Genomic DNA, 56,933 nt, shown 5'->3' with positions numbered 1-56,933 from the left:
TGATTTCTTTTAACAGATTGTCTTGTTTGTAAATTCCAAAGTTCCCTGCTTCCTGAGGGAAATCGTTGAATGTAAGTTTTACTTTATTATTCAATATCTGCTGCATTGGAATGAACTTTTCATCTGTATCACCAGAAAGGCTCTTGATTTCAACAATTTCATCTTTAGATAAAGAAGCGTCAATCAAGAACGGGCCATTTTCGCCAATTGTCAATGCGCTGATTCCTGTTTTCTGGCTGCTTAAAGCCATATTGTAAAAAGTAGGCACGATCAAAGGCGAATTCTGGAAATTAGAATTGTTTTTATTGATCGGAGCCGAAAACACATATACCGAACTGACCGGATTTTGCACAGCAGTTAAAAAAGCATTTTGGTCTTCGAAACTCAATATTGCAGGATAAACACTTGAAATTTTATACGAACTGCTGACGTTTGGATATTGGAAATTCTCAATTTTTTTCTCAAAAACGGTACTGTACAGCGGATGGTTAAATGCAATTTTGGTAACCAGTTTTTCGCTGTTTTCTAAAGATTGGAATTGTATCTTTCCAAAATTCCCCATCAGGCTATTCAGGTTTGAAATACTGCTTTCAGAAGAAGGAATAACAACCAGATTGCCACCTTTTTCTACAAAAGATTTTAAAGTAGTCTGTAAGGCTTGAGGAATTTCAGGAACTTCATTTAAGATGATAGCATCTTGTTTTTCCAGAATATTGTAATCCAATGATTTTAAATCGAAATTGGTAAAAATGAATTCGTTGTCGGAATAGATTTTTTTCAGGAAGCTGCTTTTTTCAGGCTGTCCAATACTAACGATATTCATCTTTTGAGGCTTTGAAATACTAAAAAACAACTGATTATCATATTGTAATGCGTTGTCCTCAATCAAGGCATAACCGTTAAAATCTTCTTTTGGAATAGTAAAATTGATAGATTTTTCTTTACCGTCAAAATTGACTATTGTTTTGGCAATCAGCTTTTTGTTGTTGTAAAGTGAAATTGGAATATCCTTTTCATTGTCACCATACGAAGAAAGCTTGATACCTATTTCATAAAAATTGTCTAAAGCCTGCTCTATAAAAACACTGTCAATAGCTACATTGTTCTTTTGTTCTGCTTTTGGAATGATAAAGTAAGTATTGGATGTACTGTCAATACTTTTGAGCTGTTTTGGCTGTAATCCTACAGCATCCGTGATAATCACAATATCCTTGTTGTAAGGCGATTTTCTGGATTTGATTTTAGCCATCAGGTTGTCTAAAACAAATGGCGATGCGCTGTATTTTAGGTTTTGTAATTCTCTTTGGATGGATTTTATATCTGTGTTCCAGAAAACTTCTGAATTGGTAATTAGGGAAAAAGTCTGGTTTTCCGGAGCACTTTCCAATAATTCCTGTACAGCTCTTTTCATAAGCTCACCTTGTTTTCCTTTAGCCTGCATAGAAAAGGAATTGTCAAGAACGATAAACATTTCATTGGTGATTCCTTTGCTGTCTTTAGCCTGGAAAAAAGGCTGTGCAAAAGCAATAATTAAGCAAGCCAGAAGAAATAATCGGGTAAGCAATAAAAGCCATTTTTTTAACCGCGAACTTTTTCGGGTTTGTATAGCTAATTCTTTTAGGAAATGTACGTTGGTAAAATATTCTTTCTTGAAACGACGCAGTTGAAATAAATGAACCAGAATTGGAATAACCAATAAGAAAAGGAAGTAAAGAATTTCAGGGTGTTTGAACTGCATTTATTGAAAGTTTGTCAAAAATACAAATTAGTTGGCAGTTGTCGTAGCTAGTTTGGAGATTTTTTTGGAATATTAAATCAGGTTAATTCAAAATGCCACAGATTAAAAGATTAAAATGATTGAATGTCTAAAAATCTGCGCAAATCTTTGTAATCTGTAGCTAAAAAAACGAATCTTTAGATATTTATGCATTGAATCAGAATTAACATTTCCTGAAGATGCTTTTGCTATTTGAAGCCTTATTTTTGCTTTAAATAAATTTTTTAAAATGAAAAAAATCAACTTCCTGCTTCTCGTTTTTTTATTTGTTGCGACTGCAAATGCCCAGGATAAAATTTACAATCTGATCGTAGGAACTTATACTAATTCCTGTGATAGCAAAGGAATTTATGTTTATGATTTTAGCCCGGATACCGGTGACTTTTCTTTAAAAAATACACAAAAAACGGATAATCCGAGTTACCTCACGGTTTCTGAGAATAATAAATATATCTATAGTGTCAACGAAAATGGAGCAGACAGTAAAATAAGCTCTTTTAAATTTGATTCCAAAAACGGCAAATTACAACTGCTAAACTCTCAGGATTCTAAAGGAGCTGATCCTTGTTATATTATTAATGACGACAAAAATGTAATTGTCGCGAATTATTCCGGCGGAAGCATCGCGGTTTTTGAAAAGAAAGCCGATGGTAGCCTAAAGGAAGCCAAACAGCTTGTAAAACATACCGGAAAAGGAATCAATACTAACCGACAGGAAAGCGCCCACGTACATATGGTTTATTTTTCACCGGATAAAAAATACGTCTTGGCAAATGATTTGGGAACAGATATGATTTACGTATACAAATACGATAAAAATGCTCCGGAAAAAGTATTGGAATTAAAGGATAAGATTGCTGTGAAACCGGGAAGCGGCCCCCGCCATCTTACGTTTAGCAATGACGGAAAATTTGTCTACTTGCTTCAGGAATTGGACGGAACACTTACCGTTTTTAAATATAAAAACGGTTCTTTAAAACAGCTTCAGGAAACTACTGTTGTAGCCAAAGATTTTAAAGGAGAAAACAGTGCGGCAGACATTCATATTACACCTGACGGACATTTTTTATATGCTACAAACAGAGGTGATGCCAATACAATCAATGTCTTTGCAATTGATAAAAAAGGCACATTGGATTTAGTCAATCAGGTGAGTACTAAAGGAAATGGGCCTAGAAATTTTGCAATAGATCCCAGCGGTAAGTTCCTATTGGTAGCGCATCAATACACAAATGAAATAGTAATCTTTAAGATTGATAAAACTATGGGTAAACTTTCAGATACAGGAAAACGAATCGAGCTTTGTGCGCCTGTCTGCTTGGTTTTTACCAAATTCTAGCTAGATATTATTTGCCTTTATCTTTCTTCTTTTTGTCGCGGGTTCTTTCAACAGCACGGTTTCTCGGTTTTGTCTTTCTCGGTTTTGTTTTACCAGGACCGCCCAGATTGACTTTTTTATTCTTATCTGATTTTTCATGAAAAGCAGTACCACCGTCTTTTTTTACTTTTTTCATTAAAAGCTTAACCGGCTGTTTTACTTTTTCTGATTCGATAAGAACGGTTGAAATCTCAACTCCTTCAGGAATTGGAAGAGTATCTACTTCCTTATCCATAAGCATTTCACATTCTATAAAAGCCTCTTCCTCTTTTTTGCTTACAAAACTGATAGCTGTTCCTTCTTTGTCAGCACGACCCGTTCTTCCGATTCTGTGTATATATTGTTCAGGAATTTCTGCAACATCAAAATTCAATACATGGGTAATATCAGAAATATCCAAACCTCTTGCCATGACATCTGTCGTAATGATTCCTCGCAGATCTCCTTTTTGGAAATCCTGCATGGTAGTAAGACGATAGTTCTGAGACTTGTTGGAATGAATCACACCAAACTGATCGCCGAAGTCTTCTTCAATACGATCGTAAATCATATCAACAAAACGTTTGTTGTTCACGAAAACCAAGATTCGGGACATTGACTCGTCAGTTGATAAAAGGTGTTTTAACAGGTTGATTTTTGTGTTGAAATTAGGAACAGAATATTTAACCTGTTTGATTTTTTCTAATGGTGTTCCAGATGGAGCCAATGAAACTTCTTCGGGAAAGTCAAAATAATCTTCCAGTACGGCATCGACTTCATCAGTCATCGTAGCAGAAAAAAGAATGTTTTGACGTTTTGGACGCATCATCGCTAATATGGAAGTAAGCTGTACGCGGAAACCAAGATTCAGCATTTCATCAAATTCATCAATGACTAACTTTTGGGTTTCATCAAAACGCAATACATTGTCTAAAGCTAAATCCATGACACGGCCGGGTGTACCTACCAAAATATCTATCCCTTGATAAACAGACGTTTTTTGGGTATTAATATTTACGCCTCCGTAAATACCAAGAGTTCTAACCGACATGTATTTGGTTAACTTTTCAACTTCTTCTACAACCTGTACAACCAATTCTCTGGTTGGAACCAGGATCACGATTTTTGGAGTATGCGTAGGAGTGAACTTATATAGTTTTAACAGAGGCATGAGGTAAGCAAATGTTTTACCTGTACCAGTTTGGGCAATTCCCATCATGTCACGTCCTGATGCAATTACAGAAAATGACCTTTCCTGAATTGGTGTAGGTGAAGTGAATCCTAAATCATCAATTGCTTTTTGTAAAGATTTAGGAAGGTTGAATTGCTCAAAAGTTGACATACTATATAAATTTTGGGCAAAGGTACGTTAAAATTTGGACTTCTCAGATTGCCGGGATTTCAGGCAACCTATTGTAAGCGGTTAATCAGAAGAAAATCCTTCAAACACGCCCAAACCAAATAAAGCGAAATCATATTTTACAGGATCATTCGGATCGAGTTTTCGCAATTGTAAATCCAGTTCAGCCAAAGCCTTGGCATCGTTCTGTTTTCGATTTAAAAGTCCCAGTTTTCGTGCCACATTTCCGGAATGCACATCAAGCGGGCAGGACAGGGCAGAAGGTGAAATTGTTTTCCAGATTCCAAAGTCGACGCCTTTTTTATCCTGGCGAACCATCCATCTTAAAAACATATTGATTCTTTTGGCAGCAGAATTATTCAGCGGATCAGAAATATGTTTTTGGGTTCTTTGCAAGTGTTCGACTTCAAAGAAGATTTTTTTGAATTCATGAATACTATGCTGCATGGAATTTTCTTTTTGGTTTTTCAAAAAGACAGCTTCCAATCCATTATGGTTGGAGTAAATATTCTGTATGGCCTTAATAAAACTAATAAAATCCTGTCCGTTGAAAGTTCTGTGTACGAAATTCTCCAGACGTTCCAATTGATACTCCTGATGCGTCATGATAAAATCGTAAGGAGAATTTCCCATCAATTCCATCATTTTTTTGGAATTATTGATAATCATTTTCCGATTTCCCCACGCAATAATCGCGCTTAAGAATCCGGCAATCTCAATATCTTCCTTTATTGAAAAAGCATGCGGAATCTGAATCGGGTCGGATTCAATAAAATCAGGATTATTGTATAATTCAACCTTTTCGTCAAGAAAGATTTTTAGCTCAGTATCAGTCATAATTAGATGCCGGATTTAGCATTACGGAATTAATCCGTCAGACATTACCAGTTTTCTGTCCGCCATATTGGCCAGTTCTTCATTGTGTGTGACAATTACAAATGTTTGCCCAAACTCATCCCTAAGTTTAAAGAACAATTGGTGCAGATTTTCCGCAGAAACAGTATCCAGGTTTCCGGATGGCTCATCGGCGAAAATAACAGCAGGCTTGTTGATAAGTGATCGTGCAACGGCCACACGTTGTTGTTCGCCGCCTGAAAGTTCTCCCGGCTTATGGTCAATCCTATGTGACAAACCTAAATAGTCTAAAAGTCTTTTTGCTTCTGCTTCGGTTTCCGATTTTGATTTTCCGGCAATAAAAGCGGGTATACAGACATTTTCCAATGCTGTAAATTCAGGTAAAAGCTGGTGGAATTGGAATATGAATCCGAGCTTCAGGTTTCTGAAACGGGAAAGTGCCTTGTCATTAAGCTGCAAGATGTTTTCTCCGTCAATCTGTAACTGAGTTCCGTTTTCTATATTGGGTTTATCCAATGTGCCTAAAATTTGAAGCAGTGTGGTTTTTCCTGCACCGGAAGCTCCCACAATAGATACGATTTCACCTTTTTCAATATGAAGATCAACGCCTTTTAGTACGTGGAGCTTATCGTAATATTTATGTAGATTTTTTGCCTGGATCATTTTTTCCAATTTCTACAAAGAAACAAAGTTTTTGAAAAACTTCCCATCTTTGATAGGTTATTCTTAGTGATAAAGTTTAGTTAATGCCATTCCTGAAACTTCAGATAATCGTTATTTTTGAGGAAAACTCAGGATACAATGAAAAAGATGATCGGACTGCTGACTTTGATTACGATTTCATGCCAGTCAAAAGAAAAGAAACAAGAACAATTAATTTCAGAAATTAACGAACCCGTAAAAATGGAAGTAGAAAAAGGATTAGAAATTGCAACCTTTGGTGGTGGATGTTTCTGGTGTACAGAAGCTATCTTTTTAGAATTGGATGGTGTTAAAAAAGTGGAATCTGGATATACTGGAGGTAAAACAGCAAATCCGACTTATGAAGAGGTTTCTACAGGGACAACAGGACATGCTGAAGCAACACAAATTACTTTTGATCCGAATAAGATCAGTTTTGGAGAGCTGCTAGAAATATTTTTTGCAACCCACGATCCAACAACATTAAACCGTCAGGGAGCTGATATCGGTACCCAATATAGAAGTGAAATTTTTTATCACAGCGAGGAACAGAAGAAACTGGCAGAAGAATATATAAAAATTCTTGATGCTGAAAATACGTTTGGAAAGCCGGTTGTGACTAAAGTTTCTCCTGCGGGTAAATTTTATGTAGCTGAAAATTACCACCAGAATTATTATGCAAGAAATAAAGAAAAGTCATACTGCAGTTATGTCATTACGCCAAAAGTTGAAAAAGTAAGAAAACAGTTTTCAGGAAAGCTGAAAAAATAATTGGCATTAGTTTTGCGTTATTATAGCGACTAAACAATTGAAAATGACAGAACAAGTTCAGATAAAAGTAGCTTCTGATAAAAAACAGAAGCAGTTAGTATTAAGTATACTGTTTGATGTTATAGGAATGTCGACCTATGCACTGCCTTTTATTGGAGAGTTTGCAGATATTGCATGGGCGCCTATATCCGGGCTTATTTTGGCAAGAATGTATAAAGGAACGGTTGGTACAGTAGGTGGTATTGTATCATTTTTGGAAGAACTGTTTCCCTTTACGGATATTATTCCGACCTTCACCTTAACCTGGATTTATACTTATTATGGCAATGACTTACATTTGTAACCCATTAAATTAATATTTTATAGACCGCCTTTTTGGGGCGGTTTTTTTATTTCCGTTATTTCTCTTTTGTAGGATTCGCAGAAGCGTCTCTACTTAATCCTACGGACTTTTTATAATTATATACTTCTTGCAGGATATATACTTTACCTGATACGCCTGTAAATTCTATTTCGGTTGATTTTTCAAACTTCCTTCTATACGTAAAATAGGTATCCGCATTAGGTTCTAACCGAATAAGCGCATCCGCAAACTCTTTAAGGTTTGTAGAGAACAGCACGACCATATTATCAATGTTAGCCGTGTACAGCTTACTTAGAGCTTTCATCATCTTTTTCCTTTGGCTTTACAATAGCAGAAAGCACGGAATTGAATTTAGGCTCGTCCTTTTCAATCAGTACATCTTCTTTCGGTTTCAGTATGTCGTCTTTCTTTTTGGGTTTCTTATCCATTGGTCAACGTTTTATATTTTAGTCTTTTTGTAGTTCCGATTGCCAAAGCTACGTCAAATTTGCTTCCCTCCGATAAGCCCCTGTTATTATACCTGAACGTAAACTCGTTTACATAACGTCCCAGGTGCTTGTCGCTGACATGGTGGTAAATCCCATCCAACCCTCTTTTAAGCAGGGACCAGAAATTTTCAATATTGTTTGTGTGTACAGATCCGCTAACGTATTCATTTGCACTATGTCTTACGAAATCATGATTGAATGACTTATGTAATGATGAATAGGCACGATACTCGTCCGTATATACAGTGGCACCAGAATCCACTTTGGCTACCATAATTGGCAAAATCGTATCCGCCTTGGTATCCTTGACCGGAACGGCATAGACCTTGCCGCTGCGTTCCAGTATCCCGAGTACGGGGGATTTGGTCTTTATACTGCGCCCTTGTGTCCCTTTTACCTGTTTGGACGCATGTTTGTTTTTCTCTTTTCCGCCTATGTAGGTCTCATCTATTTCTACCTCATTGGAGAAAGTCCCTGCTTGTGGGCTATATGTTTCCCTGATTCTCTGCAACACGAACCAGGCCGATTTCTGCGTTATCTTCAGGTCACGGGCCAATTGGTGCGAGGAAATGCCTTTTTTGTGAGAGGTTACCAAATAGATAGCCACGAACCATTTACGCAAGGATATTTTTGAATCGTGAAAGATAGTACCGACCTTGACACCGAACTGCTTACGGCATTCGTAGCACTTATAGCGTTTTGTCTTGCCCTTAAGGGCATTGACCCTTGTAGACTCGCAATAAGGACATACGGCCTCGCCATTCCAACGTATAACCGCCAAATGCTCCTCGCATATTTCTTCAGTAGTGAAGTGGTCAAGTAATTGGAATAGGCTGTCGAAATCTCTTAGGTCTTTAGCGGTTTTCATTATGCTGTTATTTGATATTGTAAATATACGATGATATATTTACAGAAACAATAAAAATGTAATTATTTCATGATATTTTTACATTGCTTGCTTTCGTATCATATTTTCGCTATATTTGTAAATGAAAAAGGGATGCGCTAACATCCCTTTTTGTCCAATCGTTAGGCAATTTGCCGAAGCTAATGAGACTTTCGATTGCTTATCCGTTCCTCTAATGTGGGAACTTCTGAATACCAAAGCACTCTTTTAGGGTGCTTTTCTGTTTATATCTCAGGCCTATATTCTTCTTTAAAATCAGTTCCGTCATGCCACTCAGGTAAACCCCAGTATGTATCCTTATTGGTTCCGTAGGTATGGTTTGCGATCCTGCCTTTCTTTTTAAGGGTTCTTACAGTCATCTGGATATCATCTTCTCTCCCTATCAGTTTTACATATAAATCCTGTATATCCGGCATTTTAGCAGCCTTTCCGATCCCATCCCTCAAAATCCAAAGTGCCTGAGCCCTTTTAGTATCATTAAGAGGAAATCCCGAACTAAGGTTTGGAGAGCCTAACGAATTTGAGATGCTCTCGATAGATCTATCTATATCATGGCCCAATATCTGCAATACCTCTTTTATGGAATTGGCGTGCTTTATATTAACTTCAGCCAAATCCATAAACTCCTTGTGTTTTAAGATAAGTGTTCTTATAGTGTCGTCCATATCTTTATAGGTTTTTAGATATGCCAAAGATATGTATAAACATCCTAACAACCAAATAAATAAGAAAAAAATTAAAAACAGGTCCTATAGGGGTATGCAAACGGGTCTTATTGAGAAGATATAAAAAATAGGCCGGTATGACACCGGCCGTAATTATTCGATGCACTTGAGCATCTCCTTTAATTTCTTGTCGTGCTTGGGCTTTACCTCGTCATCGGCATAACCCTGGCCCGTATATACCCTCAGTTTCGTTATGCCCTCTTTCAGTAACCGGGAATACGCCTCATCCGGCAGGGGGATCATCTGTGATGCCGTGAAGTATATGTTCTTCAGGCTGGAATTGTATCCGCTTCCGGATATTACCGTTTTGGGAAAGGCCAGCCTTATGGGTTCTTCCGCATCCGTCTTGAACAGGACTTCGGCACCCTCCCGTAAGGTAAAGGCCGACGGCCCGTAAGCATTTAGTACCAGATACCTTTTATCGTCTATATTTAACAGGTTATAGGTACACGAGAAAGACGAGGTCCATGAAATGGTCAGCGGGTTATCTTTGGTCTCCAATATACGGTGTTTGGTAAATTCGTCAACCTCGTCCCTTTTGTATTTGCATTTCTGCCCGTAGGCCAGGCTACCTGAAAGCAGCAGTAACAGTAGAATTTTTTTCATTGTGGTAATTTATCAGAGTTATTAATTAAAAAAGCGTGGACTGATACCATGCCTCTGAAAGGTTTACCACAACCCTGCAAGCAGATGATATAGCCACGCCATGAGGCGCACCATAGACATCTTTTGCTTGCTCTTTCAAAGTGGTAATTTATCAGAAGCTGAAAATGTATAGTACAATATATTTTATTAGGACAAATATAACTCTTTGAACACCATTTCCAAAATAAGAAATCCTTCTGTTTTTAGGAGAAGGATTTTTTAATATTTCTGGGTTACAGATGTAATTTATTGCCCTTATTATTTCAGCAAGGAAAATAAATAAAGGATTTCAACAATCAATAAAAAAGCCGGAACTTCAATTCCGGCTTTTCTTTTTATATCAGTTTGCAGCTTATTTGCTTTCGTCGCTTTTTTCTTTAGGTAATAAAAATCCCAATTTCATGCTTCGTATCATTCGTTTGGCAAAAGGAAAGAAAAAGCCAGATTGCCCAAATATATATCCAAAAACCATTAACATAAAAGGATAGAGTGGTAACACTAATACCAATAGAATAATGTAATAAAGTGACCAGTGTGTGTTTTCTTTTGTAATTCCGAGTAGTCCCATTAGGAAATAAGAAATTCGGGCAGAAAGAGAACCATTGATGGCAAAAACAATAAAGATTATGACAAGCTGGTAATTTGATGTAATGCCCCAGCGCTTTTTAAGCTTATTCATACTGAATTAATATAAGCGCAAAACTACAACTTTAAATTCGAGGGACAAAGCCTCCCAGTTTTATATTATTGGTAAGTTGAAAATAAGTGAGGTAATTATAAAGCATATAATTGACTTCATAACCATAATTTATTTTGTTCTGATAGTCAATACTCATGTCAAAACGTCGGTCGCCATGGTTAAAACGATTATTCCATTCCATAACCCATATACGATTTCGAGTTTCCATGTATTGTTGTGAGTAATAGTTTCGCGGTTTGGCATAGCTATAAAACCAACTGTTGAAACCGGGATCGATAATAATAACTTCATATTCCAATTCTTCATTGGCAATTTTTATCGTATCGTTCTGTACGGCCTTATCTGTTTGTTGAAACGTTTTGGTCTTTGTGTTTTTTGACGTAGTACATCCAAAAATCAGAAAAAACAATATTCCTATGTAAATCAGATTTTTCATGTTCTGGAGGATTTGTATAAAGTTACTCATTCTTTTTGAGATGCTTTTTAGGCTTCTTATATTTTTAACATAAAAAAGCCAGACAAATGCCTGGCCTTACTGAAATATTTTAAATAGTCTATTTTCCGAAAAGTTTGCCTAGAAAACCACCTATGCCTCCTTTTTTATTGACAGCAGCCATAGCATCGCTCATGTCTATTTTGCCATCATTATTTTGGTCTAAGCCAAATTGTTCGCCATATTTTTGGATGGCATCCATGATAGAAGAACCACCTTGGCCACCAGAAAGCGAGTTGACGATATCTGAAATTTCAAAACTTTTGTCGTTTGGATTCTTAGCTTTTCCAACCAAAGAGCCCAAAACTTTAGGGATTAGCCCGCCGGCAACACCTGAAGCGGCATCGCTGCTAAGACCAAATTTTTCTCCCAGGTTTCCGGAAAGTTGATCTGTCAGTTGTTTTACTACAGGATTTGATGCCGAACCGGCATTATCGCCTTGAAACAATTGGCCTATTTGGTCAGCACCTCCATCAGAAATAATTTTCTGCAATCCTGAAAAAATAGAATTGCTTGCTTCGTCCATGACGCCTTCGTTCAATTCATTTGGCACGGAACTATTGTTTACCACAGCTTCATTGCCGTACTGTTTTACTAAATCGGATAGTTGTTCTAGCATCTTCTGTAAGTTTAAAGTTTAAACAAATCTATACAAAAATCCCTTATATTTAACAAAAATGATAAATTATATCTCTGATTTTAATATACTTATGATTTGTTCGGCTAATTCAATTCCAATTCGGTCTTGAGCTTCCAATGTTGCCGCGCCAATATGCGGTGTCAATGATATTTTTGGATGCATTAGTACTTGTACAGCAGGAGTTGGTTCTTCTTCAAAAACATCCAATCCGGCAAATAAAACTTTTCCGTTATCTAAGGCTTCAATAAGCTCTACTTCATTAATTATACCACCACGCGAAGCATTAATGATTCCAACGCCGTCTTTCATCTGTTCAAATTCTTCTTTCCCGATTACATAACCATCTTGTGCAGGAACATGCAATGAAATAAAGTCGGAATGTCTTAGGATATCTTCTATAGGTTCCGTCACAATGTCAACATTAATGAACTGGCCATTATAAAAATCGACCTTAATTTCAGCATTGCCAACAAATTTATCAGAAGCGATAACACGCATACCCAATCCAAGTCCAATTTTAGCAACAGCTTTCCCGATTTTTCCAAAACCGATAATCCCAAGCGTTTTTCCTTTTAACTCAATTCCGTTGGCATATGCTTTCTTCAGTCCTTCAAAATTAGAATCGCCTTCAAGTGGCATATTACGGTTGGAATCATACAAAAAACGCACACCTGAAAATAAGTGTGCAAAAACCAATTCAGCTACAGATTCTGAAGAAGAAGCCGGCGTATTGATAACATGGATTCCTTTTTCACGGGCATAATCTACATCAATGTTGTCCATACCCACGCCACCACGACCAATTACTTTCAGCGTAGGGCAGTTGTCAATGATATCCTGACGAACTTTGGTTGCACTACGTACCAAAAGCACCGAAATAGCATTTTTATTAATATAATTAGCGACCTGTTCCTGGGCTACTTTAGTCGTTATGACTTCAAATCCGCCTTTTTCTAAAGCTATGATACCGCTTTTAGAAATACCGTCGTTGGCTAATACTTTCATGTTTCTTAATTGTGTTTATATGTTTTGATAAATCAGGCGTTTGTTCTTTCAAATTCCTTCATGACATCCACTAGTACCTGCACGCTTTCTAAAGGCAACGCATTATACATGGAGGCTCTATAACCGCCTACTGAACGATGTCCGGATAAACCTGAAATTCCGGCCTCTTTCCAAAGTTGGTCAAATGCCTGAGCCTGACTTTCATTTTTTAGCAAGAAGGTCGCATTCATGTTGGAACGATCTTCTTTAACAGCTGTCCCTGTGAATAATAGGTTTCGGTCTATTTCGGTATATAGCAGATCCGCTTTGGCCTCGTTGATTTTTTCAATAGCAGCAATTCCACCTTGTCTTTTCAGCCATTGCAATGTCAGTAGTGAAGTGTAGACGGCAAAAACTGCCGGCGTATTGTACATGCTTTCTTTTTCAATATGCTGCTGATAGTTTAATATATTCGGGATGTTTCGTCCGGTTTTGTCAAGAATAGCTTCTTTGACTACGACAAGCGTAACACCTGCCGGGCCCATATTTTTTTGAGCTCCTGCATAAATAAGGTCGAATTTTGAAAAATCGAGTTGGCGTGAAAAAATATCAGAACTCATATCGCAGACTACCGGGATTGATGTTTTTTTAAATTCTTTCATCTGTGTTCCATAAATAGTATTGTTGGAAGTACAGTGGAAATAATCAGCATCAGCCGGAATTTCATAGTGTTTAGGAATATGATTGTATTTTTCCGCTTTTGAAGAAGCTACAACAATGGTTTCGCCAAATGCCTTGGCTTCCTTGATGGCTCCAGAAGCCCAGGTTCCGGTATCTAAATAGGCAGCTTTTCCTCCATCTCTTAAAAGATTATAAGGAACTCTTAAAAATTCCATACTGGCACCGCCTTGCAAAAATAAAGCCTGATAGCCTTTTCCCTGCAAGCCTAAAAGTTCAAGAACCAAAGCTCTTGCTTCTTCCATTACGGCTAGAAAATCTTTGCTCCTGTGTGAAATTTCCAAAATCGATAAGCCCGAATTATTGAAGTTCAAAACAGCCTGGGCTGATTTTTCAAATACTTCTTGTGGTAGAATGCAAGGGCCTGCACTGTAATTATGCTTTTTCATGCTGTATTTTTAAGAGAGTGTTGTTGTGAGTTTGAAAAGCAAATTTCAGAAATTATGATTAAAGATTTCTTAGTGTTTTCGTGATAATTTCGTAAGGTTATTAACGAAAACGATATAGTGAAACTGTTTTTATTCGTTATTTCGACTAAATCGATGAGAGAAACGCAATGGTGTCTACATTATCTGCATAGTCCCAAAGTTCCGGTTTTTGCGTTTTGCCAAATGGGATACTGTTTTTGATACTTCCTTTAGAAACAATGCATTGGATCTGTTCATGATCTGCGTCCAGGCGTTTTTTGAGTTCCTCTATATTTTCATAGAATTCATAAAATACGCTTGAAATTGGAGAAGAATAGCTGACGTCTTCTTTAATAGTAAGGAATCCGTTATCTAATAATTTGAAATTGCTCATCAGGAAAACAGCCTTATTATAGTCATAATTATTGGCATATTTTTCATAGTGTATAACATCCTGATATTCAAAGATTCCTTCAAAGAAGGCTTCGAATTTATAATCTTTCGGGACAAAAATTTTGGAAACGTTTCTACAGCCTAATCCGAAATATCTGAAGATATCTTCGCCCAATTGTATAAAATCTTCTTTAGATTCTGTACCATCCAAAACAGCAATAGAATTTCTGTTTTTTCGAATTATTGAAGGCTTATCTTTAAAATAATATTCAAAATAACGAGCCGTATTATTACTTCCTGTTGCAATAACGGCATCAAAATTTTCTAATTTGCCTTCTGCAAAGGTGATATATTCTGCCAGTTTAGGCTCAACAGCAATACTATATTTTGCTAAAAAAGGCAAAAGATGTTGGTCGTTTGAAGATGTTTTTACCAATACTTTATGTCCGGAAATCAAAACACTCAAAAAATCGTGAAAGCCCACCAATGGGATATTTCCAGCCAGAATCAAACCGACTGTTTTTCCACCAACCTCTTCCAGATTGTACTTAGAAAGCCATTGATCTAGGTTTTCTTTTGTCAAGGCCTCGGCCCAGGATCGTATAGCAAAATATACCTGTTCAGGAGTATACCAACCATTATGAGATTGGGACAGCTCAATCAAATCCAAAAAATCATTGAAAAACAAATCGTTATGTAAAACGTTTTCTTTTTTAATACTTTCATTTTCAGAAAATTGACTCAAGAATTTTCCTAACTCTACAAAAATATTTTTTTTGTGCTCTAAAGTCATATTGATTTGCTTATGAATTGTTTTGGACGTAATTTTGCACAAAAATAAACCTTTTCTAGGCAGTAGGCAAGCCTTAAGTATATTGCCTACAGCTTACAGCAAAAAAAGAAAAAATGGCAATCATAATAACAGACGAATGCATCAATTGTGGTGCTTGCGAACCAGAATGCCCAAATACTGCCATATATGAAGGGGCAGATGATTGGAGATACAAAGACGGAACCAAACTTAACGGAAAAATAGTGCTTCCAAATGGAGAAGAAGTAGATGCGGATGAGCCGCATACGCCTCTTTCGGATGACATCTATTATATTGTGCCAGGTAAATGTACAGAATGCAAAGGCTTCCACGAAGAACCTCAGTGTGCTGCTGTTTGTCCGGTTGACTGTTGCATTCCGGATGATAATCACGTAGAAAGTGAAGAGACTTTGCTTAACAGGCAGGCATTTTTACATGGTGAATAATTACTGAAGTAAACAAATAAAAAAACCTGAATTATTTAATTCAGGTTTTTTTATGCTTTTTTTTTAGAATATTATTGTGCAGATTTGGAATAAGTTTCAATTGTAACCTTATCCGATTTGTCGTTATAAGTTTCTACAACAAGGTTTCCATGAGTATCAAAATATCCAATTGAAGTCTGGTTTTTACCTCTGTAGATGTAACTGTTTGTACTTGTAGCTCTCAGTATACCTAACCTTTTATTGTCTTGGGTAGTAATAATATATCCGGCAGGATCCAAGCTCAATTGATATGTTTTTCCGTTTGAGGTATAGTAGGAAGAACGGTCAATATCGACTGTTCTGGTACTTCCGTCAGGATTGATTACCTGAGTTTTTGAAATTACTTCAACAGGTGTTTCTTTTAGGTTCTTATTCAATGCTTTGGAATCAGCATTTTGGAACTCGAGATTCTGTACTTCCTTAACTTCCTGAGTTTTTAGGTATGTTTTCTCGCCATCAGAATCCTTTACCGTAGTTACGGTTGTTTTGGAAACATCTGAGACATTTTTATTCTGTGCCTGTAGGCTTAATGCTGCCAATAATGTAATGCTGCTTAACAAAATAGTTTTCATAATGATTTGATTTAGAGTGATTCCTAACAAATTTAAGGATTTTATGTTAAATTAATTTCTAAAAAATCATAAAGAATTGCTAAATGTTGTTTTTGAATGGGAATTTTTTAATTTTTTAAGAGCTAAAAATAGAAAGGCAAGGAGGTTTAATTTCAAATTCAAAAGCGTATATTTGCACCCTTAAAATTATCAATATCATACTTGTACCATAATGAAAGCAGGAATTGTAGGGTTGCCAAATGTTGGAAAATCAACATTATTCAATTGTTTATCAAATGCAAAAGCGCAAAGCGCAAATTTCCCGTTCTGTACTATCGAACCTAATATTGGAGTCGTAAACGTACCTGATCCGAGGATTAATAAGTTGGAAGAATTGGTGAAACCAGAACGCGTTCAGATGGCGACTGTAGATATTGTAGATATTGCAGGATTGGTAAAAGGAGCAAGCAAAGGCGAAGGTTTGGGGAATCAGTTCCTTGGAAATATCCGCGAGTGTAATGCTATCATCCACGTATTGCGTTGTTTTGATAATGATAATATCGTCCATGTTGATGGAAATGTGAACCCAATCCGCGATAAAGAAACTATCGATATCGAATTGCAGCTGAAAGATCTTGAGACTGTTGAAAAACGTCTTGAGAAAGTAAACCGTGCTGCAAAAACAGGAAATAAAGAAGCGCAGGTTGAGCAGGCTTTGCTTAACCGAATCCGTGAAGCTTTATTGCAGGCGAAATCAGCCAGAACAATAACGCCGCAAAATAATGATGAGGAAAATCTTTTGGAATCATTCCAATTGATTACTGCCAAACCGGTTTTGTATGTGTGTAATGTAGATGAATCTTCTGCGGTTAGCGGAAATAAATATGTAGACCAGGTTAGAGAATTGGTGAAAGATGAAGATGCTGAGGTTATTGTACTTTCTGTTGGAGCTGAAGCTGATATTACAGAATTAGAAAGCTATGAAGAACGTCAGGTTTTTCTTGAAGATATGGGCTTAACAGAGCCAGGTGCTTCTGTATTGATCCGTGCAGCTTATAAATTATTGAAACAACAGACTTATTTTACTGCTGGTGTAAAAGAAGTACGTGCCTGGACTATTAATGTTGGAGCAACAGCACCTCAGGCGGCTGGTGTAATCCATACTGATTTTGAAAAAGGATTTATCCGTGCGGAAGTAATTGCCTATGATGATTATGTAGCCTACGGTTCTGAAGCTAAAGTAAAAGAAGCCGGAAAACTACGTGTTGAAGGAAAAGAATATATAGTTAAAGATGGTGATGTAATGCACTTCAGATTTAACGTATAAATCTTAAAATAGAAACAATAAAAAGCGGCTTTTGGGCCGCTTTTTTTATGAAGATATGTCATGTTAAAAATCCCATAAACCGACTAATGGATTTCTTAAAATCAGCTATATTTGAGTAAACCGAAACCAAAATCATCATGAAAACGAAAGGATTATTCTCAAAAACCTGGTATTTGCTCAAAAATTCAATCTCGGAATTTAATGATGACAATGCAATCAAACTAAGTGCCTCGCTGTCGTATTATACCATTTTTGCAATACCTCCGCTGATGATTATCATCATTACGCTTTGCGGCTTTATCTTTGGGAAAGATGCGGTTACCGGAGAGCTTTACGGACAGATTAATGAACTCGTAGGTAATGATGCGGCAATACAGATACAAAACGCTATCAAAAATGTAGAGCTTTCAGATAGCAATGTATTTGCGGCCGTATTTGGAGGGATAATGCTGCTTATTGGAGCTTCCGGGGTTTTTGCGGAAATCCAAAGCTCCATCAACTTTATATGGGGATTAAAGGCGAAACCAAACAAAGGACTTAAAAAATTTATTCAGAATAGATTGATGTCGTTTTCTATGATTGTTTCCGTCGGATTCTTATTGTTGGTCAGTTTGCTCGTCAATTCGGTTATGGATCTTTTAAGTGCCAAGCTTCGGTCGTATTTTCAGGAAGGAACGATTTATATCTTTTATGTATTGAATATGCTTCTGGTGTTTGTTATTATTACGTTGTTGTTTACGATTATTTTCAGAACACTGCCGGATGGGAAAATCAGATGGAAAGATGCTTTTATAGGTTCGTCTTTTACTGCTGTGCTTTTTATGATCGGGAAATTTGCTATAGGACTTTATCTTGGAAATTCTACTGTTGCCAGTGTTTATGGGGCTGCAGGTTCAATTATAATAATTTTAGTATGGGTGTATTATTCCGCAATAATTCTTTATTTTGGCGCTGAATTCACTAAGGTATATGCGAAAGCTTTTGGAGGCAGCATTAGCCCTAATGAATATTCTGTAGAAATCCAGAAAGAGATTTTTGAAATAACAGATGCGGGAACCAATACAAAAACCAAACTATGAAAATAATTGCCTTTGGCGGTAGCAACAGCTCCAAATCGATTAACAAAATGCTGGCAACCTATGCTTCCAGTCTTTTTGAAAATGCAGAAGTAGAAATATTAGACCTTAATGATTTTGAAATGCCGCTTTTTTCGGTAGACAGGGAAAAAGAAATAGGGCAGCATGAAACGGCAAAGAAGTTTTTGGCAAAATTAGCTTCGGCAGATATTTTGGTTATTTCACTGGCTGAAAATAACGGTATCTATTCTACTGCTTTTAAAAATATTTATGACTGGTGTTCCAGAATCGATAATGAAGTATTCCAGCAAAAACCGATGCTGCTCATGGCAACTTCGCCAGGAGGAAGAGGAGGAAAAGGCGTATTGGAATTTGCCAGCAGTAATCTGCCAAGACATGGAGCAAACATTAAGGCCCTGTTTTCGCTTCCAAGTTTTTATACCAATTTTGATGTGGAAAATAAGAAGATTTCAAATGCAGAATTGGATAACGAATTAAAAGAAATTGTAACCAATTTTGAGGCTTGAAAAATGTTAGGAAGATTTTCAGGATTTTACTGAAGATAATTTTAGGGATACTCGGTTTTTTTATTGTTTATATCGTATTAGCGCTTGCCATTCCTTATATCGGTGTCAATACCGAAGATAAGGATAAGCAGGAAGACGTGGCGATTTATATTAAAACCAACGGAGTGCATACCGATATTGTAGTTCCAATCAAAACAGAATATAAAGATTGGAACGAAAAAGTAAAATACGAACACATTGCTTCAAAAGATTCTACCATGCAATTCATAGGCTTTGGCTGGGGAGATAAAGGTTTTTACCTAAACACGCCGGAATGGTCGGATCTGAAATTCAGCACGGCATTTAATGCGGCTTTTTATTTGGGAACTTCTGCCATGCATGCTACTTTTTACAAACAGCTGAAAGAAAATGAAAATTGTATCAGGATTGCTATCAGTAAAGAAGAATATGCCAAGCTAATCACTTACATTGAAGATAGTTTCCAATATGATTCTCAGGAAAATCCAATACTGATTCACGCCACGACTTATGGGCAAAATGATAGTTTTTATGAGGCCAATCGAAAATACAGCCTGTTTTACACTTGTAATACGTGGGCAAACAATGCTTTGAAAGCGGCCGACCAAAAAGCGGCGCTATGGACTCCATCTGATAAAGGGATTTTTTGCCATTATAAATAATTCACTTAAAATAAATTTGAACGATGAGGAAAATTATAACTCTTTTTCTGTGTTTTTGCATTACAAATTCTTTTTCTAAAGACTTTTTAGAAGTTGATGAAATTGTAAAAAAATATCCTTCAAAAGTCCAAAATTTAGAAGCTATAAGTAGTTTGATTAAGAAGGACTTTGCCAATGATTCCGAAAAGGCTAGGGCGGTTTACTCTTGGATAACTTTTAATATTGGGTTTGATGTTGCGGCTGCTAATTCAATGGGCAGTGCGTCGAGTATGGCATTTTCTTATCGGGATGAAAAGGAAAAGAAGGCAAAGGAAATCAAATTTAAGGAGTCAATAATTTCTAAAACATTGCTTTCCGGTAAGGCCATCTGTCATGGATATTCAATGGTATTTGAAAAATTAAGCCATTTAGTAGGGCTTGAAAGTGAGATAGTGACCGGAACTTTAAAGTCTGATCCATCACAAATTGGACAAGTAAATATGGCTGTAGACCATGCCTGGAATGCTGTAAAAATCGATAATGTTTGGAAATTTGTTGACACGACACTTGGAGCAGGATATATTTCCCAAAAAGACGATTCTTTTAAGCCTGACTTTAATGATTCTTATTTTTTTATGTCGGCTGAGAATTTGTTTTTAAATCATTATCCTGAGGATAAAAAATGGCTTACAGTTAATAAATCAAAACTGGATTTTTCAAAATTGCCGCTTTATTACAGGGACTATTTCAGTGGCAATTATGAGATATTTCCGAAAAACGGAATTATTTCTTCTGTAACACCAAATTTCCATTTGGAAATTAAGAATTTAGGAGAATATGATAATGCCGAGTTTATATTCAGCAGTGAAAATAAACGTACTTATCTTAGTAACGATAATAAAGAGACTGAATTTGATATTTCATTGGTTGGAAAATCAGGTGATTATCTGACCATTTATGTCAATCGGAAAATTATGGTAACCTATCTAATCAAATAACAGTTTTTTTCTTTTGAAAATTATAGGACAATAACATAAAAGCCCGAATTTCTCTACTATTCAGATACAAATCGGATTATAATTTTGTCAATTATTCTATTGATAACTTTGCCTCGCAAGACTTTCATTTTTCTTGCGGATACTGTATATTAGCACAAAATCCATAATTTTCAAATGTCAGAACAAAATCAGTATACCGAAGACAATATCCGTTCTCTCGACTGGAAGGAGCATATCCGAATGCGTCCGGGTATGTATATCGGGAAATTGGGCGACGGTTCTTCGCCAGACGATGGTATTTATATCCTCTTGAAAGAAGTTTTGGACAACTGTATCGATGAATTCGTTATGGGTGCCGGAAAAACGATAGAGGTGACAATCAAGGAAAAGATAGTTACCGTACGAGATTATGGGCGTGGAATTCCGCTTGGAAAAGTAGTGGATGTAGTGTCCAAGATGAACACGGGAGGAAAATATGATTCCCTTGCCTTTAAAAAATCAGTCGGTCTGAATGGTGTCGGAACCAAAGCGGTAAATGCTTTGTCGACTTATTTCAGGGTAGAATCGGTTCGTGAAGAAAAACAAAAAGCAGCAGAATTCTCAGCAGGTAATCTGGTGCTTGAAGAAGATATTATCGAAACGACCAAACGTAAAGGAACAAAAGTAACCTTTACTCCGGATGAGGCTATTTTCAAAAACTACAAGTTCAGGAACGAGTATGTATTGAAGATGCTGAAAAATTATTGTTACCTGAACACAGGACTGACAATAATTTACAATGGTGAAAAGTTTTTTTCTGATAACGGGCTTAAAGACCTGTTGGAAGAAAATATTGCTCAGGAAGATATGGTATATCCAATTATCCATCTTTCTGGCGATGATATAGAAATTGCCCTGACACATAGCAAATCGCAATACTCAGAAGAATATCATTCTTTTGTGAACGGGCAAAATACGACTCAGGGAGGAACCCATTTGGTAGCTTTCCGTGAGGCACTTGTAAAAACAATCCGGGAATTTTACAATAAAGGTTTTGAACCTTCTGATATCCGTAAATCCATTGTCAGCGCAATCAGTGTGAAGGTAATGGAGCCGGTGTTTGAATCGCAGACAAAAACAAAACTGGGTTCTACAGAAATGGGGCCAGATTTGCCTTCAGTCCGTACGTTTATCAATGATTTTATTAAAAATAAACTGGATAACTTTCTACATAAGAATCCAGAAACGGCCGATCTGCTTTTGCGCAAGATCTTGCAGGCGGAGAGAGAAAGAAAAGAACTTTCAGGAATTCGTAAACTGGCGAAAGACAGGGCAAAAAAAGCCAGTCTTCACAATAAAAAATTACGGGATTGCCGTGTACACTTAACCGATTCTAAAAATCCAAGAAGTTTAGAAAGTACGCTTTTTATTACGGAGGGAGATTCGGCTTCGGGTTCTATCACCAAGTCGCGCGATGTTAATACGCAGGCCGTATTCAGTTTGCGTGGAAAGCCTTTGAATTCCTACGGAATGAGCAAAAAGATTGTTTATGAAAATGAAGAATTCAACTTGCTCCAGGCCGCTTTGAATATTGAAGAAGACATGGGTGATTTGCGTTACAACAATATCGTAATCGCAACCGATGCCGATGTCGATGGAATGCACATCCGTTTGCTGCTGATTACATTTTTCCTGCAATTTTTCCCTGAGTTAATCAAGGAGGGACATTTATATATCTTACAGACACCGCTTTTTAGAGTAAGAAACAGAAAAGAAACCATTTACTGCTATTCTGAAGACGAGCGAGTAAATGCTATTGAAAAGCTAAAACCTAAGCCGGAAATCACACGATTTAAAGGTTTGGGAGAAATCTCTCCCGACGAGTTCAAGCATTTTATTGGCGATGATATCCGATTAGATCCGGTCATGTTAGACAAGCTGACTTCAATCGAACAGCTTTTGTCTTTCTATATGGGCAAAAACACGCCAGACAGACAAGAATTTATCATCAACAACCTGAAAGTAGAACTGGACGTTGTTGAGAAATAAGATTAGAATTAAATAATTATAGGATCGCTTAAATAAATGGACGAAGAAGAGAATTTAGAGCCGATTGAAGGTCAGCCTGAGGGATCAGGGGCGCATTTTTACGATAACCAGGAAGAAATTAATCCGGAAGATACCATTACCAAGGTAACCGGAATGTATAAGGATTGGTTTTTGGATTATGCTTCCTATGTAATCTTAGAGCGTGCCGTTCCTGCAATAGAAGATGGTTTCAAACCGGTACAGCGTAGGATTATGCACTCAATGAAAGAACTGGATGATGGTCGTTACAACAAAGTGGCGAACATTGTTGGGCATACAATGCAGTATCACCCGCACGGTGACGCCAGTATTGGTGATGCGATGGTGCAGATTGGGCAGAAGGATCTGATTATCGACATGCAGGGAAACTGGGGAAACATCTTAACAGGTGACGGTGCAGCTGCTTCCCGTTATATTGAAGCAAGAATCAGTAAGTTTGGGCATGATGTTTTGTACTCCCCAAAAATTACTTCCTGGCAGGCTTCCTATGATGGAAGAAGAAACGAACCGATAAATCTTCCTGTAAAATTTCCGCTGTTATTAGCTCAAGGTGCAGAAGGTATTGCCGTTGGACTTTCTACCAAGGTATTGCCGCATAACTTTAACGAACTGATCGATAGTTCTATAAAAATATTAAAAGGGAAACCTTTTACATTATATCCTGATTTCCCAACGGCTGGTATTGCTGACGTTTCCAATTATAATGATGGAATGCGTGGCGGTCGTGTTCGTGTTCGTGCAAAAATTGCACAGCTTGACAAACAGACATTAGTCATAACACAGATTCCTTTTACGACAAATACTTCCACCTTGATTGAAAGTATTTTGAAGGCCAATGACAAAGGAAAAATCAAGATTAAAAAAATTGAAGACAATACCGCTGCCGAAGTTGAAATCCTGATTCATCTTTATCCGGGTGTTTCTCCAGACAAGACAATTGATGCCTTATTTGCCTTTACAGCTTGTGAAACTTCTGTTGCTCCATTGGGATGCGTAATTCAGGACCATAAGCCGTTGTTTATTGGCGTATCCGATATGCTTAAGATTTCTACCGAAAGAACAGTAGATCTGCTGAAGCGCGAATTGGAAATCCAATTGGATGAATTGGAAGAACAATGGCATTTCCTTTCTTTGGAACGTATCTTTATCGAGAAGAGAATTTACCGTCTTATTGAAGAAGAAGAAACATGGGAAGGCGTTATCAAAGCGATTGATGAAGGATTAAAACCTTATGTTCAGCATTTGAAGCGTGCCGTTACAGAAGAAGACATTGTTCGTTTGACAGAAATACGAATCAAAAGAATTTCCAAGTTTGATATTGACAAGGCGCAAGAGAAAATCGAAGCTTTGGAAGGCGATATTGAACAGGTAAAATACGATCTGGATCATATTATTGATTTTGCGATTGCATTTTTTACCAAACTGAAAGAAAAATACGGAAAAGGCAAGGAACGCCAGACTGAACTCCGAATTTTTGATGATATTGAAGCTACAAAAGTAGTATTGAGAAATACCAAATTGTATGTAAATAGAGAAGAAGGTTTTATTGGAACCGGTTTGAAAAAAGACGAATACGTTACAGATTGTTCGGATATTGATGATGTGATTGTTTTTCTTCGAAACGGAACCATGATGGTGTCAAAAGTCGATGACAAGAAGTTTGTCGGTAAAGACATTATCCATGTTGCAATTTTTGATAAGAATGACAAGCGTACAATTTATAACATGATCTATCGTGATGGAAAATCAGGGTCGTCTTATATCAAACGCTTCAATGTTTCGGGAATTACCAGAGATAAGGCTTATGATCTGACACAGGAAAAGCCAGGTTCGCAGGTATTGTATTTTTCCCATAATCCGAATGGCGAAGCTGAGGTTATCACCATATTGCTCCGACAGGTAGGAAGTGTCAAAAAATTGAAATATGATATTGATTTTGCGACGATGGCTATCAAAGGAAGGGCGTCAAAAGGAAATCTGGTTGCCAAATATCCAATCAAAAAAATAGAATTAAAAGAGAAAGGAATTTCGACACTTAAGCCGAGAAGAATATGGTTTGACGATACGGTACAGAAACTAAATGTTGATGGAAGAGGAGAACTGTTAGGAGAATTCAGACCTAATGACAGACTTTTGATTATCAATCAATCCGGTAAGCTGAAAACGATTATTCCGGAACTGACAACGCATTTTGAAGAAGACATGGTAGTTCTTGAAAAATGGGTTCCTAAAAAACCTATTTCTGCAATCTATTATGATGGAGAAAAGGAACGTTATTTTATAAAACGATTCCTGGTAGAAAACGAAAACAAGGAAGAAATTTTTATTACGGAACATCCAAAATCACAATTGGAAATTGTAGTGACCGATTACCGTCCTATGGCGGAACTTGTATTCGCAAAAGTAAAAGGCGTTCAAAAAGAAAACCAGACAGTCGATTTGGAAAGTTTTATTACCGTAAAAGGAATTAAAGCACTTGGAAATCAATTGACAGCTGACAAGCTAAAACAGATTAATCGTTTGGAACCGTTGCCGTATGAAGCTCCAGAAGAAGAAATTCCGGAAGAAATAGAAGTTTCCGACTCTACAGAAGTTTCAGAAGACATACAGCTTGATGATGACGGACAAATTACATTAAGCCTAGACTAAAATACAAAAACGGAATGCAATGCATTCCGTTTTTTATTTGATGAAGTCCAATCTATTTAGAAGATTTTCTCATTTTCATATTAAGGAATTCTACTGCAAGTGAGAAGGCAATCGCAAAATACAGATAGCCTTTTGGAACGGCTCCTACATGCTGTCCTGCCAATTGTGCTCCGGAAAGATGCATACTTTCTGTAATCAGCATAAAACCGATAAGAATCAGGAAAGCCAGACCTAAAATCTGGATAGACGGGTTGGCATTGACGAAATTTCCAACTGGCACAGCAAAAAGCATCATAATACCTACAGAAATTACTACAGCAGTAATCATAATATATAAAGCACCTTCCAGTCCGTTAGTCATACCAACCGCTGTTAGGATTGAATCAATAGAGAAGATCAGGTCAATCAACAGGATTTGAAGAATTACGCTTGAGAATGATTTTTTAGCAACAGCACCAAGGCTTTTTTCCTCTTCACCTTTATGGTCTACTTTTTCATGGATTTCTTTGGTACTTTTATAAATAAGAAAAAGACCTCCAAGAAGTAAAATCAGAGCTTGTCCGGTGACATGGCCGCTAAACCAGCCAAAATCAAAAGAGAACAATGGAGCTTTCATCGCAATCAGAAGTGTAATTCCAAAAAGAAGCCCGATTCTCATGAACATGGCCAGGAAAAGTCCTATTCGGGTAGCTTTTTTACGATCTTCAACAGGTAACTTTCCGGTTACGATGGAAATAAAAATAATATTGTCAATACCTAAAATAATCTCCAGAAAAGTTAGGGTAAGTAAGGCTACCCATGCATCTGGATTTAAAAATACTTCCATCTTTATTTGATTTTGGTTACTGTCCCTTGTTGTTTGTTTGTGTTGCCTATTTTTGAGAATTCAAATGTATAAGAATTTCCAGATGTGCTCAGAATTTTCATTTGGATAGCTTGCTTTTCAGCCATATTCTTTGGATTTATTTTTTCCAAAATATACTCGCAATCATTAACCCATCGAACTTTAGATGTATCAGTCTTTCCTTCAAAAGTATCGATTTCCAATGTATCGTTTCTTACAAAGTGAGATGTTTTTTTTACACCATTAACCTCATATTCAAATTGAAATTCTCCGGTTTTAAAGTCTTTGCAATTTCGTTCTACATTATAGCAGGAAGTCAGTAAACCCAATGAAAGTAGGGCAAGGGAAAGTATTTTTTTCATCTGTTGTTTATTTAAGTTTTTTTAATTCGTCGTCAGTAAAATTTTTGATGGATTTTTCTTTTGCGAATTTTTCGACGTTGTAATCTCCGGATTTGTTCTTTGGAATCGAAAGACTGTCCCATTCGGTCTTTTTCAAAAGTTTGGCATAAAAGACTATCTGACCAATATGGTACGGATAGTGTGCCAATTGCCTGTTGATGGCTTCGAGAACAGTATGGCCTTCGTTTCGTATATAAATGATTTCTGTAAGCTGTTCCGGGCGTAACGGATTTATAGCGTTAAAAAGACAATCCCAGGCTTCGTTCCATTTTGTCATCAGTTCTTCTTTTGACATATTGGTATTTACAAATTCATCATCCCTTTTACGCCAATCTTTTTCCCCGTCAGAAGTAAGAAAGTCTGTCCAGCGTGAAAGCATATTGCCATGGAGATGTTTGACGATGACGGCAATGCTATTGGTATCTTCGTTTAAGGAAATAAAAAGCTGCTCATCGTTTAGTTGAGCCATGGCCTTTTCGCCAAGAGTTTTATAATATAAGAACTGTTTCTTGACACTTTCTAGGTAATATGAATTTGTATCCATGATTAAACGAGTTTTAAATTGTACTTTTCTAATAATCCACCGGCATCTTTGAGAGAGAATCTGGCTTTTTTGATTGAATTAAGCTCAGGATCAATTGAGAAATTATAAGCCTTTGACAAATCGGCTTCTATTAATATTGTCCTGTCAAATAGTGCCCTGTTGAGGTTGATATCTTCAAAAATAGCTTTAGTCAGATCGGTTTCCGAAAAATTGACTTCCTGCATAGAAGAATTTATAAATTTTGTCTTTTGCATTTTTTTTCTCGCAAAAGACGCGAAGTCTAAAGTACAGTCGCTGAATCGCACTTCGAATAGAAAATCATCGCAATAGTCAAAACCAATTCCCATCATTTTGCAGGCTTCAAATTCAACATTTTTTAATCCTGCTCCATTCAACTTGACCATTGAAAGATTACAGCCCTTAAAAGAGCAATCTATAAACTGGCTTTGTGAAAAATTGCTGCCATACAGGTCGCAATCAATAAACGTACAATTTTCGAATTCCCGCTTTTCAACCGATTCTTCTGTATAAATAACTTTGGAAAATGTTTTGCCTATGTGTACGGTTTCTTTCATCGTTTTTTGAATAGGCTGTTCATGATTTTTCGGATTCCAAGAAATAGCATTAGCATAGCTCCCAAACAGGCCAGAATGCCAAATCCTAGCACTATAAAGTAGTATGGATGGTTTTGGTTTTTAAAAGCACTATGAATAATAACAGGACCTAAAAAAAGCAAAGGCATTGCTATAGATAGGTATAAAAGTCCTTTTTGCAGTATTTTTTTGTCGGTATTCATACCCTATTTTTTATAATTTTCTATAGAATTCCTGACGTTTTTATATTTTTCAAGTAGCGATTCTGCCTCGGCTTCTGATATGGATAGTTCCTCCATAATCATCCTGACAGCCCTTCCTACGAGTTTATGATTGCTCAGTTGCATATCTACCATCTTATTCCCTTTGACTTTTCCCAATTGGATCATGGTAGAAGTTGAAATCATATTCAGAACCAGTTTTTGGGCAGTTCCGGCTTTCATTCTGGAGCTTCCGGTTACAAATTCAGGCCCTACTACAACATCAATCGGAAAATCAGAAGTTTTGGACAATGGACTTTCGGCATTACAGGAAATGCTTCCTGTTGTAATCTGGTTTTCAATGCATTTCTGCAAACCTCCAATCACATACGGAGTAGTTCCTGAGGCTGCAATCCCAATAACGACATCTTTATCGTTGATGTTCCATTCCTGCAAGTCCTTCCAAGCCTGTTCTTTGTCATCTTCAGCAAATTCTACAGCTTTGCGGATTGCAGTGTCACCACCGGCAATAATACCAATTACCAGATCAAAAGGAACACCAAATGTTGGCGGACATTCTGAAGCATCTACAATGCCTAATCGTCCTGATGTTCCGGCTCCGATATAAAACAAACGACCGCCTTCTTTCATTTTTTCGACGATTCTTTCAACCAGTTTTTCAATCTGCGGTAATGCTTTTTCAACGGCAAGAGGAACAGTCTTATCTTCGTTGTTGATGTTGCGAAGCAGGTCTGCAACAGGCATTTTTTCTAAATGCTCATATTTGGAAGACTGTTCGGTAGTTTTTATGAAGCCCATTTTTAAAAGGAATATTATTCTTCAAAAATACAAAGTTTCCTAAGTTATTTATTCATTTACTCGGATAAGAATTTTTTACAAAAAAATATGTTTTTTGTTATATATTTTGTATTATTGTTTTATAATCACGTTAAATAATTTATTAACCAATTAAATTTAAAATTTATGCCAAAAATGAAATTATTTTTAACATTTGGATTGTTTGTACTTTCCTTTAGTTTGTTCGCTTCAAATAGCGGAAAAGAAGAATTAAAACGAAATTTTAACGAGGTCACTATGTGCTGTGTTGGTCAAGCGAGTGAAGGCATTGTGGGAACGGCTGGTTATATAAAAATTTCAGTTAAAAAATGTGCCACTTCAGCTACAAATAATAGAGATCAGGCTTATGTTTACGCTTGTACTAATGCGAAAACGGCAGCAGAAAATGCTTTGAAGGCACTTAAAAATATGGATCTAACACTAAAACAACCTTAAGAGATGGGAAGAATAATTTTAACAGTGTTATTGGTCTGTGGTTTTTCTCAATTAGCTTCATCAAAAAATCAACCGAATATAAAAAAGATAAATTCGCCAGTTGCTTGTTGTGAAGGAAGAGCTGAAGGAGGTGTAAGAGGAACAAGTACTCATACGGTTGTTGTGGTAAAAGCCTGTGTCACATCAGATATTTCGTATCAAGATGCACAAGCCAGAGCATGTAGTAAAGCCGGAAGACTGGCTGATTTAGCCCTTAAAATGTCTATGGATATAAAAGTACCAGTTACTATTGAAGGAGGAAAATAAAGCTATGAAAAACAATTTTTTAATTTTATTATTATTTACTATTTCAATTTGTTGGGGTCAAACCCTTACTATTGATTATAAGTTTGAGTTAGCTGATGATAAAGATGAATATGGATTTTCCGGATTCGGAATCATCAGGCTGATAACAGATAGCTCAAATAGTATTTCCTATGTGAAAGTTACAGATACTGTTGTAAGTTTTAAAAATATTGGTGAAACTATACAGAAGGCTTCTGAATTTGATTTTTCAGATCCGGCTGAATATAAAGATTTGGCCTCTAATGAATATTATTCGAGAACAATTTTTCCCAAATATTTGCTTAAAGATAATACCTATATGACTGCATGGACTATAACTGAAAACTATAAGGAAATATTAGGATACAAATGCCAACAGGCTGTTGGAGATTACAGAGGTAGAGATTATACACTTTATTTTACAACAGCAATCCCTATTCAAAGCGGCCCAAAAAAATTTGATGGTTTACCGGGTCTAATCTTGGAAGTTATTTCAAACGATGGAGCTATACATTACAAGGCTATTAAAATACAGAAGAGTAATGTGGTTATAGAAAATCCTTTCAATAAACTAAATCTGCTATATATTAATTGGGATCAATTTATCAACGCTTATAAGGATTATTTTAAAAGGATAACCAATTATGTGCCTGAACAGGATACTGCCATTATTATTCCCAAAAGAGGCATTGAAGTCTATATAAATGACAATAATGAATAATTTTTATTGCTTCATAATTATTTTTTGTACCAGTTTTAATTTAAAAGCACAAACTATCAAAGGCACGGTTTTTCATGAAAATGAGCCCGTGCCTTTTGCTAGTGTCATAATTCGAAAATCGGATAATCTTAGTTCTATCTATCAATTTACTAAAACAAACAATGAAGGGTTTTATCAAATAGATTTAAAAGAACCTCTGGATTCAATTTGGATAGAGGTGAACTCTCTTGCTTTTGAATCTCAAATAAAACAGTTGAGTAGCATTCAGAAAAATAAGCAAGCGATTATTTTAGACTTTAATCTTGAAAACAAACCAACAGAATTAGAAGAAGTTGTTATTGAAAAAGAAGTACCAATTAGAATTAAAAATGATACAATCACATATAATCCTGAAAGTTTTAGAGATGGAACAGAAAGAGTTGTAGAGGATTTGCTTAAAAAATTACCCGGGATTAAAGTAGAAGAAAACGGCGAGATAAAATTTAAAGGCAAAAGCATTAAAAAATTCTTACTTGATGGAGATGACTTATTTAGTAGTCAATATACCACCGGAAGTAAAAATCTTAGTGTTGAAATGGTTGAAAAAGTTCAGGCCATTGAAAATTTTAATGAAAACCCAATGCTTAAAGGTCTTGTAAATGCGGAGGATGTAGCTATTAATATTCAACTAAAAAAGGGAAAAACAGACCTTTCAGGTGATGCCTCCCTAAGTTATGGAATTCAGGATAGATACAATGCTTCAGTAACAGGTTTGCTTATTAACAAAAAGACAAAAGGTTTTTTAACGACTACCTACAATAATATTGGTAATAACTACAGCCCATATGATTTTAGTTCGGAAATTATTTCATTGAGCCAGACCAATGAAAAAGAAGAGCAAGCTAAAACATTAATCAATCAGGGAGGGTTTTATTCTCAACTAGAAAATAAATACCATAGGATAAATAGTAATTTTAATTCGGAACTCAATTTATTGTATAAATTTTCATCGAAGATTACGGCAAAAACAAATTTAGGAATTTATGATGACAGGTTAATAAGAACCAATAAATCCTATACTGAATATAGTATTAATGATGAGCAATTTGTAATTAATGAGATTGAGGATATTATTAAAAAACCACGTTTATATAATGCTAATGTTCAATTATCGAATAAAGTAAATGATCGTTTTATATGGGAATATATTGGAAAAGCTAATTATCAGGAAATTGATTTTGACAGCAATAGTCTTAATAATGAAGTAGTGCAAAAGAATAAGGTAAAAACAACTAAATTTTTCACCAAACAGGATTTTAACTTTACCAATAGAATAGATGAAAATAGTGCTGTGACAGGAATTGTCTTTTATAGTAATAATCGTGCGCCGCAAGAATTTACACTCGCTCCTGGTTTAAATATTGAAGAAGGTAATACTGATATCGTGATTAGTAATAATCAATACAGCCGTTTTGATAAAGAAACTTTTAAGACCAAAGGGGAATATTATCGAAGTTTTAATAAAACGAAATTGAAATTGATTGCGGGTTACTTATCTGTTCATAACACTCTAAACTCAAATCTGCAAGCAAATTATACTGATGGTACGGTTTATACAGATAGGCTTTATCAAAATAGTATGAACTATAAGTATCAACTTCCTAATGTTGCTTTAAGCTTGAGTTATATAAAAAAACAAAAATATGCTTTCGGAATTTTACTTAATAATCAGTATTATGATATTACCTTGAATGATGAAATCAGAAACCTAAATAGACAAGAAGAAAAATTTGTTTTTTCACCAATAATGAAATTCCAGTATGTTTTGAATACCAAATCTAATCTGGTTGCTACCTATAGTTATAACGAAATAATTCCTTCTGAAGAGAATCTTTTTGAGGGTTTTGTGCTTACAGGTTTTAGAAGTTTCAGGAATAATAGTCCCAATATTTCATTTTTAAATACACATACTTATAATCTGAATTACATATACAATGATGTTTTTAAGATAACTCGTTTCTCTTTATCCTTTAATCATAATAATAGGAGTAATAATTATTTTTCGAGAAATACGATTAATCTTGATAATACTTTTACAAATTTATTTTTATTGAAAGCAGGTAATAGAGATTACAGTTTGAATTTGGATTTTGAGCGGTATATACATTTTATTAGGACTACCTTACAGATTAATGGCAGTTATGCTTTATCGTTTGACAAAAATATTGTAAATAATTCCAATCTAAGAGATGTCGAAACCAGACTTTTATTCATAAACTGTGTTTTAAGAACCAGTTTTAAATCAAAATTTTATATTGAAAACGATTTTAGTTATTCTAGTAATGACTTTTTACTGGATAATGTGAGCCAAAACCGATTTAGCAGTTTTAATGATACTTTTAAAATAATTTATAAAATTGGGTCTGATTTTAAAACGAATGTTGCCACTAATTTTGTCTCACCGGATTTGTCTAAAAACAATAATTATTTGTTTTTAGATTCTGAACTCAGATATACGCCTCAAAATAAAAGATTTCAATATGCTTTAATTATGAGAAATCTGACTAATAATAAGAAATTTGAAACTGTTTCAATTTCAGACTATTCAAAAACCATAGCTTCACATAATTTATTGGAAAGATATATTCTAGGGAACGTTTCTTTTCGGTTTTAGTTAATATGAGTCTCAAAGCTACAAAGTATTAAATACATTCGTTCCTTACTTTAATCTTTTTATTTCTTAAAACAGCCCTCATTTCAAGCCAATGTTTGTCACGTAGCGTTCCTGCTAAAAAGCGACTGTTATCAAAATCTTTTGTGATAATTCGTAAGGCATTCGGTTGTCTTATTTGCTGGTCGTATACTATTTCTCGAATGTCTTCAAGCAAGTAGACTTTTTTAATCCAAAAGAAGTAATGGTTTTTTACAATAAAATACTTATTAGAAATCTGAAAATAATGAGTCATCCAGGAGTTTAATAACAGCCAGAACAAACAAAAGGCACATACAACCAGTATAGGAACAAGCTCCTGGCTTTTAGGGTTTTTTGATGGTACAAAAATGACGAAGAGGATGAGTCCCCACATCATAATTCCCGTAAAAGAAAAAACGGGGTGGCCTTTAAAAGTCTTTAAGTTCTCAAATGATAGATTCTTTTTTTCTAAACGTATTTTTTTAAATTGGAATGTTTCACTTTTATTGATTACAACCTGATTGATAAAACTTTTGATTTCAGGAGAGTTAGCGTAATAAACATCATAAATACAAACGACATCCTGATTTTTAAATAAAATCTTTGTTGCTTCGTAATAAAAATGGAGGAATCCTATTCCTTTTCCTGTAATTTCAATCTCTAAACTATCACTCCAATCGTATTGTTTTTTTCCAATTTGGATTCCCTTTTCATTTACAATAATCTTTGGTGAATTTTTAAAAAAAATATAATTGCAGACTAGAGCCATTCCAATAAAAATAAATCCAAAAGCATGCGCATTTACTTCTTCGCTTATAAAAAAGAAGATGCTAAAGAATAAGAAGCCCAGGTTTAGGAGTAGTAGCGTAAAATAAAACTTATAAGGATGCCTTTTGGATACAATTTCCATAAAAACTTATATAAAATAAGCAGCAACAATTCCAATGGCAATCATAGACAGCTTGGCAAGATTGAATTTATGTCCTTCGCTGCTTTCAAAAATAATAGTAGATGAAATATGGAATAAAATCCCGATTACTATTGCTGTGATTTCTGTATAATAGGTTGTCAGGAATGGCAAGTATTCTGAAAGTACCGTTCCCAAAGGTGTCATTATGGCAAAGGCAACCATGAACAGGAAAATAGCAGTTTTGTTCAAATGGGCATTTACAAAAAAAGAAGTCAGGATTATGGCAATTGGAAGATGATGTATGGCGATTCCTAAAGCCAGATCATTATGATGACTAACAGGAAAACCTTCCAAAAGGGCATGGATGCACAGGCTTATGAATAGTAACCAGGGCATTTTTTGCATTTCGTCATGTCCGTGGACGTGACCGTGTTCTGCTCCTTTTGAGAAAAATTCTAATATAATCTGGAACAATATTCCCAGCATTATAAAAATTCCAATAGCATTTGAATGTTCATGTCCGTGATCGTGGTCATGATGTGCATGGAGGCTGGCTTCATATACTTCTGGAAGCAAATGCATGACGGTTATGGAAAGCAGAAATGATCCGCTAAAAGCCATCAGCAGTTTTAGGTTGGTTTTCTTTTTAGGTTTTAAAAGCAGTGCAATGGCATAACCAATCAAAACCGAAAATAGAGGCAGAATATAGGGTAAAATGTTGTCCATACTTTAAATATAGAAAATTATCAGGCAGTTTTTTGCCTAAATTATTTGAAAACCATGATTAGCCTTTCGCTGTCGTTCTTATAGAACTTCTTTAATTTATAATCCCCAAAAGTATCCAACAGGAATATGCCTGCTTCTTCCATCATTTCCTCAAAATCCTGTAACGTTAATGCCTGTACTTTTTCAACAAAATGAAATTTTTCACCTTTGACTTCAAAGTCTATTTCTTTGAAAATATGATTGTCTTTTACGTATCTTTTGATTTTAAACTCGATACCTTCAACAGTTTTTGTTTCTTCAGGAACCAGATTGTTAATGACATGATGAACATTCATAAAATCGATTACTGCAAAACCATATTCTGATAAACTTTCTTTAATAGCTTGTAAGGTAGTACGATTGTCTTCATCATTTTCAAAATAACCAAAGCTCGTAAACAGATTAAAGATAGCGTCAAATTTTTCATCAAACGGAATTCTCATGTCGTGGACAGTAAAATGCAGTTTGTTGTTTGAAAATTTAGAAGCTTCAGCAATACTGTTTTCTGACAGGTCGGCTCCGGTTACATCATATCCCAACTGATTAAGATATATCGAATGTCGGCCTTTTCCACAAGCAAGATCCAGTATTTTTGCGTCTTCAGGAAGATTTAGATAGTTGGTGATATTGTCCATAAATACTTGGGCTTCCTCATAATCCCGGTCTTTATAAAGTATGTGATAATAGGGAGTGTCGAACCAGGAGGCAAACCAAGTATTTTTTTCTTTTTGCATCGTATTGAATTAAGCTGCAAATTTAGTGTATTTTTGCATAAAATAACTATAAGTATTCCCATATTTAGGGGAGTAAAATCAGTATGGAGAATTTTAAAATGATAGCCAAAACTTTTTTCGGATTTGAAGAAATTTTGGCAAAAGAATTGCAAATTTTAGGCGCACAAAAAGTAGAACAGGGCGTAAGAATGGTCAGCTTTGTAGGAGATAAAGGATTTATGTATAAGGCCAATCTCGCATTGCGTACGGCTTTGAAAATTTTAAAGCCAATTTATTACTTCAAAGCAACCAACGAACAGTCCTTATATAAAGGAATTTCAGGTATCGACTGGTCGGAGCACTTAAACTCGAACCGTACTTTTGTGATTGATACTACCGTGCATTCGGATTATTTTAAACACTCGCAATTTGTCTCCCAAAAATGTAAGGATGCTATTGTAGATCAGTTCAGAAGCAAGACTGGAGCACGACCAAGCATTGATAAAGACTACCCGGATTTGAGAATCAATATCCATATCGATAGAGATCAGGTTTCGGTAGCTTTAGATACTTCTGGAAATTCTCTGCATCAGAGAGGTTATAGGATCGCTACCAATATAGCACCAATTAATGAAGTACTGGCGGCTGGAATGTTATTGTTATCCGGTTGGGACGGACAAGGACATTTTTTAGATCCAATGTGCGGTTCAGGAACTATTTTGGCGGAAGCAGCAATGATAGCCTGCAATATTCCGGCGAACCTGAACAGAAGAGAATTTGCTTTTGAAAAATGGAATGACTGGGATAACGACCTTTTTGACCAGATTGTAGATTCCTTATTGAAAAAGGTAAGAGAATTTCATTATACGATTCAGGGCTATGACAAGGCTCCGTCAGCGGTTTTAAAAGCAAAAGACAATATCAGGAACGCCAATCTGGACGAATATGTTTCTATAACCGAGAAAAATTTCTTCGATACTGAAAAAGCAACACAAGGCCCGTTGCACATGGTTTTCAATCCACCGTATGGCGAACGTCTGGATATTGAAATGGAACGTTTTTACAAAAACATTGGTGATACCTTAAAGCAGGGCTACCCTAATACCAATGCCTGGTTTATCACGGCAAATATTGAAGCGTTGAAATATGTAGGGCTTAGACCTTCCAGAAAAATCAAACTATTCAACGGAAGCCTAGAAGCAAGGCTGGTGAAGTATGAAATGTATGAAGGCAGCAAAAAAGCCAAATTTGCCCAAGCGGACTGATGATGGAAAAATTTGTTTCTGTACAGCCTAAAAGCGAAATAATCAGAAAGTATATCGCTTATTATTATTTCCATAGCTGTACCGATACTAAATTTGAAAAATCATTCGTTTTTTACCCGAATTATAAAAATGCGTTAACGGTTTACAAAAATGCTGAAATTCTATTGTCTGAAGAAGGGACAACCGTTTCAGATTCTAAAACAAAACAGTTGCGTGTTTTATATACCACAAACCTTGACAAAAGTATTCGAGTCAGATTTAAAGGTGCTTTTGATAAGATAGGAATCGTTTTTGCTCCGTTGGGATTCAATCATTTTGTCGATAAGCCTCTTTTTGAAGTTCTTTCGGAAAGAGTAGGCTATTTTGATTACTTCGGTCTTTCTTTTAAAGAATGTATAACAGCTGTTTTTGAAGAGAGTGAAGAATCTGAAAAAGCAAGGCTTCTGGATTCCTTTTTTGAAAATAGGCTGGCAGATTTTGACGTCCCTATTCTTGAAAAAGCGGTAGATGAAATTATAACATCTGGCGGACTAGCCAAAGTTTCAGAACTCTCAGAGAAATTAACTACAAACCGGAAAACATTATTACGATTGTTTCAAAAACACCTGTTATGTTCTGTTGAAGAATATAAAAAGATGGTGCGATTCCGACAGGCGATTAATTTTTCACAAGAGCAAAACGGAGCGAATACACTTACTGAAATTGCACTTTTTAGCCAATATTATGACCAGGCCGATTTTATCCGCCAATTCAAATCCATTACAAAAGAATCTCCTAAAAAAGTCATTCCTTCCATTTCAAAACTGGGTGATGAAACCTATTGGAAATTGGAATAATGTCCCAATCGTACAATTAAGTATGAAAAGTTAGGCTTTAATTTGTCCAACTCAAACAAATGTTATGGTATTCAGAATTGCATTTATCTTGTGTTTTTTTCATCTACAGTTTGCATTTTCGCAGGAAAACAAGCAGGACTATCTTTCAAAAAACAAATTTGACCTGAATAGGCTATCTGAATTTCCGCAGTCGGGAATGAAAATCATCGGTTTTGGAGCCTATCATGGAAGCGCAAAAACGGAAGAAGCCGAACTTTTGCTAATGCAGGCTATTTTGAAAAATAACAATATCCGATTTTATTTTCCGGAAACGGATTATAGCATTGCTTATTATTTTAATGAATACTTGCAAAACGGCGATGAAAAACTGCTGAAAGACCTTGTGATTACTTACGGTACAAGAGTGCCGCAAGAGCGTTCTGTAGAAACGTTTAAGAAATGGAAAAACCTCAAAACCATAAACGATAGACTACCTGCAGACAAGAAAATAAAAGTTCTTGGCACTGATCCTATTGTAACCTATAAATATACATGCAGACACCTGCTTTTACTGGCTAATACCGAAGCAAATCAATGGAAAAAGCTGTCAGAACTAAAAGAAATGGTTGAAAAGGATACTGCAAATTATTCGCCCTATAAAGAAAGCTATTCTAAAAAGATGCTCAGGGAATTTGTTGCCGATTATGAAGCCGACACAAAAAGCTATGAGCGATTTATCAATAATCAAAAGCAATTTGACTATCTCATCGCTACCATAAAAGCAAGTTTTGAAGAATTTTCAAGAGAAGAAAGCATTTATACTAATTACATCGCGCTTTCAAAGATGTATAACTTTGATGAAGGAGTGAAGTTTTTCAGATATGGATTTGCCCATTTGATGAAAATAAGAGAAGAAGATCATTTTGCCTCATTCTTTACCCGGCTGATTGAAAATGAGGTTTATAAAAAAGAAGAAATAGTTTCGGTTTTGGGCTATCTTACCAAGTCGAGAGTGATTTGGGATGATGTTTTTGATAAACAGGGTAATTATAAAAAATCAACTACAAAAGGTGGTTTTGGCATTGGAGATTACAGCAAAGAATATTTCAAAGGGATTGATAAACTGAAAAAACAAAAGGTTTCAGATCTTATTCTTTTTAGATTAAATCAGCCTGAAAGCCCATATCAGCAAAAAGGCTGTTCTGATTTAATGGAAGTAATTGTGAAGTCCAAATCGGAGCATGTCGTTAATTACAGTAAAAAATGCACGGCAGATTTTATTGATTATGCTATTTTGTTAAGTCATTCAAAAGCCAATACTTCTGTCTATAAACTTTCGGAAGAATAATTTTATGGTTAGCTTTGCAACTAATACGAGCTGGAAACTAATCTAACAAATTTTTACAATGACTCTAAAAACAAAAGCATTCCTTTTTCAATTATTATCTTTTGCGATTTTGTTTATCATTTTCCGTTTCCTGGTAGCGGCTTATACCAATTTACATGGATTCTGGATTCCTGTAACGGCTTTTATGGTTGCAACCCTTCTTTCCCCTCAATTTCAGGCGGTAAAAACAAATGATGGAGAAAAACTTTTTATGAAGTGGATTTTCATGAAGGGAATCAGACAAATCAAATAGCCTATTCTTTCTTTTTACCTTTATCTTTATCCTTGTCTTCAGTCTTAGGAAGATTCTGCTTTTTATAAATAGGAATAAAGTAACTCACAGTATAGTTAAAACCTACGCCAAAGTCACCGTCATAAGTACGATTAAAGCCCGGAATATAAAGATTGTCAAAATCACTTGGTTTTTTGTTGGAAACAAGGCGATTCATACGCAGTGTAAAACCCATGAAAAAATTGTCAAAAACTTCTGCTTTTATACCAGCTACAAACTCTACCCAATGGGCCGAAAGTCCGGAGTATTTTCTTGAAACGGTAATCACATCCGATTCGTCGAAATAAGGGTGCGGGTTGTAAATAGAATAACTGTTCAGTTCCTGAGTAAAAGAACTAAAACCATAACGCATTCCTAGTGTAATCATGTTTTCCATGTCCAGCCAGTTTTTGTAGATATTGTAGTCAAATCCGGCTTTGAAATAGGTTCCTTTTGTTGTAAAGTTTAGTTGGGGCTCATCGGTTGTTTTATTTTCGTTTCCAATTTCCCCTGCAATGTAGATTTTCTGCGTCAGACGGTAATCACCAGTAATCTCAAACCCTTTATAATCACTGTCATAAATTGATCTGGCAATTTTATATAAGTCGGTACCAACACGTAGTCCGTAGCGTTCAGTCCTTGGAACGACGGTGTCCTTTTTTTTGTCTTGTGCAAAAGCGGATAATGAAATCAGCACTAAAGCCAGATTAAAAATAGATTTTAATGTGTATTTCATTTTCAGTTTCTATATTAGGTGTTTCGACAACAATATTGCTTATCCATCGATTATTGTCAACAGAAGTAGGTTCTTGTAATGGACTATCGGTCAGAGTAAAATTAGTCTTATAACCGCAAGCTCTGGAAACATAAATTTCTCTTGTTGTATAATTGAAGGTAATCTTGTCTGCATTGCGAATAGCGGGATTCGTATTGGTCGAATTTTGAATAAGTGTATATTCTATTGTTTCTCCAGTGATTTTTAAAGGCAACCCAATTTTATTCGCGCTGGTCAGATAACGGTTAGGGTCTGTAGATGTCAACCCTTCATTAAAAACAACTCCAGTTGTCATTCCTGTTGCTATAGCAGTAAGATTAGTGACAGGTTTTAAGATAGCAGGATTGTCTTTTTCACGGAATTCAACCATCAGCCTAGGAGTAGTAGGAGTGGACCCTGAACAGATATCATCCTTTTCACATCCGAAAAAGCAGATAGCTATAAAAAGTACCATAATTATATTTTGAATCTTCTTCATCAATTTATCTTTTTTCCAAAAGTACAACATTTTCAACGTGATGCGTTTGCGGGAACATATCTACCGGACGTACTTTTGTCACTTTGTAAAATTCATCCATTAAAGCAAGATCACGAGCTTGTGTTGCCGAATTACAGCTTACATATACGATTCTTTTTGGAGCGATTTTTAAAATCTGCTCAATAACGTCTTTATGCATGCCGTCTCTTGGCGGATCGGTAATAATTACATCCGGTTTTCCATGCTGGGCAATAAAAGCCTCATTGAAAACCACTTTCATGTCGCCCACAAAAAATTCACAATTGGTAATATTGTTGCGTTTGGCATTTTCTTTAGCATCAGCAATAGCTTCAGGAACGGCTTCAACACCAATTACCTTTCCAGCTTTTTTAGACACAAATTGCGCAATAGTCCCTGTTCCTGTATATAAATCATATACCAGTTCATTACCTGTCAGTCCTGCGAAATCACGGGTGATTTTGTATAACTCATAAGCCTGGTCAGAATTGGTCTGGTAAAAGGATTTGGCATTAATACTGAATTTTAAGCCTTCCATTTCTTCCAGTATATAATCTCTTCCGTGGAATAAAATTACATTCTGGTCATAAATCGTATCGTTAGGTTTGCTATTGATTACATACTGCAACGATTTGATATTTGGGAATTTTTCCAAAAGGAAGTTAAGCAATGCTTCTCTTTGTTCTTTGTTTTCTTCAAAAAACTGGATCAAAACCATGATTTCGCCTGTTGAAGCAGTACGGATCATCAAGGTACGCAAAAGACCTTCGTGGTTTCTTGGGTTAAAAAATGGCAGACCATGCTCGTTAGCATAATCTCGTATTGAATTACGGATAGCATTAGAAGGATCTTCCTGAAGATGACATTCAGTAATGTCTAAAATCTTATCCCACATTTTTGGAATATGGAAACCAAGAGCATTTCTGTTGCCTAAATCTTCGTCGCTTTCAATCTCTTTTTCGGTTAACCATCGAGCATTTGAAAAAGAAAATTCCATCTTGTTTCTGTAGAAAAACTGTTTTTCAGAACCCAGAATAGGTTCAAAATCCGGCAATTCAATTTTACCGATTCGTTTCAGATGGTTAAAAACTTCGTTGTTTTTGTAAAATAGCTGTTTTTCATAAGCCATATTCTGCCATTTGCAGCCTCCGCAAGCTCCAAAATGCTGGCAAACCGGCTCAACTCTGTCTGTAGAATATTCATGAAAAGCAATGGCTTTTCCTTCGTAATAGGCTTTTCTCTTTTTAAAAGTCTGTATGTCGACTACATCGCCAGGCACGACATTCGGAATAAAAATTACTTTTCCGTCTGGCGCCTTGGCTACTGAAACTCCTTTGGCACCTGCATCCAGCACCTTAATATTTTCAAAAACGATCTTGTCTGTCTTCTTTCTTCCCATACGGCAAAAATAAGTGATTGTTCTGTTTTTTGAATTGAAATTAAGAAAATTTTTCGGGTCTGATTTTCGGAGCTTTATTGGTTAATTTTTAATCGGTATAAAGTTGTTTGGGATACTGTTTTTTATAAATTTGGAAAGAAATTTTAAAAAAGAAAATCATGAAATCGTATGTAGCTTTGCTTAGAGGGATCAATGTAAGTGGTCAAAAGCTGATTAAAATGGAAACTTTAAGAAAGGTTGTGGAAGATTTTGGTTTTCAAAATGTTAAAACCTATATACAAAGTGGGAATATTCTCTTTGATGTCTCTGGAAACCCAACTCCGGAGCTATTGGAAAGCCAAATCCATGAGCTGATTAAAACACATTTTGGCTTTGATGTTTCGGTTGTGGTAACCGATAAGGAAATGCTGCAATGGGTTTCGAAAAATAATCCTTATTTGAAAGAAAAAGAGATAGATTTGAAAAAACTCTATATTACTTTTTTGGGTACAGAACCAGTAAAGGAGAATATTGAAGCATTACAAAACGCGAGCTTTGAGCCAGATGAAATTGTCATAAATAAGAGAATTATCTTTATGAAATACAATAACCCGGCTGGCAATTCAAAACTCAACAACAAATTAATCGAGAACAAGCTAAAAGTAACGGCGACTGCACGAAACTGGAATACCACACTGAAGCTGTTGGCTATGTTCCAGGAAAGAGCCGCTTCTTAGGTCCTTGATGTTAAAGTTTATAAAATTTGATTTCTTTCCGTTTTTGATTTTCGTAATTTTAAGAAAAACAAATCTACAATAGTTATGAAAAGAAATGCAACAGCAGTTTGGGAAGGTTCGCTCAAAGAAGGAAACGGGAAGATTTCTACCCAGAGCACAGTTTTGAGTAACGCTCAATATTCGTTTAAGACTCGTTTTGAACACGGAAACGGAACAAATCCTGAAGAGTTGATTGCCGCGGCACATGCCGGCTGTTTTACAATGCAGTTGACAGCCTATTTAAATGAAGCAGGTTTTAGAGTTGCCTCTATAGAGACCAAATGCGATATTGATTTTCAGGATGGCAGCGTAGTAGGCTCGCATTTGTCAGTTTTAGGAAGAGTCGATGCAATTTCAACAGATAAATTTCAGGAATTGGTTAAAAAAGCAGAAACGACTTGTCCTATTTCCAGATTGCTGAATACTAAAATTACTTCTAATGCAACATTAGTGCTGCCTTAAGGTTTACTATTTGCGTAGCTTTTAAAGATATATGAATCCCATTTTTGCATCTGAAAAGTCAGTTGGAGAAATGGGATTTGCTTTTGCTTTCATCAGCTACAACGATTGAAAATTCATTTGAATTCATTAATTTTGCAATGCTATATGGATGATTTCTCTCCACAAGAAGGAATTGATTTTTGAAGAATTAAAATACTCTCACAATGTCAGTTTTAGAAAAAAACAATGCCTCAGAAGCTATCTCTTTAGAAGATAAATTCGGTGCGCACAATTATCATCCGCTTCCTGTAGTTTTAAACAGAGGAGAAGGCGTATACGTTTGGGATACGGAAGGGAGAAAATACTATGATTTTCTTTCAGCTTATTCTGCCGTAAATCAAGGACACTGCCATCCTAAGATTATCAATGCTTTGATTAACCAGGCGCAGACCTTAACGCTTACTTCCAGAGCTTTTTATAATGATAAATTAGGAAAATACGAAGAGTTTGTAACCCGATATTTTGGTTTTGATAAAGTACTGCCAATGAATACAGGAGCCGAAGCAGTTGAAACGGCTATCAAAATCTGTAGAAAATGGGCATACGAGAAAAACGGGATACCGGAGAATGAGGCTCAGATTATCGTATGTGATGGAAATTTTCACGGAAGAACAACAACGATTATTTCTTTCTCTAATGATGAGAATGCCCGTAAAAACTTCGGTCCCTACACTGCCGGATTCATCAATATCAATTATGATGACCTGGAGGCTTTGGAAAAAGTTTTGACAACTCAAAAAAACATAGCCGGCTTTTTGGTAGAGCCAATACAAGGAGAAGCGGGAGTGTATGTGCCGTCTGAAGGTTATTTGGCAAAAGCCAAAGCGCTTTGCGAAAAACACAACGTTTTGTTTATTGCAGACGAAGTACAGACCGGAATTGCCAGAACCGGCAAATTATTAGCCGTACATCATGAAAACGTACAGCCGGACATACTGATACTTGGAAAGGCCTTATCTGGAGGTGCTTATCCTGTTTCGGCAGTATTGGCAAATGATGAGATTATGAATGTCATCAAGCCGGGACAACACGGTTCTACTTTTGGAGGAAATCCTATTGCAGCTGCAGTTGCTATTGCGGCTTTGGAAGTCATAACAGAAGAAAAGCTTGCAGAAAATGCCGATTATCTTGGAAATATTTTCCGTGAAAAATTAGGAGAATATATCAAGACCAGCAATATCGCAACTTTGGTTAGAGGAAAAGGATTGTTGAATGCAGTTGTGATTAATGATACGGAAGAAAGCGATACGGCATGGAATATTTGCTTGGCGTTACGTGATAACGGACTTCTTGCAAAACCTACACATGGCAATATTATTCGTTTCGCACCGCCTTTAGTCATGAATGAAGAGCAATTGCTGGACTGTGTTTCCATTATTATCAAGACCTTAAAAGAGTTTGAAAGATAAAATTAAAAAAGCCGCTTATAGCGGCTTTTTTTTATATGTCATGTGGGAGTTAAGCCCCAAACGTATCTTTTATAAAGGCTTCTACTTGTTGTGGATCTTGCATACCTTCCAATCCAAGTCGAGAAATTAACCAAATATAAAAAAGTATAACCAGCATATTAAGAACAATTCCAATTATAGCCAGAATCTTACCTGTATTTAAATTAGAGTAGTTGGAATATAACTCAGGGCTTTCAAGATAAAGTTTCTTATCTTTTGCAGCTAATACAAGTGCTACAATGGCAAGGATTAATCCAATTACTCCATAACAGCAACAAGTTAGGATAGATAAGATGCCCAGGATAAGAACAGCTAAAGCATTAGGTAATTTTTGTTTTTCCATAGATAAAAAGATTTAATTGTTTAATTGGTGATTTTGTAAATGTAAGAAATTACCATTATTACTGCGTTGATTATTGCTAAAGAAATTATTGCTTTATGGTAATTGCGTGTCTTGTCGATGAAATTCAGTCCTATAACTATGAAAAATAGGATGGTGGTATAAATAGCCGGAAACATATGGAATGCATCCACAAACTCTCCCCTGAAAATTAAAGCTATAGCTCTCTGCGTACCACAACCGGGACAGTCAATTCCAAAAAGTTTTTTATTCATGCAGGGAATCATATATTCTTCCATAGCTCATAATTTTACTATTACAATTTTACGAAAAAAGCATAAAGTTTTGGATGTGTCCGGAAATTATTTTTAAAGTTTCTTACTTTTGGCAGATAGCAATTAGAATCAGGATGAAAAAAATATACATACCCATTATAGCACTTGCAGGTATTTGTGCATTATATGAACAGAGTAAGGAGAAGCCAAATGTCTATATTATGATTTTTGGTATAGCCATTTTTATGTATGGAATGATGAGGCTGACGGCAAAAGTGCCAAGTAAAAATCAAGATAATTCTGAAGAGGATGTTAGTTAAAGGAGATAGGGTCACGGTTATTGATGAAGCAGTCAATGGTATTGTTTTGTCGGTCAAAAATGATGAAATTACAATAGAAACTGACGATGGATTTCAGTTGACATATTTTGTCAATGAGTTGATTAAAATTCAGAAAACCAGTGATTTAAATTTTGGAATCGGAAGTCATAATTTAAGTCAGGTTTTAAAAGAAAAAGAAATTCCAAAACCAAGGAGTTTTATAAAAGAAAAGAAGACAAGAGACGAAAGAGGCGTTCCGGAATTCGATTTACATATTGAAAAATTGGTTCCAAACAAAAGAGGGATGTCTAATTATGATATACTCACGCTTCAAACTGAAACAGCAAAAAGACATATCGAATTTGCTATCAGAAACAGGATTCCAAAAATTGTTTTTATTCATGGAGTTGGTGAAGGTGTGTTGAAAGCTGAGCTTGATTTTTTACTCGGACGCTATGACGAAATAATTTTTCAAGATGCCGATTATCAAAAATACGGTTTGGGAGCTACAGAAGTTTATATCAAGCAAAACCCTAGCAGATAAAAAAAGCCCGATTAAAACAATCGGGCTTTTTTATACTATAATTTTGACTGATTAATTTGTGGTTATATAATCGCCAAAAGTTTGAACGTCTTGTACAAATGTATTGTTTGTAGGTCCTATTTTTTTGTATTTTACTGCTGTTAATGTGATTGTATGGACAAGATTGTTTCCATCTACGGCAGTATCAATTTTGATTACTCCTGTAGAATTTACTCCATTTAAAACTCCATCTTCAGCTTGCCATTCTTCGTACAGTTGAGGCAGCCCTGTTTCGGTACAAAGAGCATTAGCAGTCACATCACCACCATACAGTCTATAAGTAATCTGATTGGTATCGTCTACCAGATAACTTTGAGAACCGGCTCCTTGTTGAAAAACCGAAGGAGGCATGTCCAGAATTATAACTTCATTAAGATTCTGTTTGTTTGCATCATTTCCAACATTAGAGTCGAATATCTTGAATAGTTTGTTGTTTGAGCATTTTTGGATTGCTGCAGTACTAAAAGCAAAGCGAATGTTCGTTTCGGTCTGGTACTTACCAAAAATATATTCTGTATAAGTTACGGTTCCACCACTTGCATTTGACAAGGTAATACCCTTGAAAATAATGGTGTGGTCATATTTTGCCTCTTCTCTTTTTGTTGTATTATCTACCGGAGTAGTTTTGATTTCAATAGTACCACTGGATTGATCAGCAGTACTCCATTCGTCAACTACTGTAGGAGTTATGGGAGGAATGATAGAACAAAAATAGGAGTTGGTAACCGGGCCGTTAAAAACGCGGTAAATAATTTTATTGGCGGCAGAAATAGACAATGAGCTCTGTCCTTCTAAGTTTTTGAAGGGAAAAACGTTTGTTGGAAATTTGATTAGTAAGGCTTCGTTATTGCTCAGTTTAAAAACAGAGTTTAAAACGTCTGCATTGTTCGAACAATTTGCAGCAATAGCATTGCTGAAATCGAACGAGTCAAAAGTCATGTCGCCATCGTCACAGGCAGTCAACAAAAACAGACAAGACATTATTCCTAGGTATTTTTTCATTTCAATAGAATTTAAAGCAAAAATAGTTTTTTTTATTATTTGGAACAGCAGCATTAATTTTTATTTAAGTATCGTAGGGAATCAAAACAGAATATGTTCTTATATTTGAAATAAATCCCTAAAAATCGTGAAGTTAAAATCCTTACAGTTTTTATTCGTTTGTCTTTTTTCATTGTGCATACAGGCGCAGGAATTGCTGCCTTTTGTAGAGAATTTTACGAAATCAGATTACAATGGAGATAATCAGGTATGGAATGTAACGCAAGGCGGTGACAATGCTATGTATTTCGCAAATAATCATTATTTTTTGAGATACAATGGTGTGAAATGGGAGAAATATGACCTTCCTAACAAAACGGTTATCCGCTCGATATTTATTGATGGAGATAAAATTTATTCCGGCTCCTATAAAGAATTTGGCTATTGGAAAAGAATTAACGGTAAGATGGAATATTTTTCGCTTACAAGAGGCAAGAATATTTTTCAAGGCGGATCCGATAATGAGGAAATCTGGAAAATCTTTAAATATAAAGACAAGTTATATTTTCAGACTTTTAATGAAGTCTTTATTTATGATGGAAAAACGATACAAAAAGTAGAATTCCCATCCCAGATTTCATATTGCTACCTGATAGATAATGAAATTTATGTTGCCACAGTCCGAGAAGGCATCTATATGATGGAAGGCACAAAGTTCGTTAAGAGAAATAATTGGGAGATTTTAAAAGAAAATGTCATCCACCACATTGAAAAACACCAAGGTAAGGTCTATATTTTTTCAAAAAACAATGGTGTTTTTGTAGTTATTGATGGCAATCTTGTGCCTTGGAGTCATCCGCTAAATGAAGTCATCAAAAAAGAAGTTCTCGTTACGGCGAAGTTTGTTGATGAGAATACCTTGGTTATTGGTAGTGGATTGCAGGGACTGTATATCATTAATCTTAAGAATGGAAGTTACAAGAACCTAAACAGGCAGAATGCACTTAAAAATAATGCAATCTTGTCCATCGGTATCGATAAGGAAAAAGACTTATGGTTAGGATTGGATAACGGAATATGCCATGTTGAAATTAATTCTCCTGTTCAGATTTTTTCTGACAATTCGGGTATTTTAGGTTCAGTCTACTCACTTTCTACAATTGACAAAGGCTATCTTTTTGTAACCAATCATGGAATCTTTACCTGTAAAAATAATATACTGGAAGTCCTTCCCAATTCACAAGGACAGGTTTGGGATATATTTAAACGAGGCAACGAATTTATTATAGGGCATAACGACGGAACATTTTTATATGATGGAAGAACAGCACGATTGCAAAAAGTCAGTCCTATAAATGGTGGATGGAAATTCTTAAAAGGAGAATTTGAAAATGTATATTTTCAGGGAAATTATGCCGGTATTGTAGTATATGAAGATATTAATGATCTGTCCAAATACAAGCTTTTGGATGGACTGAAAAAACCAATCAAAAATTTAGCCCAAAACAAGCGAGGAGAATTATGGGCTGCGGATAATTATCGAAGCCTTTATAGAATCTTGTATGATAAGAATTTCAATGTCAAAAAAATTGAAAATGTTTCGCTTCAGAACGGCATAAAAAATGATTATGGCGTAAAGCTCTTCAGTTATAAAAATGAAATCCTGTTTTTGATAGATAATAATTGGTATGTCTATAATTCTATTTCTGGAAAATTAGAAAAAGACAAGATTTTTAATGCCTCTTTTAAGAACACGGCTGACATCATACCTATCAATGATGAGAATTTTATTGTATTAAAAAACGGATTGCTCTATGTAGTCTCCCAAGTAAAAGACCAATTTGTTTGGGAACTTATTCCGGAAAAATACTATGAAGGAAGAATCATCATGGAAAACATAAAGATATACCAGGACGGCGACCATTACTTGATGAATTTGGATGACGGTTTTATTTCTTTTAAAATCAATAACAATAGACGTCGTATTCAGGGAGTCTATGCCGAAGCTTTTTATCATGAAAAATTGATTGATAAAAATACGCAGATAAAATACAACCAGTCAGTTGAAGTAAATGTAATTTCAGAATACTTTGGCTACAATCGTCCTGACCTGTTTTATAGACTGAATGATTCCAATGACTTTGTACCTATAAAAAGAGGTAATCTAATTCTTAACAACCTTAGCAGCGGTTTTCAGGAACTTGAATTTTATTATAATGACGGAACTAAATACAGTAAAGTGGCTACTTATACATTTACTGTCAGGAAACCATGGTATTTTTCATTCTGGATGGTACTGTTTTATATTTTGATTATTTCAGGTAGTTTCTTCCTCTATTATCGTTGGAATAAAATCAGATATCTTGAAAAGATTAAACTGAAAGAAGAAGAGCTAAAACACCAAAAAGAAATTATTGAGTTAGAGCTTAATGCGGAAAACAAGCTAAAATTACAGGAGTATGAAAAACATATTCTTGAAATTGAAGTCCAGAATAAGGCGTATGAAGTGGCCGGAAAATCACTTTCAATTGCCAAACAAAGTGAGATGATTGACAGCATTCAGGAAATCTTGGAAACGGAAAAAGACGTCAACCAGATCAAGAGCAAAATTAAAAAGTCAATTAAGATCAACGCCCTCAACAAAAACGAATGGGAAAGTTTTGAGCATAATCTGATGCAGAGTCATGAAGAATTTGTCCACAAACTCTCTAATAAATTCCCAATGCTTACTTCAAAAGATATTAAGCTGTGCATTTACCTTAAAATGAATTTATCTTCAAAAGAGATTGCCCCGTTAATGAATATTTCATTTCGCGGTGTCGAGCTACATCGTTATCGATTGAGAAAAAAATTAGGACTAACCTCTGACGATAATCTTTCCAAGTTTATGATTAATGTATAAAATTGAATTCTTTTTTAATAATAATTAAATAATTTCATAACATTTTTATTAAATAACAATACATCAATACTACATCATCATCCAATTTTAAAGCGATTATAAATGTAGTTATTGTTTTTATAATGTATTGATAATCAATTTTTTATTTTGTTTTTATTTTAAAATGATGTGTTTGTGTAGTGAGTTCTTCAAGTTTACTACAACGTTGTAATTTGTACTTTGGTAACACTAACTTTTAACAAAATATAAACAAATGAAAAACTTTATTTTCGGGGTATTCGTACTTCTTTTCTTCCAGGGCCATCTCCATGCTCAGGATATAAAAGGTAAGGTACTGGATGAAAATGGACTCCCACTCCCTGGAGTCAACATTTTGGGTTCCACATCAAGCTCAGTATCCGATTTTGATGGAAATTTTTCAATTAATGCAAAAGTAAACGAGCCGCTTACGTTTACGTTTCTTGGTTATGTTACACTCACAATAAATGCGGCAGAAAACATGAGCGTGTCTATGAAAATGGCAAGCACAGATCTTACTGAAGTAGTAGTAGTTGGATATGGTACTCAAAAAAGAACAGACCTTACCAGTGCTATTTCAACAATCAAATCAGATCAGATTACCAAACAGCCGGCATTTAATGCTTTGCAGTCCATACAAGGTAAGGCGGCAGGTGTAAATATCATCGCTAATGATGCACCAGGTGCAACACCTACAATCATTATCAGAGGTTTAGGAACTGCTGAATCAGGAAGATCTCCTATGTATGTCGTAGACGGTATTATCACGGGTAGCATTGCTAACCTGAATCCAAACGACATCGAGTCTTTTGACATTATGAAAGATGCGGCTTCAGCTGCTATCTACGGTTCAAATGCTGCTAACGGAGTTGTATTTATTACAACAAAAAAAGGAAAACTGGGAAAAACGACCATTAAGATCAATTCTTTTTATGGCGCAAAATCAATACTGAATCCTGTTAAAATGGCTAATTCCAGCCAGTTTGTTACTTATTTTAACGAAAGTAGGGCGGCTATTGGAAACCCAGACAGACTATCACTTAACCAACCTTATAATACGGATTGGTATGATGCATTGACGGGAACAAGTTTCTCTCAAGGAAATGATATTTCTTTTTCTGGCGGTTCAGAAAATGTGACCTACTATTTTAGCTATAACAACTATGAAGAAGACGGACTTTTGGAAGGGCATAAAGTGGCAAGAAATGTTTTAAGATCTAATAATACATTTAAGGCTTTTGACGGGAAATTAAAAATTACACAAAATGTTAGCGCTGCATTTACCAAATCCACTCCAAAACCATACAGTTCATTTACTGAAGCCTATAAGCAGGCTCCTATAATTCCGGTTTATTATCCTGATGGAAGATATGGAATGTCATTTTGGAACAAGACTACAGGATTGCCAGACTACATCATTGGAGCCGGACAACAAGGAGGTCGATTAAATTCTATTGGAAACCCGGTTGCGAACGTGAATTTCCAGAATGAGAAGAATAAAATGATGGAGATTCAGGGATTACTTCAGGCTGACTATACGATAACAGATTGGCTGACAGCTACGACTCGATTTGGAGCTACAAAATCGTATTCTAAAACTAGGATTTATAATAATATTCGAGGCCGTTATTTGGCAGCAGATCCCCTTAGAACTCTTACGGATTTTCAAAATGCTCAAAACGGAGCACCTACTTCTACTGAATTTGCTAATAACTCTCTCTCTTATAAAGATGTTGAAAGTTTCAGATACAACTGGGATACTTATTTAACAGCAAGCAAATCATTTGGCAAGCACAATTTTAATGCTACAGCAGGTGTAACAAAAGAAAGAAGAAATGATGTGTATGAATCTTTCATGGAAGGTTACGGTGTTCCGGAACAAGAAAATTACTGGAATCTGGATATGGCATCATTAAATTATACTAAAGTTGTCAAGCAATTTTATCAAACTCCTACAAATGTTCTTTCTTATTTTGGAAGGCTTCAGTATAATTTTGATGAGAAATACTATGTTTCAGGAACTATCAGAAGAGATGGGAACAGTAATTTTAAAAAAGATGCTGATTATTGGGGAACATTCCCATCCATTAGCGTGGGTTGGGTGCTGACCAACGAAAATTTCCTAAGTGGTATCAACAATTTGGATTTTCTTAAGCTAAGAGCAGGTTATGGTGAAGTAGGGAATGCAAATGTACCTTTTAATGTAACTTCAATTATTACAAACCCAGGTAGTGCGAATACGAATTATGTTTTTGGGCCAAATCAGGATTTAGTATTTGGTGGAGCTGTAGGATCGCCAGCGACAAATTTGTCTTGGGAAGTTACTAAAGAAATTAATGCGGGTGTTGATTTTGAATTGCTTAACAGAAGATTGTCTGGTAGTTTTGATTACTATAATAGAATAAATACAAACGCAATATTAAATGTAAAGCCAATTCTAAATTCACCTGCATCTCAAAATTACTTTGATCATGGAGGTGAGGTAAGAAACAAAGGATATGAAGTTGCTTTGAATTGGAGAGATAATATTACTGACGATTTTTCATATAGCATAGGCGTTAATTATGCCCATAATACAAACACCTTAGAGAATGTGAAACCTGCTTACGACGGAATGACAGGCGGTAGCCTTGGTGATGGTCAAATCACGAAAAGATTACAGCAAGGACAGCCAATATATTCATGGTGGCTGTTAGAAGCAGACGGTGTTTGGCAAAGTCAGGCAGAAATTGACGCCAATCCGCACATCGGAACGCCTCAGCCTGGTCAGTTACGTTATAAAGATCAGAACGGAGACGGTGTAATTGATGATAGAGATAAGAAATTCTTTGGCTCTTATATCCCAAAATTCTCTTATGGAATCAATGTAAGTCTTGCCTACAAAAATTTCGATCTATCTGTTGATGGATTTGGAGCCGGTGGAAACAAAGTTTATAACGGACTTAAAGGAACCCGTGTAGATGCAGGTGAAAATATCGCTGCTGAAACATTCAACAATCGTTGGACTGGGCCAGGAACTTCAAATACAAATCCAGGAGCAAATAGAGATGCCTTGTCTTCAAGCTATTATTTAGAAGATGGTGACTATTTCAGAATCAACAACATTACTTTAGGATATACTTTTAAAGACATGTTCAATATTTCTAGGCTTAGAATTTATGGAACGGCACAAAACCCTTTCCTGTTCACTAAATATTCAGGATTTACTCCGGAGTTGAATAATAGTGGGGCACCAAATGAGACAGCCGGTATTGAATTAGCGGCTTATCCAAATATCAAAACTTTCATTTTTGGTGTAAACATTGAATTTTAAAAAAAAATAGTATGAAAATAAATTATAAAAAAATTGTTTGTCTTTCATTCGCTCTTGGCGTATTAGTTGGATGCGACGATTTCCTTGATGTAGATTCAAGAGAAAAGATCACTGAAGAAGATAGCGGAGAGAACCTGGAGCCAGTTGCTTTTGTCAATGGAATCTATGGAATGATGACAGAGTGGGATTATGCCTTCTCATATCTTGGAATTACTGAAATCATTTCTGATAACGCAGATAAGGGCAGCTCGCCTGGTGACCCGGGTGGTGATAAAGGATTACTTGACGGATTGACTTTTACAGCTACTGCGGGTTCTGTTGAAGCCATGTGGACGAACTGGTATAAAGCAATTGGACGTGCTACATATTCCATAAGTTATACAGAAAATTACGGACTTACAGATACGGCTTATAAAAACAGGCTAATTGGAGAAGCCAAATTCCTTAGAGCCTATCACTACTTTTTCTTAGTAAGAGCTTTTGGCGACGTGCCTTTACAACACGTTGATTTAACTGTGAGAGTTCCAAAAGCGCAGGTTTATGATTTTATCAAGCAGGATTTGCTAGATGCTATTCAAGTATTGCCTAAAAAGAGTGAATATGCATCTGCTGATTTAGGAAGGGCTACAAAAGGTGCTGCACAAGCTTTATTGGCTAAAGTTTACCTGTATGAAAAAGATTGGCAGAATGCTTTTAATTATGCTGATCTGGTGCTTACTTCAGGGGAATACGGTCTTGAGTTGGATTATGCCCAAATATGGAGAGTCAATACTGAAAATGGTAGAGAATCTATTTTTGAAGTTCAGGCCCGTGGAGAATCAATTGCTCACGGAGTACAGCAATATTCAGAAACACAAGGCGCCAGAGGACCAAGCGGTTGGGGTTGGGGATTCAATACACCATCTCAAAATCTTTTGGATGCCTATAATGCAGAAGGTGATGTTATCAGAAGAGATGCAACGATTATCTTCAGAGGCGAAACTATGTATGATGGACGTATCGTAAGCACCGCCGTAGAAAACCCAATGTATAATGAAAAAGCCTATTCCAGCGCTAATGCAGGTGCCGCAGACGGTGATAAAAACATTAGAGTATTACGACTTGGAGAAATTTATCTGATTCATGCTGAAGCAGCTAACGAGTTGGGCAACTCTGACGCAGCACTGGCTTCATTGAAAAAAGTTCGCGACAGGGTAAACCTTGGAGAAATAACTACAACAGACCAGACTTTATTAAGAAATCTGATTTGGAAAGAAAGAAGGTTAGAATTGGCTTTTGAACATGACAGATGGTTTGACTTGGTAAGAACCGGACAAGCAGCACAAGCCATGCAAGCCAATGGAAAACCTTTTGAAGTGGGTAAACACGAACTATTCCCAATCCCGAATGCTCAATTAATACAAACACCAGGTTTGGGACAAAACCCGAACTGGTAATAAACTCTATTGATGAAATACTTATTTTTCATATTCTTAATATTTGCAAGTTGTGGTTCAAACGAATCGTCTTCAAAAGGAGACGATTCGTCCACACCTGCAACGCCAACGCCTTTGACTGATGATGAATTAGTGGATGTGGTCGAAAAACAAACATTTAAATATTTCTGGGATTTTGCCGAGCCAAACTCAAAACTGGCAAGAGAAAGATACCATCCGGATGGTAATTATCCGGAAAATGATTCTAACATCGTTACGACCGGAGGTTCCGGTTTTGGACTGATGTCAATAATTGCAGCAACTTCCAGAAATTATGTTTCGAGAAGCGAAGCAGTATCCCGATTGAATACAATTGCAGATTTTCTTGCCAATGCGGACCGTTTTCACGGTGCATGGCCTCATTGGATGGACGGAACTACCGGTCGTGTGAAACCATTTGGACAAAAAGACAATGGCGGTGACCTGGTAGAAACCGCTTTCCTATGTCAGGGAATAATTTGCGTGCGTGAGTTTTTCAAAGACGGTACTGCCGAAGAAAAAGCGTTGGCTCAAAAATTTGACAATTTATGGAAAGGCGTAGATTGGAATTGGTATAGAAACAATCAGGATGTCTTGTATTGGCACTGGTCGCCTGATTATGCGTGGGAAATGAACTTTCCTTTAGAAGGCTATAACGAATGCCTGATTACGTATGTCCTGGCCAGCGCCTCACCAACACATTCCATAACTCCGGCGGCCTATCATAAAGGATGGGCAAGAAATGGAGGAATCGTTTCTGCCGCAACAAAATATGGAATTCCTTTATTGTTAAAGCATAACGGAGCCGAACAGGCAGGAGGGCCGCTTTTTTGGGCGCACTATTCTTATTTGGGATTAGATCCCAAGCAATTAACAGACCAGTATGCTAATTATTGGGATGTCAATGTCAATCATACAAAAATCAATTACAAGTACTGTGTCGAAAATCCGGGAAATTTTGAAGGATACGGCCCAAATTATTGGGGATTGACCGCTTCTTATTCCAGAAATGCAGACGGAAGTATTGGTTATAATGCGCACATGCCTAGCAATGACTTAGGAATTATATCGCCTACGGCCGCTATAAGTTCAATTGTGTATACTCCGGCAGAATCGCTGGCGGCAATGCGTAATTTTTATGAGAACTACAGCGGGCAATTATGGGGACCTGCCGGATTTTATGATGCACACAGCAAACATTATGGTTGGACAGCCAAAAGATATCTGGCTATTGACCAAGGACCTATAGTTGTTATGTTAGAAAATTACCGTTCAGGATTGCTTTGGAATTTATTTATGAATGCTCCGGAAGTACGTCAAGGTTTGGTAAATCTTGGATTTCATTCCGGAAAATATGGATTTTAAAAAATGAAAATAAAGCTGGCTTTATTAGGCTTATTGGTATCCGGTATCTCTTTTGCGCAAAAAGATATTACCGGAACCATTACTGCCGAAATCATTACAAAAAGTGAATTGAATTATGCCTTGCACATTCCAAAAAATACAAAAGGAAAGAAACCGCTGATTGTTTTTCTTCACGGTTCAGGAGAAAGAGGCTCAGACATTGAAAAGGTAAAAATACACGGCCCTTTCAAATATTTAAAAAGTAATGAATTAGATAGTTACGTTCTGGCACCACAATGTCCTGAAAATGAATATTGGAATGCAGAAGTCTTATATAAATTGATACAAAAAATTCAAAAAGAAAATAATATCGATTCGGACAGAATCTATCTCACAGGCTTGAGTATGGGGGCCTGGGGTGCCTGGAATCTGGCCTTTGCATATCCTGAACTGTTTGCTGCACTCGTGCCTATTGCAGGATTTGTAGACCGAGTGCCCATGATGGAAAATTGTAAGATTAAAGATATTCCCACACGCATTTTCCACGGACTGGTAGACGATGTTGTAGATGTTAATTATTCCATAGCCATTTACAAGAAATTAAAAACATGCAGTAGAGACATCCAACTGACCATTTTCGATGATGCCAATCACGATAGTTGGAGCAGAGTATATGACAACAAAGAAATTTATGACTGGATGATGAAACAGCACAAACAATAAACAAATTTCCCTAAATAAATATCATAATGAAATTTAAAACAATATTGCTATTATTAGCGGTTTCGCTTACTGCTAATGCCCAGAAAGATAAAAAGAAGAGCCAAATCAAGCCAAAGAAAGAGTTTATTTCAGAACTGATGGCTAAGATGACAAT

Annotated in this window: 61 protein-coding genes (2 of these 61 only partly in view); 30 read left to right on the top strand and 31 right to left on the bottom strand. The window is 36.0% G+C overall.

All coding sequences use genetic code 11. The annotated features are described in order from the left end of the window. Nucleotides 1-1,738 carry the 5' portion of a BatA and WFA domain-containing protein gene (locus ABH942_RS01350; RefSeq protein ID WP_370029202.1) on the bottom strand. Its footprint begins 203 nt before the window's first position, so the window shows 1,738 of its 1,941 coding nt (coding positions 1-1,738); it begins with the start codon at nt 1,736-1,738; its stop codon lies beyond the left edge, outside the window. Between the two features lie 268 nt (nt 1,739-2,006). Here ABH942_RS01350 and ABH942_RS01345 point away from each other — a divergent pair, with 268 nt between their 5' ends. Then, the gene (locus tag ABH942_RS01345) at nt 2,007-3,116 is read left to right on the top strand and encodes a lactonase family protein (protein ID WP_370029200.1); all 1,110 of its coding nucleotides are present in this window, start codon (nt 2,007-2,009) and stop codon (nt 3,114-3,116) included. 7 nt (nt 3,117-3,123) lie between these two features. Here the strand turns inward: ABH942_RS01345 and ABH942_RS01340 are convergent, their stop codons facing one another. From ABH942_RS01340 to ABH942_RS01330, 3 genes are all read right to left on the bottom strand, one after another. After that, complete coding sequence (locus ABH942_RS01340; RefSeq protein WP_370029198.1) at nt 3,124-4,476, bottom strand: DEAD/DEAH box helicase; 1,353 nt, start codon at nt 4,474-4,476, stop codon at nt 3,124-3,126. Nucleotides 4,477-4,557: 81 nt separating this feature from the next. After that, nucleotides 4,558-5,331, bottom strand: coding sequence for a TIGR02757 family protein (locus ABH942_RS01335; protein ID WP_370029196.1), 774 nt, complete (start codon nt 5,329-5,331; stop codon nt 4,558-4,560). 21 nt (nt 5,332-5,352) lie between these two features. Further along, complete coding sequence (locus ABH942_RS01330; protein WP_370029194.1) at nt 5,353-6,012, bottom strand: ABC transporter ATP-binding protein; 660 nt, start codon at nt 6,010-6,012, stop codon at nt 5,353-5,355. 138 nt (nt 6,013-6,150) lie between these two features. Here ABH942_RS01330 and msrA point away from each other — a divergent pair, with 138 nt between their 5' ends. Both msrA and ABH942_RS01320 read left to right on the top strand, forming a co-directional pair. Beyond that, nucleotides 6,151-6,801, top strand: a complete 651-nt coding sequence (gene msrA / locus ABH942_RS01325) for a peptide-methionine (S)-S-oxide reductase MsrA (protein WP_370029192.1) — start codon at nt 6,151-6,153, stop codon at nt 6,799-6,801. 43 nt (nt 6,802-6,844) lie between these two features. Continuing rightward, nucleotides 6,845-7,144 carry a hypothetical protein gene (locus ABH942_RS01320; RefSeq protein WP_370029191.1) on the top strand — a complete coding sequence of 100 codons (300 nt, stop codon included), beginning with the start codon at nt 6,845-6,847 and terminating at the stop codon, nt 7,142-7,144. 55 nt (nt 7,145-7,199) lie between these two features. Here the strand turns inward: ABH942_RS01320 and ABH942_RS01315 are convergent, their stop codons facing one another. The 11 genes from ABH942_RS01315 to ABH942_RS01265 all read right to left on the bottom strand — a co-directional run bounded on the left by ABH942_RS01315 (nt 7,200) and on the right by ABH942_RS01265 (nt 15,078). Then, nucleotides 7,200-7,472, bottom strand: a complete 273-nt coding sequence (locus ABH942_RS01315; RefSeq protein ID WP_370029189.1) for a hypothetical protein — start codon at nt 7,470-7,472, stop codon at nt 7,200-7,202. Continuing rightward, complete coding sequence (locus ABH942_RS01310) at nt 7,453-7,593, bottom strand: hypothetical protein (protein WP_370029187.1); 141 nt, start codon at nt 7,591-7,593, stop codon at nt 7,453-7,455. Before ABH942_RS01310 ends, ABH942_RS01315 begins: the two co-directional genes overlap by 20 nt. Next, on the bottom strand, nt 7,586-8,521 hold the full coding sequence (locus ABH942_RS01305) for an IS1595 family transposase (protein ID WP_370029185.1): 936 nt from the start codon (nt 8,519-8,521) through the stop codon (nt 7,586-7,588). The genes ABH942_RS01310 and ABH942_RS01305 overlap by 8 nt, the downstream gene beginning before the upstream one ends. A 263-nt stretch (nt 8,522-8,784) precedes the next feature. Then, nucleotides 8,785-9,225, bottom strand: coding sequence for a hypothetical protein (locus ABH942_RS01300; protein WP_370029183.1), 441 nt, complete (start codon nt 9,223-9,225; stop codon nt 8,785-8,787). A 153-nt stretch (nt 9,226-9,378) separates the two neighbouring features. After that, nucleotides 9,379-9,891 (bottom strand): hypothetical protein, encoded by a 513-nt coding sequence (locus ABH942_RS01295; RefSeq protein ID WP_370029182.1) that lies wholly within the window; start codon nt 9,889-9,891, stop codon nt 9,379-9,381. Between the two features lie 391 nt (nt 9,892-10,282). Further along, the gene (locus tag ABH942_RS01290; protein WP_370029180.1) at nt 10,283-10,609 is read right to left on the bottom strand and encodes a DUF6787 family protein; all 327 of its coding nucleotides are present in this window, start codon (nt 10,607-10,609) and stop codon (nt 10,283-10,285) included. Between the two features lie 31 nt (nt 10,610-10,640). Then, nucleotides 10,641-11,066 carry a DUF6146 family protein gene (locus ABH942_RS01285; RefSeq protein ID WP_370029178.1) on the bottom strand — a complete coding sequence of 142 codons (426 nt, stop codon included), beginning with the start codon at nt 11,064-11,066 and terminating at the stop codon, nt 10,641-10,643. A 118-nt stretch (nt 11,067-11,184) separates the two neighbouring features. Continuing rightward, nucleotides 11,185-11,742: a hypothetical protein gene (locus tag ABH942_RS01280; protein ID WP_370029177.1), complete on the bottom strand. Its 558-nt coding sequence runs from the start codon at nt 11,740-11,742 to the stop codon at nt 11,185-11,187. A 66-nt stretch (nt 11,743-11,808) separates the two neighbouring features. Beyond that, nucleotides 11,809-12,768: a D-2-hydroxyacid dehydrogenase gene (locus ABH942_RS01275; RefSeq protein ID WP_370029175.1), complete on the bottom strand. Its 960-nt coding sequence runs from the start codon at nt 12,766-12,768 to the stop codon at nt 11,809-11,811. Nucleotides 12,769-12,800: 32 nt separating this feature from the next. After that, nucleotides 12,801-13,874, bottom strand: a complete 1,074-nt coding sequence (gene serC, locus ABH942_RS01270) for a 3-phosphoserine/phosphohydroxythreonine transaminase (RefSeq protein ID WP_370029173.1) — start codon at nt 13,872-13,874, stop codon at nt 12,801-12,803. A 145-nt stretch (nt 13,875-14,019) separates the two neighbouring features. Further along, on the bottom strand, nt 14,020-15,078 hold the full coding sequence (locus ABH942_RS01265) for an acyl-CoA reductase (protein WP_370029172.1): 1,059 nt from the start codon (nt 15,076-15,078) through the stop codon (nt 14,020-14,022). 113 nt (nt 15,079-15,191) lie between these two features. Between ABH942_RS01265 and ABH942_RS01260 the strand changes: the two genes are divergently transcribed. Further along, nucleotides 15,192-15,542, top strand: coding sequence for a 4Fe-4S dicluster domain-containing protein (locus tag ABH942_RS01260; protein WP_370029170.1), 351 nt, complete (start codon nt 15,192-15,194; stop codon nt 15,540-15,542). A 71-nt stretch (nt 15,543-15,613) separates the two neighbouring features. Here the strand turns inward: ABH942_RS01260 and ABH942_RS01255 are convergent, their stop codons facing one another. Continuing rightward, entirely contained in the window at nt 15,614-16,153 is a 540-nt protein-coding gene (locus tag ABH942_RS01255) for a hypothetical protein (protein ID WP_370029168.1), read from the bottom strand. 211 nt (nt 16,154-16,364) lie between these two features. Here ABH942_RS01255 and ychF point away from each other — a divergent pair, with 211 nt between their 5' ends. The 7 genes from ychF (at nt 16,365) to ABH942_RS01220 (ending at nt 25,435) form a co-directional block, all read left to right on the top strand. Beyond that, entirely contained in the window at nt 16,365-17,459 is a 1,095-nt protein-coding gene (gene ychF, locus ABH942_RS01250; RefSeq protein WP_370029166.1) for a redox-regulated ATPase YchF, read from the top strand. 137 nt (nt 17,460-17,596) lie between these two features. Then, nucleotides 17,597-18,538, top strand: coding sequence for a YihY/virulence factor BrkB family protein (locus ABH942_RS01245; protein ID WP_370029164.1), 942 nt, complete (start codon nt 17,597-17,599; stop codon nt 18,536-18,538). Then, complete coding sequence (locus ABH942_RS01240; RefSeq protein ID WP_370029162.1) at nt 18,535-19,062, top strand: NADPH-dependent FMN reductase; 528 nt, start codon at nt 18,535-18,537, stop codon at nt 19,060-19,062. Before ABH942_RS01245 ends, ABH942_RS01240 begins: the two co-directional genes overlap by 4 nt. Further along, entirely contained in the window at nt 19,059-19,742 is a 684-nt protein-coding gene (locus ABH942_RS01235) for a TIGR02117 family protein (protein ID WP_370029160.1), read from the top strand. Before ABH942_RS01240 ends, ABH942_RS01235 begins: the two co-directional genes overlap by 4 nt. Before the next feature lie 23 nt (nt 19,743-19,765). After that, nucleotides 19,766-20,719, top strand: a complete 954-nt coding sequence (locus ABH942_RS01230) for a transglutaminase domain-containing protein (RefSeq protein ID WP_370029158.1) — start codon at nt 19,766-19,768, stop codon at nt 20,717-20,719. Between the two features lie 174 nt (nt 20,720-20,893). Then, on the top strand, nt 20,894-22,747 hold the full coding sequence (locus tag ABH942_RS01225; RefSeq protein WP_370029157.1) for a DNA topoisomerase IV subunit B: 1,854 nt from the start codon (nt 20,894-20,896) through the stop codon (nt 22,745-22,747). 36 nt (nt 22,748-22,783) lie between these two features. Continuing rightward, nucleotides 22,784-25,435: a DNA gyrase/topoisomerase IV subunit A gene (locus tag ABH942_RS01220; protein ID WP_370029155.1), complete on the top strand. Its 2,652-nt coding sequence runs from the start codon at nt 22,784-22,786 to the stop codon at nt 25,433-25,435. A 52-nt stretch (nt 25,436-25,487) separates the two neighbouring features. Here ABH942_RS01220 and ABH942_RS01215 read toward each other — a convergent pair whose 3' ends face one another. The 6 genes from ABH942_RS01215 to murQ are packed head-to-tail and all read right to left on the bottom strand — an operon-like array spanning nt 25,488 to nt 28,836. Further along, nucleotides 25,488-26,261, bottom strand: coding sequence for a TerC family protein (locus ABH942_RS01215; RefSeq protein WP_370029154.1), 774 nt, complete (start codon nt 26,259-26,261; stop codon nt 25,488-25,490). A gap of 2 nt (nt 26,262-26,263) precedes the next feature. Further along, a complete protein-coding gene (locus ABH942_RS01210; protein WP_370029152.1) occupies nt 26,264-26,641 on the bottom strand; it encodes a DNA topoisomerase IV in 378 nt (125 codons plus the stop codon). Between the two features lie 7 nt (nt 26,642-26,648). Further along, nucleotides 26,649-27,224, bottom strand: a complete 576-nt coding sequence (locus tag ABH942_RS01205) for a DUF1572 family protein (RefSeq protein ID WP_370029150.1) — start codon at nt 27,222-27,224, stop codon at nt 26,649-26,651. Nucleotides 27,225-27,226: 2 nt separating this feature from the next. Then, nucleotides 27,227-27,799 carry a pentapeptide repeat-containing protein gene (locus ABH942_RS01200; protein ID WP_370029148.1) on the bottom strand — a complete coding sequence of 191 codons (573 nt, stop codon included), beginning with the start codon at nt 27,797-27,799 and terminating at the stop codon, nt 27,227-27,229. Next, nucleotides 27,796-28,020, bottom strand: a complete 225-nt coding sequence (locus tag ABH942_RS01195; protein WP_140001277.1) for a DUF6095 family protein — start codon at nt 28,018-28,020, stop codon at nt 27,796-27,798. The genes ABH942_RS01200 and ABH942_RS01195 overlap by 4 nt, the downstream gene beginning before the upstream one ends. 3 nt (nt 28,021-28,023) lie before the next feature. Next, a complete protein-coding gene (gene murQ / locus ABH942_RS01190) occupies nt 28,024-28,836 on the bottom strand; it encodes an N-acetylmuramic acid 6-phosphate etherase (RefSeq protein WP_370029146.1) in 813 nt (270 codons plus the stop codon). A gap of 165 nt (nt 28,837-29,001) precedes the next feature. On the opposite strand from murQ, the gene ABH942_RS01185 reads away from it, so the two are divergent. Genes ABH942_RS01185 through ABH942_RS01170 form a run of 4 tightly spaced genes read left to right on the top strand, consistent with a single transcriptional unit; the run spans nt 29,002 to nt 33,008 of the window. Further along, complete coding sequence (locus ABH942_RS01185) at nt 29,002-29,310, top strand: hypothetical protein (RefSeq protein WP_370029145.1); 309 nt, start codon at nt 29,002-29,004, stop codon at nt 29,308-29,310. A gap of 3 nt (nt 29,311-29,313) precedes the next feature. Next, nucleotides 29,314-29,616 (top strand): hypothetical protein, encoded by a 303-nt coding sequence (locus tag ABH942_RS01180; protein ID WP_370029143.1) that lies wholly within the window; start codon nt 29,314-29,316, stop codon nt 29,614-29,616. Nucleotides 29,617-29,620: 4 nt separating this feature from the next. Further along, entirely contained in the window at nt 29,621-30,355 is a 735-nt protein-coding gene (locus ABH942_RS01175) for a GLPGLI family protein (protein WP_370029141.1), read from the top strand. Continuing rightward, nucleotides 30,348-33,008 (top strand): hypothetical protein, encoded by a 2,661-nt coding sequence (locus tag ABH942_RS01170; RefSeq protein ID WP_370029139.1) that lies wholly within the window; start codon nt 30,348-30,350, stop codon nt 33,006-33,008. Before ABH942_RS01175 ends, ABH942_RS01170 begins: the two co-directional genes overlap by 8 nt. A 28-nt stretch (nt 33,009-33,036) precedes the next feature. Here the strand turns inward: ABH942_RS01170 and ABH942_RS01165 are convergent, their stop codons facing one another. From ABH942_RS01165 to ABH942_RS01155, 3 genes are read right to left on the bottom strand one after another with little or no spacing between them, the layout of a single operon-like run. Continuing rightward, on the bottom strand, nt 33,037-33,936 hold the full coding sequence (locus ABH942_RS01165) for a hypothetical protein (RefSeq protein ID WP_370029137.1): 900 nt from the start codon (nt 33,934-33,936) through the stop codon (nt 33,037-33,039). A 6-nt stretch (nt 33,937-33,942) separates the two neighbouring features. Then, nucleotides 33,943-34,662 carry a ZIP family metal transporter gene (locus tag ABH942_RS01160; RefSeq protein ID WP_370029135.1) on the bottom strand — a complete coding sequence of 240 codons (720 nt, stop codon included), beginning with the start codon at nt 34,660-34,662 and terminating at the stop codon, nt 33,943-33,945. Nucleotides 34,663-34,703: 41 nt separating this feature from the next. Continuing rightward, entirely contained in the window at nt 34,704-35,435 is a 732-nt protein-coding gene (locus tag ABH942_RS01155; protein ID WP_370029134.1) for a cyclopropane-fatty-acyl-phospholipid synthase family protein, read from the bottom strand. Between the two features lie 83 nt (nt 35,436-35,518). On the opposite strand from ABH942_RS01155, the gene ABH942_RS01150 reads away from it, so the two are divergent. The 4 genes from ABH942_RS01150 (at nt 35,519) to ABH942_RS01135 (ending at nt 39,134) form a co-directional block, all read left to right on the top strand. Continuing rightward, on the top strand, nt 35,519-36,679 hold the full coding sequence (locus ABH942_RS01150; RefSeq protein WP_370029132.1) for a class I SAM-dependent RNA methyltransferase: 1,161 nt from the start codon (nt 35,519-35,521) through the stop codon (nt 36,677-36,679). Continuing rightward, the gene (locus ABH942_RS01145; RefSeq protein ID WP_370029131.1) at nt 36,679-37,515 is read left to right on the top strand and encodes a helix-turn-helix domain-containing protein; all 837 of its coding nucleotides are present in this window, start codon (nt 36,679-36,681) and stop codon (nt 37,513-37,515) included. Before ABH942_RS01150 ends, ABH942_RS01145 begins: the two co-directional genes overlap by 1 nt. A gap of 64 nt (nt 37,516-37,579) precedes the next feature. Beyond that, nucleotides 37,580-38,842, top strand: a complete 1,263-nt coding sequence (locus tag ABH942_RS01140) for a hypothetical protein (protein ID WP_370029129.1) — start codon at nt 37,580-37,582, stop codon at nt 38,840-38,842. A 58-nt stretch (nt 38,843-38,900) separates the two neighbouring features. After that, complete coding sequence (locus tag ABH942_RS01135; protein WP_370029127.1) at nt 38,901-39,134, top strand: hypothetical protein; 234 nt, start codon at nt 38,901-38,903, stop codon at nt 39,132-39,134. A gap of 1 nt (nt 39,135) precedes the next feature. Here the strand turns inward: ABH942_RS01135 and ABH942_RS01130 are convergent, their stop codons facing one another. Genes ABH942_RS01130 through rlmD form a run of 3 tightly spaced genes read right to left on the bottom strand, consistent with a single transcriptional unit; the run spans nt 39,136 to nt 41,822 of the window. After that, the gene (locus ABH942_RS01130) at nt 39,136-39,888 is read right to left on the bottom strand and encodes a DUF6048 family protein (RefSeq protein ID WP_370029125.1); all 753 of its coding nucleotides are present in this window, start codon (nt 39,886-39,888) and stop codon (nt 39,136-39,138) included. Further along, nucleotides 39,860-40,405, bottom strand: a complete 546-nt coding sequence (locus ABH942_RS01125) for a DUF6452 family protein (protein ID WP_370029124.1) — start codon at nt 40,403-40,405, stop codon at nt 39,860-39,862. Before ABH942_RS01125 ends, ABH942_RS01130 begins: the two co-directional genes overlap by 29 nt. Before the next feature lie 4 nt (nt 40,406-40,409). Further along, nucleotides 40,410-41,822, bottom strand: coding sequence for a 23S rRNA (uracil(1939)-C(5))-methyltransferase RlmD (rlmD, locus tag ABH942_RS01120; RefSeq protein WP_370029122.1), 1,413 nt, complete (start codon nt 41,820-41,822; stop codon nt 40,410-40,412). A gap of 158 nt (nt 41,823-41,980) precedes the next feature. Between rlmD and ABH942_RS01115 the strand changes: the two genes are divergently transcribed. The 3 genes from ABH942_RS01115 (at nt 41,981) to rocD (ending at nt 44,487) form a co-directional block, all read left to right on the top strand. Beyond that, complete coding sequence (locus tag ABH942_RS01115; RefSeq protein ID WP_370029120.1) at nt 41,981-42,538, top strand: DUF1697 domain-containing protein; 558 nt, start codon at nt 41,981-41,983, stop codon at nt 42,536-42,538. An 84-nt stretch (nt 42,539-42,622) separates the two neighbouring features. After that, complete coding sequence (locus ABH942_RS01110) at nt 42,623-43,039, top strand: OsmC family protein (RefSeq protein WP_370029118.1); 417 nt, start codon at nt 42,623-42,625, stop codon at nt 43,037-43,039. Nucleotides 43,040-43,242: 203 nt separating this feature from the next. Next, nucleotides 43,243-44,487 (top strand): ornithine--oxo-acid transaminase, encoded by a 1,245-nt coding sequence (gene rocD / locus ABH942_RS01105; RefSeq protein ID WP_370029117.1) that lies wholly within the window; start codon nt 43,243-43,245, stop codon nt 44,485-44,487. A 49-nt stretch (nt 44,488-44,536) separates the two neighbouring features. Here the strand turns inward: rocD and ABH942_RS01100 are convergent, their stop codons facing one another. After that, nucleotides 44,537-44,869: a CCC motif membrane protein gene (locus ABH942_RS01100; protein WP_370029115.1), complete on the bottom strand. Its 333-nt coding sequence runs from the start codon at nt 44,867-44,869 to the stop codon at nt 44,537-44,539. Nucleotides 44,870-44,889: 20 nt separating this feature from the next. Beyond that, a complete protein-coding gene (locus ABH942_RS01095) occupies nt 44,890-45,165 on the bottom strand; it encodes a DUF2752 domain-containing protein (protein ID WP_370029113.1) in 276 nt (91 codons plus the stop codon). Between the two features lie 110 nt (nt 45,166-45,275). Between ABH942_RS01095 and ABH942_RS01090 the strand changes: the two genes are divergently transcribed. Both ABH942_RS01090 and ABH942_RS01085 read left to right on the top strand, forming a co-directional pair. Further along, complete coding sequence (locus ABH942_RS01090; protein WP_370029111.1) at nt 45,276-45,461, top strand: hypothetical protein; 186 nt, start codon at nt 45,276-45,278, stop codon at nt 45,459-45,461. After that, nucleotides 45,451-46,005 carry a Smr/MutS family protein gene (locus ABH942_RS01085; RefSeq protein WP_370029109.1) on the top strand — a complete coding sequence of 185 codons (555 nt, stop codon included), beginning with the start codon at nt 45,451-45,453 and terminating at the stop codon, nt 46,003-46,005. The genes ABH942_RS01090 and ABH942_RS01085 overlap by 11 nt, the downstream gene beginning before the upstream one ends. Before the next feature lie 51 nt (nt 46,006-46,056). On the opposite strand, the gene ABH942_RS01080 is transcribed toward ABH942_RS01085, so the two are convergent. After that, nucleotides 46,057-47,046: a hypothetical protein gene (locus tag ABH942_RS01080; RefSeq protein WP_370029108.1), complete on the bottom strand. Its 990-nt coding sequence runs from the start codon at nt 47,044-47,046 to the stop codon at nt 46,057-46,059. A gap of 127 nt (nt 47,047-47,173) precedes the next feature. Here ABH942_RS01080 and ABH942_RS01075 point away from each other — a divergent pair, with 127 nt between their 5' ends. The 6 genes from ABH942_RS01075 to bglX all read left to right on the top strand — a co-directional run. Continuing rightward, nucleotides 47,174-49,927, top strand: coding sequence for a histidine kinase (locus ABH942_RS01075; protein WP_370029106.1), 2,754 nt, complete (start codon nt 47,174-47,176; stop codon nt 49,925-49,927). Between the two features lie 253 nt (nt 49,928-50,180). Continuing rightward, nucleotides 50,181-53,258, top strand: coding sequence for a SusC/RagA family TonB-linked outer membrane protein (locus ABH942_RS01070; RefSeq protein ID WP_370029104.1), 3,078 nt, complete (start codon nt 50,181-50,183; stop codon nt 53,256-53,258). An 11-nt stretch (nt 53,259-53,269) separates the two neighbouring features. Next, nucleotides 53,270-54,694 carry a RagB/SusD family nutrient uptake outer membrane protein gene (locus ABH942_RS01065; RefSeq protein WP_370029102.1) on the top strand — a complete coding sequence of 475 codons (1,425 nt, stop codon included), beginning with the start codon at nt 53,270-53,272 and terminating at the stop codon, nt 54,692-54,694. Between the two features lie 12 nt (nt 54,695-54,706). Then, on the top strand, nt 54,707-56,077 hold the full coding sequence (locus ABH942_RS01060; RefSeq protein ID WP_370029100.1) for a glucoamylase family protein: 1,371 nt from the start codon (nt 54,707-54,709) through the stop codon (nt 56,075-56,077). Between the two features lie 3 nt (nt 56,078-56,080). Continuing rightward, nucleotides 56,081-56,779 (top strand): prolyl oligopeptidase family serine peptidase, encoded by a 699-nt coding sequence (locus ABH942_RS01055; RefSeq protein WP_370029098.1) that lies wholly within the window; start codon nt 56,081-56,083, stop codon nt 56,777-56,779. A gap of 26 nt (nt 56,780-56,805) precedes the next feature. Further along, a protein-coding gene (gene bglX, locus ABH942_RS01050) for a beta-glucosidase BglX (RefSeq protein WP_370029096.1) crosses the window boundary here: on the top strand, nt 56,806-56,933 show its 5' end (the start). It continues 2,113 nt past the right edge of the window; 128 of the gene's 2,241 nt are visible here — the first part of the coding sequence; it begins with the start codon at nt 56,806-56,808; its stop codon lies off the right edge, out of view.

Origin of the sequence: Flavobacterium sp. 28YEA47A, assembly GCF_041262125.1 — a bacterium.
Lineage (GTDB): Bacteria > Bacteroidota > Bacteroidia > Flavobacteriales > Flavobacteriaceae > Flavobacterium.
This window is presented reverse-complemented; position numbering and strand designations above follow the sequence as displayed.

Coding starts and splice junctions, on each gene's coding strand:
- ABH942_RS01345 (WP_370029200.1), top strand. CDS start 2,007: ATGAAAAAAATCAACTTCCTGCTTCTCGTTTTTTTATTTGTTGCGACT.
- ABH942_RS01340 (WP_370029198.1), bottom strand. CDS start 4,476: ATGTCAACTTTTGAGCAATTCAACCTTCCTAAATCTTTACAAAAAGCA.
- ABH942_RS01335 (WP_370029196.1), bottom strand. CDS start 5,331: ATGACTGATACTGAGCTAAAAATCTTTCTTGACGAAAAGGTTGAATTA.
- ABH942_RS01330 (WP_370029194.1), bottom strand. CDS start 6,012: ATGATCCAGGCAAAAAATCTACATAAATATTACGATAAGCTCCACGTA.
- msrA (WP_370029192.1), top strand. CDS start 6,151: ATGAAAAAGATGATCGGACTGCTGACTTTGATTACGATTTCATGCCAG.
- ABH942_RS01320 (WP_370029191.1), top strand. CDS start 6,845: ATGACAGAACAAGTTCAGATAAAAGTAGCTTCTGATAAAAAACAGAAG.
- ABH942_RS01315 (WP_370029189.1), bottom strand. CDS start 7,472: ATGATGAAAGCTCTAAGTAAGCTGTACACGGCTAACATTGATAATATG.
- ABH942_RS01310 (WP_370029187.1), bottom strand. CDS start 7,593: ATGGATAAGAAACCCAAAAAGAAAGACGACATACTGAAACCGAAAGAA.
- ABH942_RS01305 (WP_370029185.1), bottom strand. CDS start 8,521: ATGAAAACCGCTAAAGACCTAAGAGATTTCGACAGCCTATTCCAATTA.
- ABH942_RS01300 (WP_370029183.1), bottom strand. CDS start 9,225: ATGGACGACACTATAAGAACACTTATCTTAAAACACAAGGAGTTTATG.
- ABH942_RS01295 (WP_370029182.1), bottom strand. CDS start 9,891: ATGAAAAAAATTCTACTGTTACTGCTGCTTTCAGGTAGCCTGGCCTAC.
- ABH942_RS01290 (WP_370029180.1), bottom strand. CDS start 10,609: ATGAATAAGCTTAAAAAGCGCTGGGGCATTACATCAAATTACCAGCTT.
- ABH942_RS01285 (WP_370029178.1), bottom strand. CDS start 11,066: ATGAAAAATCTGATTTACATAGGAATATTGTTTTTTCTGATTTTTGGA.
- ABH942_RS01280 (WP_370029177.1), bottom strand. CDS start 11,742: ATGCTAGAACAACTATCCGATTTAGTAAAACAGTACGGCAATGAAGCT.
- ABH942_RS01275 (WP_370029175.1), bottom strand. CDS start 12,768: ATGAAAGTATTAGCCAACGACGGTATTTCTAAAAGCGGTATCATAGCT.
- serC (WP_370029173.1), bottom strand. CDS start 13,874: ATGAAAAAGCATAATTACAGTGCAGGCCCTTGCATTCTACCACAAGAA.
- ABH942_RS01265 (WP_370029172.1), bottom strand. CDS start 15,078: ATGACTTTAGAGCACAAAAAAAATATTTTTGTAGAGTTAGGAAAATTC.
- ABH942_RS01260 (WP_370029170.1), top strand. CDS start 15,192: ATGGCAATCATAATAACAGACGAATGCATCAATTGTGGTGCTTGCGAA.
- ABH942_RS01255 (WP_370029168.1), bottom strand. CDS start 16,153: ATGAAAACTATTTTGTTAAGCAGCATTACATTATTGGCAGCATTAAGC.
- ychF (WP_370029166.1), top strand. CDS start 16,365: ATGAAAGCAGGAATTGTAGGGTTGCCAAATGTTGGAAAATCAACATTA.
- ABH942_RS01245 (WP_370029164.1), top strand. CDS start 17,597: ATGAAAACGAAAGGATTATTCTCAAAAACCTGGTATTTGCTCAAAAAT.
- ABH942_RS01240 (WP_370029162.1), top strand. CDS start 18,535: ATGAAAATAATTGCCTTTGGCGGTAGCAACAGCTCCAAATCGATTAAC.
- ABH942_RS01230 (WP_370029158.1), top strand. CDS start 19,766: ATGAGGAAAATTATAACTCTTTTTCTGTGTTTTTGCATTACAAATTCT.
- ABH942_RS01225 (WP_370029157.1), top strand. CDS start 20,894: ATGTCAGAACAAAATCAGTATACCGAAGACAATATCCGTTCTCTCGAC.
- ABH942_RS01220 (WP_370029155.1), top strand. CDS start 22,784: ATGGACGAAGAAGAGAATTTAGAGCCGATTGAAGGTCAGCCTGAGGGA.
- ABH942_RS01215 (WP_370029154.1), bottom strand. CDS start 26,261: ATGGAAGTATTTTTAAATCCAGATGCATGGGTAGCCTTACTTACCCTA.
- ABH942_RS01210 (WP_370029152.1), bottom strand. CDS start 26,641: ATGAAAAAAATACTTTCCCTTGCCCTACTTTCATTGGGTTTACTGACT.
- ABH942_RS01205 (WP_370029150.1), bottom strand. CDS start 27,224: ATGGATACAAATTCATATTACCTAGAAAGTGTCAAGAAACAGTTCTTA.
- ABH942_RS01200 (WP_370029148.1), bottom strand. CDS start 27,799: ATGAAAGAAACCGTACACATAGGCAAAACATTTTCCAAAGTTATTTAT.
- ABH942_RS01195 (WP_140001277.1), bottom strand. CDS start 28,020: ATGAATACCGACAAAAAAATACTGCAAAAAGGACTTTTATACCTATCT.
- murQ (WP_370029146.1), bottom strand. CDS start 28,836: ATGGGCTTCATAAAAACTACCGAACAGTCTTCCAAATATGAGCATTTA.
- ABH942_RS01185 (WP_370029145.1), top strand. CDS start 29,002: ATGCCAAAAATGAAATTATTTTTAACATTTGGATTGTTTGTACTTTCC.
- ABH942_RS01180 (WP_370029143.1), top strand. CDS start 29,314: ATGGGAAGAATAATTTTAACAGTGTTATTGGTCTGTGGTTTTTCTCAA.
- ABH942_RS01175 (WP_370029141.1), top strand. CDS start 29,621: ATGAAAAACAATTTTTTAATTTTATTATTATTTACTATTTCAATTTGT.
- ABH942_RS01170 (WP_370029139.1), top strand. CDS start 30,348: ATGAATAATTTTTATTGCTTCATAATTATTTTTTGTACCAGTTTTAAT.
- ABH942_RS01165 (WP_370029137.1), bottom strand. CDS start 33,936: ATGGAAATTGTATCCAAAAGGCATCCTTATAAGTTTTATTTTACGCTA.
- ABH942_RS01160 (WP_370029135.1), bottom strand. CDS start 34,662: ATGGACAACATTTTACCCTATATTCTGCCTCTATTTTCGGTTTTGATT.
- ABH942_RS01155 (WP_370029134.1), bottom strand. CDS start 35,435: ATGCAAAAAGAAAAAAATACTTGGTTTGCCTCCTGGTTCGACACTCCC.
- ABH942_RS01150 (WP_370029132.1), top strand. CDS start 35,519: ATGGAGAATTTTAAAATGATAGCCAAAACTTTTTTCGGATTTGAAGAA.
- ABH942_RS01145 (WP_370029131.1), top strand. CDS start 36,679: ATGATGGAAAAATTTGTTTCTGTACAGCCTAAAAGCGAAATAATCAGA.
- ABH942_RS01140 (WP_370029129.1), top strand. CDS start 37,580: ATGGTATTCAGAATTGCATTTATCTTGTGTTTTTTTCATCTACAGTTT.
- ABH942_RS01135 (WP_370029127.1), top strand. CDS start 38,901: ATGACTCTAAAAACAAAAGCATTCCTTTTTCAATTATTATCTTTTGCG.
- ABH942_RS01130 (WP_370029125.1), bottom strand. CDS start 39,888: ATGAAATACACATTAAAATCTATTTTTAATCTGGCTTTAGTGCTGATT.
- ABH942_RS01125 (WP_370029124.1), bottom strand. CDS start 40,405: ATGAAGAAGATTCAAAATATAATTATGGTACTTTTTATAGCTATCTGC.
- rlmD (WP_370029122.1), bottom strand. CDS start 41,822: ATGGGAAGAAAGAAGACAGACAAGATCGTTTTTGAAAATATTAAGGTG.
- ABH942_RS01115 (WP_370029120.1), top strand. CDS start 41,981: ATGAAATCGTATGTAGCTTTGCTTAGAGGGATCAATGTAAGTGGTCAA.
- ABH942_RS01110 (WP_370029118.1), top strand. CDS start 42,623: ATGAAAAGAAATGCAACAGCAGTTTGGGAAGGTTCGCTCAAAGAAGGA.
- rocD (WP_370029117.1), top strand. CDS start 43,243: ATGTCAGTTTTAGAAAAAAACAATGCCTCAGAAGCTATCTCTTTAGAA.
- ABH942_RS01100 (WP_370029115.1), bottom strand. CDS start 44,869: ATGGAAAAACAAAAATTACCTAATGCTTTAGCTGTTCTTATCCTGGGC.
- ABH942_RS01095 (WP_370029113.1), bottom strand. CDS start 45,165: ATGGAAGAATATATGATTCCCTGCATGAATAAAAAACTTTTTGGAATT.
- ABH942_RS01090 (WP_370029111.1), top strand. CDS start 45,276: ATGAAAAAAATATACATACCCATTATAGCACTTGCAGGTATTTGTGCA.
- ABH942_RS01085 (WP_370029109.1), top strand. CDS start 45,451: ATGTTAGTTAAAGGAGATAGGGTCACGGTTATTGATGAAGCAGTCAAT.
- ABH942_RS01080 (WP_370029108.1), bottom strand. CDS start 47,046: ATGAAAAAATACCTAGGAATAATGTCTTGTCTGTTTTTGTTGACTGCC.
- ABH942_RS01070 (WP_370029104.1), top strand. CDS start 50,181: ATGAAAAACTTTATTTTCGGGGTATTCGTACTTCTTTTCTTCCAGGGC.
- ABH942_RS01065 (WP_370029102.1), top strand. CDS start 53,270: ATGAAAATAAATTATAAAAAAATTGTTTGTCTTTCATTCGCTCTTGGC.
- ABH942_RS01060 (WP_370029100.1), top strand. CDS start 54,707: ATGAAATACTTATTTTTCATATTCTTAATATTTGCAAGTTGTGGTTCA.
- ABH942_RS01055 (WP_370029098.1), top strand. CDS start 56,081: ATGAAAATAAAGCTGGCTTTATTAGGCTTATTGGTATCCGGTATCTCT.